Genomic DNA, 57,671 nt, shown 5'->3' with positions numbered 1-57,671 from the left:
GCTAAGCCGACCGTGGAGCCTTCTGCAACCGCTAAGCCTAGCGTGACCGCAGAACCCACCGCAGTGCCTTCGGAGGAGCCCACCTCGCCGTCTCTGCCGACCGAGTCCGTGGTGCCTTCTGTTGCGCCGAGCGCTTCTGTAACCCCGAGCGCTTCTGTAACCCCGAGCGCATCGGTGAGCGCATCCCCGACCTCGGTTCCGAGCGTTCCCGCCGTGACCCCCTCAGCGAGCGAGTCCGCATCGGCGTCCGCTAGTGCGTCCGCTTCTTCGAGTGTTTCCGCGAGCGCATCGAGTTCCGCAAGCAGCTCCAGCAGTGCATCGGCGACCGCTTCGGCGAGCGAGTCGGCATCTTCGAGTGCTTCCACTTCTGCGAGCGCTTCCGCTTCTGAGAGCAGCACCGCCGACCAGAACGCTGCCGGCTACAAGGGTGGCTCCGACGGTGGTTCTGATGCGGGTTCCGGAGCATCCGACAACTTGGGTGTGAGCGGCTCCAATGGCGGTTCCTCTAACGGCGGTTCCTCCCTCGGTGGTGGTTCTTCCGCAGGTGGCTCCTCGACCTCCGGTAGCTCCTCCTCGAAGCTAGCGCAGACCGGCGCATCCGGCGCTATGTTTGCCACAGCAGCTGGTGCTATCACCCTGGCGGTAGGTACCGCACTGGTTGTGGCACGCCGCCGCAAGAGCTAATATTTAGCTTTCGTGCAACACCCCGCTTCGTCACTCGTGTTCATGAGTGGGGAAGCGGGGTGTTCCTTTCATACAATGGAAGTATGACTATTCTGAATGTAATCGCCACCTCGCACGGCACCGACTCGGCCGCCGGTCGCGAGGCTATTACGCTGATTCGTGAGCAGATCAAGTTCCTGCTCGCGCAGCGTAATGACGGCGTGGAATACCGTATCCATGCCGCATATGTGGATGTGGAATCTCCCAGCGTTGATGATGCCGCAGCCTCTCTACCCAATGATGAGCCCTGCGTGATTGTGCCGATTCTGCTGTCGACCGGCTTTCACACTCAGGTGGATTTGCGCCGTGCCGCGCGTAATAGCGGCATTGAGCGTATCGGCATTGGTGAGTCGCTGGGTCCGGATCCTCGCCTTGCCGCTTTGACTCGCACCCGCCTGGAGGAGGTCGGCTGGGCTCCCGGTGATGGCCCTGTGGTGCAGGGCGCGGCTGGTTCTTCCCGCGCTGATGGTCGCGCGGATATGAGCCGTGCCGCTGAGCTGCTGGCTGAGGAACTGAATACTCCGGTGCATCACGGCTTCGTTGCCTCTATCGATCCGAAGTTCCACGAGGTGGTTGCTGAGCATCAGCCTAAGTTTGCTGCAACCTACCTTCTGGCGGAGGGGTTCTTCTCCGGTAAGATGCGCCGTGATGCTGAGTCGACCGGTGTGCCGGTGAAGGTTGCCGCGCCGCTGGTGAACGCGCAGGGTGGTGCTTCTGCTGCCGTGGTGGCGGAGTGCTTTATTGACCGCATGGATGCGGCTATTGCGCAGCTGGACGCTGCCTAGATGACTTAAAATCAGGTTAGTGCGCTCGCTGTTCACTCACCTGATGAGGCGGCTTCTAAAAATCCGTACAAAAAACCTCGGGACGTTATGTTCCCGAGGTTTTTTGTGTTGCTGTTTTTGAGAGCCGTAGGCGGCTGAGTGCTTAGGCGGTCTTGAGGTAGACGTCGCCGTCGCGGACCTCTACTGGGTAGACCTTGATGGAGTAGGAGGGGTCGGAGAGGCACTCGCCGGTGGTCAGGTCGTAGACCTCCTTGTAGAGGGGGGAGGTGATGGTGGGGTTGCCGTTCTTCTCGCCGACGATGCCGCGTGCGAGGACCAGTGCCTGGCTGTGCGGGTCGAGGTGGTCGCCGGCGAAGATGCCGTGCTTGGTCTTGTAGATGGCGTACTGGTAGCCGTCGATCAGGGCGACTTCACCCCAGTTTTCTTCGAGGTCAGATTCGGCGCAGATGCGTACCCAGTTCTCAGCCATGGGGGTTTCCTTTCGAAGTGGTGGTCTGCGCCGCGCGGGGTGCAGGATACAATAGCGGTTCGTGTGTTCTTTGTTTGGAGTTTACCTTATAAAACCCACATTTGGAAATGGGGCACGCGGACGGTGCTAAAGGTTATTTTTACCCTAAAACTCAAGTCCGATTTTTGTAGATTAGCCTTACCTAAATTAAGTGCCGGTAAGGTAAGAGTACCCTATTCTAGCCCGGTATTCCGCGGATTTTTTAGAAAATTTTTCCCAAAAAATGCCAATTTTCGACGCCTGAGGTACCTGAGAACGTGTACGATAAAAGTCGTAGTTAAAAACGCCTTTTGACTGCCTGGAGAAAACAACACAATCCCACATAAAAGTGTTTCGTAATTCTCATATGCATTCTAAAGAAGCGGGCGCCTCAACTATCCGGTACGCACCGGTACGAGCCCAAAACCGGGAAACTAGGAGTTCCCGCCGAAGGCACGCCACCACCGCGTATCGAGAGTAGGAACGTGCCATGAACTACCTGCATTACAACTAGGAAGGAAAATCCATGTCGCACACTCCCCGCAACATTCTCGTTGTCGGCGCAGGCCCCGCAGCGTGGCGATTCGTACGCGCATACCACGAAGGCGCTGAAGCTGCAGGTCGCGCGACGGACACCGTCACCATCCTCAACGATGAGCCCTACATCCCCTACGACCGCGTTGCTATCGAGCAGATTTTCAAGGACACCGAGAAAGACCTGACCCTCGGTGACCCCGAACTGTGGAATGCAGAGAACATCAACCTGGTCAACAACTGCCGCGCAGAGAAGCTTGACCGCACCCGCCGCGTCGTCATCGACACCGAGGGCAACGAGTACCCCTACGACGTGCTGGTCTTCGCAACCGGTTCCCGCGCGGTTCGCATCCCCATTCTTAACTCGGACGCCGCACACGTTTTCCGCACCATCGATGACGTGAAGAACATGGTCTCCGAGGTCAAGCGCCTGCAGTCCACCCTCGGTCGCGCGCCCCGCAGTATCGTCGTCGGTGGCGGTCTGCTCGGCCTCGAAGCAGCTGAGGGTCTGAAAGACCTGGGTGCAGAGCCCACCATCCTGGACGTGGCTCCCTGGCTCCTTTCCGTTGAGGTTGACCAGGGTGGCGGTTACGCCGTGAACGCCCAGATTAAGGCAACCGGCATTGAGATTGAGACCGGCGTGTTCATCTCCGGTATCAACAAGGACGCTGACGGTAACGTCGTCTCCGTCTCCATCGCAGATTCTCCCTCTGAGGACGCTGAAATCCGCACCCTGCCCGCCGACATGGTGGTCTTTGGTGCCGGTATTCGCGCTAACGACGAGCTGGCACGTGACGCTGACCTGGCACTGGGTGAGCGCGGCGGTATTCTCGTCAACGATGCATGCCACACCTCCGACGAGCACATTTGGGCTATCGGTGAGGTCGCCTGCGTACTGGGCCGCACCTGGGGTCTGGTTGCGCCGGCTAACGCTATGGCTGACGCTGTGGCAGCTAACCTGCTCAACGACAACGAAGAAGCTCAGGTTGAAGAGTTCGACATCGCAACCAAGCTGAAGTTCTCCGGCGTTCAGGTGGCTGGCTTCGGTGACCGCCGCGGCACCACCGAGGGTTGCCTCGAGGTTCTGTTCGCCGACCCCGCACGCGGCATGTACCAGAAGATCGTGACCAGCGGCGACGCAAAGACCCTGCTTGGTGGCGTGTTCGTCGGTGACACCGCTCCCTTCGACTCCCTCAAGCCCCTGCTCGGTCGTGAACTACCCGCTGAGCCGAACGTCTATCTGACTGCAGCTGGCGGCGGTGACGGCATCCCTGACACCGAACTGCCCGACGACGCGATCCTGTGTTCCTGCAACAACATCAGCTTCGGTGCTGTCCGCGAGGCAATCGTAGACGGCAACCACGATGTTGCCTCCCTGAAGTCCTGCACCACCGCGGGTACCCAGTGTGGTTCCTGTGTTCCGATGCTGCAGAAGACTCTGGAACAGCAGATGAAGAAGATGGGTCTGACCGTCTCCAAGGCACTGTGTGAGCACTTCGACTTCTCCCGTGCAGAGCTGGCTGAGGCTGTGCGCCTGACCAGCCTGGATGACTTCGACTCCGTGCTGGCACGCTTCGGTCATGGCGGCGACGGCTGTGCAATCTGTAAGCCGACCGTTGCATCGATTCTCTCCTCCTTCCGCAACTCCTACGTTCTGGACGCTGGTCGCGGTGGCCTGCAGGAGACCAACGACCGTGCACTGGCGAACATGCAGAAGAACGGTACCTACTCCGTCGTTCCGCGTATTCCCGCAGGTGAGATTCCCGCTAAGAAGCTGGGCGTCATCGCAGAGGTCGCTGAAGAGTTCGGCCTGTACGTGAAGATCACCGGTGCTCAGCGTATCGGTATGTTCGGTGCTCGCCTGGAGCAGCTGCCCTACATTTGGGAGCGCCTGGTGGATGCTGGCTTCGAGTCCGGTCAGGCATACGGTAAGTCCCTGCGTAACGTGAAGTCCTGCATGGGTTCGACCTGGTGCCGCTTCGGCGTTCAGGACTCGACCGGCATGGCAGTCCAGCTCGAGAACCGTTACCGTGGTCTGCGCTCCCCGCACAAGTTCAAGTTCGGTGTTTCCGGTTGTAACCGTGAATGTGCCGAGGCACAGGGTAAGGACGTTGGTCTGATTGCAACCACCAACGGCTGGAACCTGTACCTGGGTGGTAACGGTGGTGCAAACCCCGCTCACGGTCGCCTCTTCGTCAAGGACGCCTCCAGCGAGGACATCATCCGCTACATTGACCGCTACCTGATGTACTACATCCGCACCGCAGATAAGCTACAGCGTACCGCTCGCTGGCTTGAGGATCTGGATGAGGAGCACGGCGACGGTCTGGCACACCTGCAGTCCGTCCTCATTGAGGACTCCCTGGGTGTGTGCGAGGACCTGGAGCGCGATATGCAGCGTCACGTTGACTCTTACGAGGACGAGTGGGCTGCAACCCTGCGCGACGAGCGCCGCCTGCGCCGCTTCCGTGCCTTCATCAACGAACCCAACGGCAGCGACGAGGGTTCGCACCTGTACGTGCTGGAGCGCGAGCAGATTCGCCCCGCAACCCCGGAGGAGATTGCGGCAGCAGAATCTGGCGAGTCCAATACCGTCCTGCTGACCGGTGCCAAGATTCCCGTGGGTAAGCCCAGTGACCTCAACCCGGTCCCGGCAGCATAGTATGTGCCCGAAGATTCCTCCGTTCCCGCCCCGTGAATTCGCCACTATTGATGAAATACTCGCGGGCGGGGCGCCCGGGCACACCCTGGACGATAGCGTGACGGAACGCGGTATTGCCCTGCCCGGCGAGCCCGCCGAGAACCCCGGTAAGGTCTACATTGTCGGTGGTGGCCCCGGCGCCGCCGACCTACTCACCCTGCGTGCAGCAAGTGCCCTGAGCGAGGCGGACGTGGTCCTTCTAGATCACCTCGCCCCGCAGGAGTACGGCGAGTATGCACCGAACGCTCTCATCGTTGATGTGGGCAAGGTTCCTGGTAAGCATGCTGTTCCGCAGTCCCGTATTCAGCAGCTCATGATTGATTACGCGCTCTCAGGTAAGACCGTGGTGCGTTTGAAGGGCGGCGACCCGTACGTGTACGGTCGTGGCGCTGAAGAGCTGGATGCATGCATCGCAGCCGGCCTGGAGGCTGAGGTTATTCCCGGGATTACCAGTGCCATTGCGGTTCCTGCGCGTGCGGCGATTCCGGTGACCCTGCGTAAGGTGTCCTCGATTTTCACCGTCATTTCTGGTCACTCCGGCCTGTCGGAGACCGAAGTGTCGGCTGTTGAGGCGACCCTGCGTGCCCAGGGCACCGTGGTGTTGCTGATGGGCGTTCGTACTCTGCCCGATACGGTGGCGTCTCTGCTCTCTCGTGGGATTGAGGCTGACACGCCGCTGGCAACCATTGAAAACGGTTTCTCTGAGAAGGAGCGCGTGACTGTCACGACCCTTCAGAACGCTCAGGGAGATTGCGCATCGGTCAAACCGCCGGCTATTACCGTCATCGGCGAGGTCGTACATTATGCTCGCGATCATCACAACCGCTTTGTGAGCGAGGTTCACGAGCGTCTGCGTGAGCGTTCCACCTCCTAGAGGCGGTGCGCTAGATAGTATTGCGCAGCCCCGCATCCTTAGTTTTCCTAGTTGCCAAGGAGCGGGGCTGTTGCTGTGCCTGCTGTTATTGTTGCGCGTGCAGATGCTAGATGTTGGGTAACTGAGGCGCTCGCAGGTGCAGTAGCGCCGGGAACGCCGCGGTATAAAAACATACGAAAGCGGGGCGGGTATCAGCTGATACTCGCCTCGCTTTCGTCGGGGGCGTTGCTCTCAGAGCCTATATCTTGAATTCGTTGCTGCTACCGGAGCCACTGGAATTGCTTGCCGAAGCCGAGGCAGACTCAGAAGGCGAAGCCGAAGCTGAGAGGGAAGCGGAGGCGCTCGGGGAGCCGGAGAAAGTATCACCGGTACCGGTGGGGTGGAATATCCTTATTGAAAGCGCATCCTGCTAGAGCCAAAGCACAGGCGGTCAGACCACCAAAAAGAACAGTGCAGCGGGTCAATCCGTTTCGGTCGTTAGCAGAGAAGCTGGCGTGTGCGCTCGACCGGAAGCACATGGTATTTCCTGAAAATGGTTGATTGAGGTAGCGCACTTCACAACGCTGTGATGCGTACGAAAGAATCCGTCTCATCGTTCTGTATGGTGTGCAGTACAAAGGAGGTACCGGGATACGGGTGTGTCGGAGCGCAAATTGCGGCGGTATGAAGTATCCATTTTTTACTATAGAAGATTGGTTTAAAGCTTCATTAGACCTTAGTGGAGCCGCGACCCGAGGACGAAGAACCACTCGAACCGGTAGAGCTGGATTCTCCGGAGCCAGAAGAGCCCTTGCCTCCGATAAAACGCTCACTCAGGTAGTCGTTGCTAATGCGCCACCACTTACCTTCGGTGTAGAGCATCACGTGCGAAACGAATACCTGAGTAATCGCCGGAACCTTGCGCTCGGTGCCATCCGGCTGATGAATGGCAGCGGCAGAATACTCGGCGTCCATCACGATTTCTACGTAGCCGTCACCGTTTTTCAAGGCACTGTCCGGTTCGGTGTTCTGCATGACAATGCTGCACGTGAATTTCATGTACCAGCCATTCTTCTCGTGCAGTTCCTTGAATACTTTGACCTCATCACTGGCACGCTTATCAGCCGGGTAGGTCAAATCATTCGTCTGGTCTATGTAGCGTCCGTCCTTGAGTGTGGCAATCTGAGCGCTGTAGTAGGCGTGCAACGTCTCGTAGACACCCTGAAAGGTCGGTTCCTCACGGTGAGGTCCGGAAGTGACCTCGGGTGTACCTCATGTCGTGGGCGAGGGGTACTGGTGAAACTGCTGTGGTCATGCCCCCGCTGAGAGGGTAGATACTACCGAATCGCCATTGATCTGTTGCATGATTCATTTTAGATTATTTTGAGCTCAAAATGCACGAAAAAGAATCTTAGTAATCTCTGGGAGCCTATGGGACACTCAAGATGTCAGTTACTGTAAAGTATTACGGCTACTCCCTGTTGGTGAGGGGCTATTTGATAGAGGCGACTACTCAGCGAGGGGGTTACATGCATGTCGAGCTAAGTGATTTCAGTCATATTTATGACTTGAAAAATAAAAGAACTGCACTTCAGCATTTCCAAAAGATGGGGGAGCGGAGGGTGGTTGGTTCAGCCTTCTTACCCTAAGGAAGTCTTCAATAGTCCAGAAGAAATACCCGATTCAATAAGGGGAAAACCTGCTCAATAATCCCCAAATATGCACTCTATTCACCCGCTATGCACTGCTGAATAATCCAGGAAAACGGGTTCCCACACGGGATATCGAGGGTGTGGAAACTTATAGGGGTGAATATCTAGTGGAATTACATCGGTGTTCACCCTATATCTTGTGGTTGTACCGGCACTAATTCTGCAGGTTCCCTTAAAAAAATCAAAACCCACTTAAAGCAACACTTGAGGAATGTAAAAACATACATCCTTAAACACGCCCGAGTGTGGGGTGAGTCGAGCCCCCTTAAGCCCCCTACTCGCTCTAGATATCGCCGAACGAAGAACCATTCTGTTTTACACCTTCAGTATCGGTACATTAGAAAAGTGCTGTTCAAACCCACACCCCGTGGGGTTGCATACAGACACAAAAGCCACATAAACTATTAGTGTTTGCAACGACCCGGCCATCACCGGCGAGCAATTCGGAAGAACGGACCGCACCTGCGGACACCCGCCAATCGCTGCGGCGAGGGTGTCTTAGCGGAAGAGATGTAGTCCCAGTAGAACCGGACGGTTAAGCCCGATATAGCTGTAATAAGCGACTGATACCCGCCCAACGCGCCGCTCTTCCGGTGGCTAGGTATCGCGGTCATGAGCCGTGGCACCCCGTAGCCCCGGGAGGGTTCGGTGCGTTGAGCTGTTAAATCAGTAAGCAAGGTGGTACCGCGCCGCATCCTGCCCCGGCACAGCCCGGATCAGTCAGCGATGCCCAGGCGTCCTTGCACCCGTCATGTCAATCCTCACCCGCTGAAAGGGCGCGGACGACGAGTGCCAACGTACCCTGTCGCCCCAACCTCTCAGCGTTGAGAACAACAGATAAGGGCGCACAAACACATGTCCCATGTATACCCCAAGGCGAGCGCCTTCGAAGCCGCAGGAAGCGGCGTCACCGCATCGCCCAAGTTCCCCGCACTTGAAGAGGCAGTCCTCGACTACTGGAAGAAGGACAACACCTTCTCCGCATCCGTCGAGAACCGCCCCGCAGGCGAAAACGGCGAAAACGAATTCGTCTTCTACGACGGCCCTCCCTTCGCTAACGGCCTGCCCCACTACGGCCACCTGCTCACTGGCTACGCTAAGGACCTCGTCGCACGCTACCAGACTCAGCGCGGCCACAAGGTAGAACGCCGCTTCGGCTGGGATACCCACGGCCTGCCCGCAGAACTCGAGGCAATGAAGCAACTCGGCATGACCGATAAGCGCGAAATCCTCGAAATGGGCATCGACAACTTCAACGATGCTGCCCGCGCATCCGTGCTCAAGTACACCAACGAGTGGGAAAAGTACGTCACACGCCAGGCACGCTGGGTCGACTTCGAAAACGACTACAAGACCCTGAACGTCGAGTACATGGAGTCCGTCATCTGGGCGTTCAAGCGCCTCTATGACAAGGGCCTGACCTACCAGGGCTTCCGCGTGCTGCCCTACTGCTGGAAGGACGAGACCCCTCTCTCCAATCACGAGCTGCGCATGGACGACGACGTGTACAAGGACCGCCAGGACCAGACCGTCACCGTCTCATTCCGTCTCACCGCAGACACCGCCCTCGGTGCTGACGAGAAGGTCGCCGCAGAACTCGACGGCGTCGAAGCACTCGCATGGACCACCACCCCCTGGACCCTGCCCACCAACCAGGCGCTCGCTGTCGGACCCGAGATTGAATACTCCGTCGTGCCCGGTGCAGGCAAGTTCGAGGGCCGCTCCTTCCTGATCGCCTCCGAGCTGCTTGGCTCCTACGCTAAGGACCTCGACTACGAAGGCGACCAGCCCGAAAAGGACGCAGCCGCAGCCGTCACCGCACGCTATACCGGCTCCCAGCTCGAGCATGTGCGCTACACCCCGCTGTGGGACTACTTCGCAGATACCGAAAAGTGGGGCACCGAAACCTCCTGGCAGATCCTCGTCGCCGACTACGTCACCACCGGTGACGGTACCGGCATCGTCCACCAAGCACCCGCCTACGGTGAAGACGACCAGAAAGTCTGTGAAGGCTACGGCATCCCCGTGATTCTCTCCCTCGACGAAGGCGCAAAGTTCCTGAACCTCTTCGCCGAGCCCACCGCCTCCGGTGCCACCGCCCTGGCTGAGATTGCAGGCGTGCAGGCATTCGACGCGAACCGCACCATCATCAACGCCCTCAAGGCAGATGACGTGCTAATCCGCGAGAAGTCCTACGTGCACTCCTACCCGCACTGCTGGCGCTGCCGGACCCCGCTCATTTACCGTGCAATCACCTCCTGGTACGTGAAGGTCACCGACTTCAAGGACCGCATGTACGAGCTGAACAAGCAGATCAACTGGATTCCGGAAAACGTGAAGTACGGCCAGTTCGGCAAGTGGGTTGAGAACGCGCGCGACTGGTCCATCTCCCGTAACCGCTTCTGGGGCTCCCCGATTCCCGTGTGGGTTTCGGACGACCCGAACTACCCCCGCATGGACGTGTACGGCTCCCTCGAAGAGCTCAAGGCAGACTTCGGTCGCCTGCCCCTGAACAAGGACGGCGAACCCGACCTGCACCGCCCGTACATCGACGAGCTGACCCGCCCGAACCCGGATGACCCGACCGGCAAGTCCACCATGCGCCGCGTGGAAGATGTGCTTGACGTCTGGTTCGACTCCGGTTCCATGCCCTACGCACAGGTGCACTACCCCTTCGAGAACCAGGAATGGTTCGAGAACCACTACCCGGCAGACTTCATCGTCGAGTACATCGGCCAGACCCGCGGTTGGTTCTACGTGTTGCACGTCCTGGCGACCGCACTCTTCGACCGCCCCGCGTTCAAGAACGTCATCAGCCACGGTATTGTGCTTGGCTCGGACGGTCAGAAGATGTCCAAGTCCCTGCGCAACTACCCGGATGTCTCCGAGGTCCTCGACCGCGACGGCTCCGACGCGATGCGCTGGTTCCTGATGTCCTCCCCGATCCTGCGCGGCGGCAACCTGATCGTGACCGAGCAGGGTATCCGTGAAGGTGTTCGCCAGGTCATGTTGCCGCTGTGGAACGTCTACCACTTCTTCGCCCTGTACGCTAACGCCGCCAACAACGGCGAAGGCTACAGCGCGAAGCTCAAGTACGACTCACAGCACGTGATGGACCGCTTCATCCTCGGCAAGACCCGCGAACTCATCGAGCAGGTCACCGCAGCGATGGACTCCTACGACATCTGGAACGCCTGTGAATCCCTGCGCCAGTACGCCGACGCACTGACCAACTGGTACGTGCGCCGCTCCCGCGAGCGCTTCTTCAACGAAGACACCGACGCATTCGACACCCTCTACACCGCACTGGTGACCGTGTCGAAGGTTGCTGCGTCCCTGCTGCCGCTCAGCAGTGAGGAAATCTACCGCGGCCTCACCGGTGAACGCTCCGTGCACCTGGCTGACTGGCCCGAGGCATCTGCTTTCGCTGACGAGTCCAACCTGCTGGCTCTCATGCAGACCGTGCGTGAGGTCTGCTCCGCCGGTTCGGCACTGCGTAAGGAAAAGAAGATCCGTGTGCGTCAGCCGCTGCAGAAGATGACCGTGGCAATCGCACCCGAGCAGTTCGCTGCCCTGGGTACCGCATTCGGCGAGAAGGGCGCGGAGTACTTTGCGAACATCGTTGAGGACGAGCTGAACCTGCGCCAGGTGGAGCTGGTCAGCGCCGACACCGTCGACCCCGCCGATTACGGCATCTCCCAGCAGCTGAAGGTCAACGCACGTGCGGCAGGTCCGCGCCTGGGCAAGCAGGTGCAGGTTGCTATTAAGGCGTCCAAGTCCGGTGACTGGGCCGTGACCGAGGACGGCACTGTCCTAGTCGGCGTGGCAGCTCTGGACGGCGGCCTGGCTCTGGAAGAGGGCGAATACGAGCTGGCAACCGTGGTTGCCGCTGATGCTGAGGGTGCTGAGCATACTGCGGCTGCGGTTCTGCCCGGCGGCTTCCTGGTCCTCAACATTGAGCTGACCGACGAGCTGGTTGCCGAGGGCATCGCCCGCGACACTATCCGCGCTATTCAGCAGGCACGTAAGGACGCCGACCTGAACGTTTCGGACCGCATCAACCTGAACATCGCGGCGCCGGAGGAAACTCTGGCAGCTCTGCGCGCCAACGAAGCACTGGTGACCGGCGAAACCCTCGCCGTGTCCCTGCAGCTGAGCGAAGCAGCCGAGCTGAGCATTAGCGTAGCCAAGGCATAAAACGCCTGAACCGTACGGCCGTCTCGCCCCTTTATTGGGCGGGGCGGCCCGTCGTCTATCCCGCCACACGGCGGGCCACCTGCCGGCACCGACCGGCTATCCCAGTGAGGAGAACAATGAGCGAGAAGAATTACCCCGCAATTCCCGACCCCGAGGGCGTGGAGCGGGTCTACGGTGAACTGCTGGCGCGAGCACCCGAAAACAAGATGGCGCCGCGCCTGGACGCCGTGGCGCGCGCCGTCGAAATCCTCGGCGACGTGCACCGTGCCGCGCCGGTCATCCACATCACCGGCACGAACGGCAAGACCAGCACCGCCCGCATGATTGAGGCCCTGTTGCTCGGCCACGACCTGCACGTGGGCCGCTTTACCAGTCCGCACCTCGAAAGCGTCACCGAACGTATCTGCATTAACGGCGCGCCCGTACCGGATACCACCTTCGTGCGCATTTGGGATGAAATCGCCCCCTACCTGCAGATTGTGGACGCGGAGATGACCTCCCGCGGCGAGCCCGCCCTGACTTTCTTCGAGTCCATTACCGTGCTTGCCTTCGCGATTTTCGCGGACGAGCCGGTGGACGTGGTGGTGCTTGAAGTCGGTATCGGCGGTACCTGGGACTCCACAAACGTTGCCGACGGCGTGGTTTCTGTGGTCACCCCGATCGGCCTGGACCACACCGATATGCTCGGTGAAACCCTCGCCGAGATCGCAACTGAAAAGTCTGGCATTATCAAGCCCGGTGGCTTCCTAGTTTCTGCCGCCCAGGACCCGGAAGCGGCGGATGTGCTGCTCGCCTCTGCCCGGGAGAAGGAAGCATCCTTCGCCTTCGAGGGGGTGGAGTTCGGCATTGTCTCCCGTGAGCTTGCGGTCGGCGGTCAGCTGCTGACCCTGCGCGGCCTGGCTGGCGAGTACCCGGATGTGCCGCTGTCCCTGCACGGTGCGCATCAGGCGCAGAACGCCGTGGTGGCTCTCGCCGCTGTGGAGGCGTTCTTCGGCGGTCGGCGTCAGCTGCCCGAGGACGTGGTCCGTACCGCGTTGGAGACGGTGCGTTCGCCGGGCCGTCTGGAGGTTGTGCGCACCGAGCCGTTGACCATCCTGGATGCGGGCCACAACCCGCACGGTGTGCGTGCTTCCGCGGCTGCGCTGACTGAGGCGTTCAAGCTGTCGCATCTGCATTCCGTGGTCGGAATTTTGGGCGAGAAGGACGCTCTGGGTATGTTCGAGACCATGCGCGAAGAGTACGTGGATGCTTCTGATGGCACTTTCCGCCTGTACTTGGCGGCGTCGGATTCGCCGCGTGCGATTGCACCGGAGCGTCTGCACGAGCTGGCATTGGATGCGGGACTGGATGAAGGCTCGATCGAGGTGTTTGAACACTTGGATGAGGCGATTGCCACCGCCATGGAGAACGCCCTCTTTGAGCAGGAGTCGGCGGGCGTGCTGATTACCGGCTCGATTACGGTCATCGGTGAGGCGCGTACCCTGCTGGCGGCACACGAGGAGGCAAAGACCCCCGGCGCTGAGGCTGAGGAGCTGCCGGATGAGCTGGGTGCCGAGGGCGCTTATGCGGGTTCTGTGGGCGCGGCGTCGGCTTCGACTCTGGCTGCCGCGGCGGCTGCGGCTGCCTCTGCTGAGCCGGATGAGCTGCTGGACGGCATCATGGCTGAGCTGGGCGGCGAGTCTGCGGCGGGTTCTTCGCTGGAGGATTCGCTGGGCCTGCCGCTGGGTGACTCGTACACCGATGATTTCTTCGGTGGTGATGATTCCGAGGACGATGCGGATCACTAAATTGACCTGTTGAGGTCATCGACATGAGGCGGGGTGCCGTTCTCTGGCTGGTTTTACTGGCTGAGCTGGTTCTTTTGGCTGCTGAGCTAGTATTGACCGGCTAGAGGAATTGCGCCCTGCCTTTTTTGTGTGCTGTTTTTGCGGCCCGTTTTGTATTTGGGAGAAAAAGAGTAGCTTCATGCCTGAAACCTAAGAGCCCTCATCCACCCCAAAAACGAAAAGAACGAAAATTTTCGGGTGCCGGGGGTACAAAAACCGGGCACACCGTGGTATCCCGGTGCTATATTCACTGAGGCACCGGCCCCATTGTCTGAGGCTGCACCAACTAAACCCGCATATATGCGTATACCAGCGACGGTATGCATTATCTCGAAAGGCAACTCTTATGTCCGCGCCCTTTGCTGATGCGAATGGAACTGATTCGTTCACTGAAACGTTGCGCCAGGAAAACATTGATACCTGGCTTTCCGCCACGAATCACCGCTTTGTGACTGAACTTTTTGAGGGCACGATTGCCCCGCAGGTTATGGCGGGGTACCTGGTGCAGGACTACCGCTTCCTCGATACCTTCCTCGCCCTGATTGGTGGCGCAATCGCCAATGCTGACACTCTCTCTGGGCGCTTGCGGTTGGCGCAGTTTGCTGGTGAAATTGCCGGTGATGAGAACACCTACTTCCTGCGTTGTTTTGAGACTCTGGGCGTGACCGAGCATCAGCGTGAATCCATACCCGATACAGAGGCGACCACCGGCTTTAAGCGTCTCTTCCTGGACGCTGCGGCAAGCGGCAGCTACGCGGCGATTCTATCGGTGCTGGTGGTTTGCGAGGGCCTGTACCTGGATTGGGCGTCAAAGGCTCCCACCAAGCGCCCCGATTCTTTTGTGCACCACGAGTGGATTACCCTGCACGACTACCCGGAGTTCCGTGAGCTGGTTGATTTCCTGCGCAGCGAACTGGACCGTGTGGGCCCCTCGGATGCGCAGCGTGCCCGTGAGTTCTTTAGCCGCGCGGTGGAGCTGGAGCAGCTGTTCTTTGATGAGTCGTACACCCACCCGCTGCCCTAACGCACTGCCCTAACGTGCTGTCTGTGCGCTCCACGGTAGTTGCCGTGGGAGCCGCCGCGCGTTGATGAGGCGAATGCCCTAGAAAACATGCGCACCATGCCCCGAAAGGTTCCGCCCGCCGCTACGTTGCGGGCTCCTTCCGGGGTTTTCTGGGTTTAAGGTACGTCACAAAAACGCGCCTATTTGCATGATGTGAGGCGTCATATGGGAAATGTAAAAGCTAATGGCGTGCTATTTAGCAATGTGAGAGGCAATGTGAGAGGCTAGGATAAATGGAGTACTGCTTCCGGGGTGCTGGCTATGCCGCGTCGGTGAATACCTCCTGACAAGCGGGGGGGCGCGACTTTCAGGAACCTCCTAGAGGAACCTAGCGAACCCTCCCTGTGCCTGTCGGCTTGAAGATTGCCAGGCGCCCGAACACCCCAATTTTTCTGGCAGAGCTAAGACGGTACTGCCGTGAACGTACCACCGTAAAACACTATCTAAAGGAGTCGTATGAGTACTGCCGCATCGAGTACTACCGAGCCCACCCACGCTGAAAAAGAAGCGCAACACGGGCACGCGGGAACCCCGGGCAGCTACTCAGACCGACAGCTCGGATTCTGGCTGGTTGGTGCCGGCCTGATTGCACTCATTTCTTCAGCGATTCTGGTGTATGAGCGCCTGCAGATTTACATTGATGCCGGCCACTCAACGGTCTGCGATATCAACGCCCTGCTCAGCTGCGGCACGGTGATGCGCTCGCCGCAGGCGGAAGCTTTCGGCTTCCCGAACCCGTTCATTGGCATGGTGGGCTTCTCGATTGTAGTGACTATCGGCGGCGCGATGATGGCGGGTGCACAGTTCAAGAAGTGGTTCTGGGTGTGCATGAACATTGGTTTGGCTGCAGCGACCGCGTTCACTATGTGGCTGTGGTACCAGACGACCTTCCAGATTAACGCTCTGTGCCTGTTCTGTATGATCGTGTGGATTATGACCATCATGCTTTTTGTGAAGACCACGGTCCGCAATATTTCGGCGGGTGTTATTCCGGCGTCGCAGTCGATGTGTGAGAGCGCTCGCGGCTGGTCCTGGTTTGCGGTTAGCCTGTGGCTGATCCTGATTTTCGGCATTATTGTGATCCGCTTCTTTGAGGTCATTATGAATATGATGCGCTAAGCGTTCATCTCTGAACTTGGTTTGAGGGCCGATACCCCGAACATGCAACGCCCCGGTACTTGTTGGTGCCGGGGCGTTACTGTGTCTGCGGGCGGGTGAGGCTGTGCAGGGTTGGGGGCCCGGGCTGGTTACGCCGGGTAGTGGGGAGGGGAGGGGCCGGTGGCGGCCAGCGGGGAGGCGGAGTGGGTGCGTATAATGGTCAGGTATATTCTTGAACGGCATCGGACGGAGCCGTCCGCGGGGTTCACCTGCGACGTTGACTGCCTGCCGTTCTGCTGGAGACTAGATTCTTGATACCCCTTCGAGGAGAACCGTGAAGACTGCCGGAATTGCCGCAATGGGCGCTGCTGCCGTTATTTTTCTGACTGCCCTGCTGTTGCTGACCGCCGGTCACTTCTCGCTGCTGTGGGTAATTCTGCTGGTGGTTTCTCCGTTTGTTTTTATTCTGGGTGTTCCGTTTGCGACCGGTTCCGGTCCGGAGTATCTGCCGACCGACCCGAAGCTTGCTCAGCAGGCTCGTGAGGCGCGTGATGCGGAGCTGGGTCTGGACTAGCCCCTCCTCTCAAAGTTTTTTGAAGCCGGGTGGTGCGTAGTGGCACGCCCGGCTTTGCTGTGCCCGCTAGATGACCGCCATAATCTGTCCCACGCATCCTGCCCGGAAGTGGAGCCCGGATACGAAGGGTAGGGTGGCTTAGAAGCACACTCTACCGGGTATAATGGAACGCGGTGTCTTGTGCGCCCCGCACGCGCATAAAGATCCCCACCAACGCATCGAGGGAGAGTACCCGAAGAGCGCCGGCTATAAGCCGCGGAGCATAACTGTCGCACCGCGCGAGCCGCCCGCCACGGCGAAGAAACCCGAAGACCGGCAGAACACCCAGGAAGGGTGTGAGCGTGCCGTGCTCGAGAGCGAGGTGGCTGTGACCGTCGCGGCGCGCTCTGCGTTCCGCCCGCTCGCCCCTTACTGCAGAAGCGCTGAACGAGATAGTGCCCGGTAGCGCCAATGAATGTGCACTGTAAGGTGAAGCTTGAGCCGCGGTGACAGCAACTAGGCTTTGCGCTGTATGCGCGCTATTAAAATCCTTGCGGTGCGGAGCAGGGTGTAACGAAAGAAGATTAATGTCTGACGAGAAGAACGTCGAACTTGGGGTTTTTGAGGCGCTGAACGCCCTCGCGGAGGAGAAGAACGCCTCTGCAGAGACCCGTGAAACTCTGCGTAAAAATGTTCGTGAGAGCTCTGAGGCCCAGCAGGGTACTGAGCGCCGCCGCCCGGGTCGCCCGAAGAAGGAGAAGGCTTCTGAGGTTCCCCTGGATGAGGCGATTGCTACTGGCCTGACTAACCTGCGTAACGCTAAGGCTAAGCACGCGCCAGCACCGAAGGTTGCCGCTCCCGCTGTGTCTGAGGCCGAGGTTGCTTCTACTCTAGATAGCCTGTTTGAGGTTGCTGAAAAGAAGGCGGCTGAGTCTGCTGTCGTGGAGAACACCGCGAAGGTCGAGACTGTCGAGAAGACCGCGAAGGTTGAGGAAGTTGTTACGCCCGCCGCTGCGCCTGCTGAGTCTACCGTTGAGATGAAGGAAGAGACCGCCAAGGTTGAGGTCGTAACCCCGACAAAGGCTGAGGAAGCTACCGAGAAGGTCGCTGAGAAGAAGCGCCCTATGAAGAAGGCTGCCGCTCAGAAGGCGGAAGTTGCCGAGGCTAACGCAGCTGAGGTGTCTGTACCCGCCGCGGAGCAGCCCGCTGAGACTGCTGTAGTTGCGGAGGAATCTGCAACCGAAGAAGCTACTTCTGAGGCACCCGCCGCAGAAGAATCTGCTGAAAAGCCCGCAGCTGAGGAACCCGTAGCTGAGGAGTCTGAAGTAGCTCCCGAGCCGGTAAAGACCATTAGCGACCTACAGCGCGAAAAGCTGCAGGAGCTACGCTCGCGTACCCCCATGGGTGCGATGCCGCTGTTCATGGCTCCCGAGCCGGAGGAGCTGAGTGATCTCGCTATCGCCGCCAAGCTGGAGCGTGAGGCACGCCGCGCCGCTGCCGAGGAGCAGAAGCGTAAGGAGCGCATGGAGCGCCGCCGCGAGGAGGCTGCCGCTGAGGCTGAGGTGACGAGCCACCGTCGCCGTCGCCGTCGCCGCGGTACCGAAGATATTGAGATTGAGGGCGGAGTTGATGATGAGGTTGAGACCGTCACCAAGGTGCGTGCACCGCGCCTGGCTGACTCTCACGCATCCAACACTGTGACCGGTGTGCGTGGTTCTACCCGCCTGGAGGCGAAGCGCGTGCGCCGCCGCGAGTCCCGTTCCCTGGGTCGCCGCCGGCACATCGTGACCGAAGCCGAGTTCCTGGCCCGCCGCGAGTCCGTGGACCGTCAGATGCTGGTTCGCCAGAAGGACGGTCGCATCCAGATTGGCGTGCTCGAGGATGGCGTGCTGGCTGAGCACTTCGTGTCCAAGACCCAGCAGGATTCCCTGATTGGCAACGTGTACCTGGGTAAGGTACAGAACGTTCTGCCGTCCATGGAAGCTGCATTCGTTGACATTGGACGCGGCCGTAACGCTGTGCTGTACGCGGGCGAGGTCAACTGGGATGTCACCGGCCTGGACGGTGCACCCCGCAAGATTGAGAACGCCCTGAAGCCCGGCGATTCGGTTCTGGTGCAGGTCACCAAGGACCCGATTGGCCACAAGGGTGCCCGCCTGACCAGCCAGGTTTCCCTGCCCGGTCGCTTCCTGGTGTACGTGCCGGGTGGTTCGATGACCGGTATTTCCCGCAAGTTGCCCGACACTGAGCGTGCTCGTCTGAAGAAGATTCTGAAGGACAAGTTGCCCGAGGGTGCTGGCGTGATTGTTCGTACCGCGGCGGAGGGTGCTTCTGAGGAGGAGCTGACTCATGATATTAACCGTCTGCGTGCGCAGTGGGAAGAGATTCAGGAGAAGGCTAACTCCCGCAAGGTGCTGGCTCCTGAGATGCTCTACCAGGAGCCCGACCTGATGATTAAGACCGTGCGTGACGTCTTCAACGAGGACTTCACCGCGATGATTGTTCAGGGTAAGAACGCGTGGGATTCCATCGAGGCGTACGTAACCTACGTGGCCCCGGATCTGGTGTCCCGCCTGCAGCAGTGGGACGGTGATGACGACCTCTTCGATCATTACCGCATTAACGAGCAGCTGGCGAAGGCTCTGGACCGTAAGGTGTACTTGCCTTCGGGTGGTTCGCTGGTAATTGACCGTACCGAAGCCATGACCGTGGTGGACGTGAACACCGGTAAGTTCACCGGTAGCGGCGGCAACCTGGAAGAGACCGTCACCAAGAACAACCTGGAAGCTGCTGAGGAGATTGTCCGTCAGCTGCGTCTGCGCGATATTGGTGGCATTATCGTCATTGACTTCATTGACATGGTGCTTGAGTCGAATCGTGACCTGGTTCTGCGTCGTCTGATTGAGTGCCTGGGCCGTGACCGTACCAAGCATCAGGTGGCTGAGGTGACTTCGCTGGGTCTGGTTCAGATGACCCGTAAGCGCCTGGGTACCGGTCTGCTTGAGGTCTTCTCGGAGCCCTGTGAGCAGTGCGCCGGTCGTGGCCTGGTGGTTCATGATCAGCCGCTGAGCGGTCGTAACGGTGGCGCGTCGGATTATATCCACCGCCATGAGCGTAATGACCGTAAGCGTAGCCGTGCCGCTGCCCGCGAGGATTCTCGTGACCAGCAGAAGCAGGACGCTCTGGAGTCGAAGAAGGCTGAGCGCCGTAATGCTATGGCTGCGGTGGCTGCCGCATCCGCTCCGAGTGAGGACGTTTCGGAGGAAACTGCTTCGACCCGTAAGAAGCGTAAGCGCCGCAAGCGTTCACGCCGCGCGGAGACCGCTGAGCTTTCGCTTGAGCAGGAGATTCAGGGTATTGCCGAGGCTGCCGGCGAGCAGACTCACGCGGAGGTCGCTCAGCGTGAAGACAAGGTCGCGGAGGTCACCGAGGGCAACTGGATCGGTGAGCAGGGCGGTTTCTCCCTGGAGCAGCTGGCAAACGCGTTCGACCGCGTGGAAGAGGAGTCCGCTGAGGATTCCTCGAAGGACTCTGCTGAGGACCGTTGGGATGAGCGTCGTTCGTCCAAGCATGGCGGTAAGAAGTCTTCTCGTAACCATAAGCGTCGCGAGCTGACTGATGCAGATATTGCCGCTGTAGAGGATTCCGGTGCGGGTGCTCTGGAGGATGAGCACCACGTTGACCCGGAGCTCGACCCGCGCTTTACTCGTTCGTCGGATCGTTTTGAGGCGATTCGCGCCGGCGAGGCGAAGGCCCGTGCTTCTCAGAAGGCCGGCCGTATTGCCCGCGCTGAGGGTGAGTTGTTCCGTTCGGGCCGTGAGGACCGTGCGGCGAAGCGCTCGGAGCATAAGGGTGCGGAGGCAACCTCCGGCGAGCAGAAGGCTCAGGAATCCAAGCGTGTTGAGCGTGAGGACCTGCGCATCGAGGATGTTCGCGAGACTCCGCGTGCGTCCCGCCGCCGTGCTCGTCGTGCCGCTGATGAGAAGCGCGCCGAGAAGGCAGCTGAGCAGGCACCCGCGAAGGCTGATAAGGTTCAGAAGTCTGAGTCTCGTACGGTTGTGACCGGCGTGGTGGGCGCAGCTCCTGCAGCGGTTGAGGCTCCGGTTGAGGACCTCCAGAAGCCTGTAGCTCAGGTGCCCGGTTTGACCCCGCGTAAGCGTCGCACTCGCCGTGCGGCTTCGAGCGCCGGTGCCGGTGCTCAGGTCGTGACCGTGGACGCTTCCGAGCGTGCTGAGGGTTCCGTGGTTGCTTCCGCTTCTGTTGCGGATGTGGCTCCGGTGTCTAATGACGCTTCGGCCCCTGTCTTGTTCGGCATTGGCGTGGCCGCTGCCGACATTAAGCGTGAAGGTAAGGGCGATTAGTCTTTAGCTTCCAATCATCGGAATTACGATGGTGTGTGTATGTCGAGCCCCGGTGGGGTGGAGTAATCCACCTTGCCGGGGCTTGCCTATGGGCGGCTGTCTCAGCGTTGTTGATACGGACGGGTTGCGTGTGGTTTATGTACGGTGCGTGTGCAGGTTGAGTAGTATCACGTGCCGACTTCGAGCGTTCCGCAAAATTATCTATTGCGTGGCACGTAGATCATGCCGTATCCTTAAGGACTGGTGTTTATCTCAGTGAAGCCCTATCGACGCAGGGCCAGCGGGAGACACCGCTCCCACCCGCATCGTCTTCGGCGCGGTCGAGTAAGCGGCTGAGTTTTGAACGTGCGGGAGAGAGACACCACCGGTGAGCCTCGCGTGTTGGCTTCAGCGGGCAATCCCGCCGGAACGCACGGGCCGTTCCTCCTTGTTCGCGGTCATTCGACTGGCGGGGGAGGGCGCACAGCAATGAAAGCGCAGGCTGCTCATTCGTGTGAGATTCAAGAAGCAAAGTTGTCGAGAAAAGTGAGTCCCATAGTGGCATACGCGATTGTACGCGCTGGCGGCCGCCAGGAGAAGGTTTCCGTAGGCGACCTCGTTACCCTTGACCGTGTTGCAGGCGAGCCCGGTAGCACCATCGAGCTGCCCGTGCTGCTGCTCGTCGACGGTGACAAGGTCACCGCTGACGCAAAGTCCCTGGCTTCCGCCAAGGTTGTTGCTGAGAAGGTTGAGGACCTGCGCGGTCCGAAGATCGTTATTCAGAAGTACAAGAACAAGACCGGTTACAAGAAGCGTCAGGGCTTCCGCGCCGAGCTGACCACCGTCAAGATTACCGCTATCAACGCGTAATCGAAACGACCGGAATTCAACCCTAAGGTAGGAATACAGAATGGCACATAAGAAGGGCGCAAGCTCCACCCGTAACGGCCGTGACTCGAACCCCCAGTACCTCGGTGTTAAGCGCTACGGCGGCCAGTCCGTCAACGCAGGCGAGATTCTCGTTCGTCAGCGCGGCACCCACTTCCACCCCGGCCTGAACGTTGGCCGTGGTGGCGACGACACCCTGTTTGCTCTGGCAGCAGGCACCGTCGAATTCGGTACCCGCAAGGGCCGCAAGGTCGTTAACATCCTGGCAGCAGCTGAGTAATACTCACCGCTAGGGCAGAGGGGGTAGGCGTTAGTCTACCCCCTCTCGCTATGACCTCGAATGCCGTGGATGCCCGCCTGTGCTGGGCTCCACGATGAGGCGCACCCCAACCCGGTCGCGCCTGCCGCCGCATCCGCAGCATGATTGGTGTGTGCCGTGCGGTGGCGAAGTGAAGATTTTCCAAGATAAGGAGAACCCGTGGCAGAATTCGTGGACCGCGTGGTCTTGCATGTATCTGGCGGTCGCGGAGGTAACGGCTGCGTCTCCGTGCGACGTGAAAAGTTTAAGCCTCTGGGCGGCCCTAACGGCGGTAACGGTGGTAATGGTGGCGCGGTGATTCTGCGCGTGGATAACCAGACCACGACCCTGCTGGAGTACCACCACAGCCCGCACCAGCACGCCCCGAATGGCGATATTGGTCGTGGCGATATGCACCACGGCTTTAACGGTGAGGACCTGATTCTGACCGTGCCGCAGGGTACTGTGGTGAAGGACCGCGAGGGTAATGTTTTAGCTGACCTGCTGCGTGTGGGCGATGAGTACGTTGCTGCCCCTGGCGGTATGGGCGGTCTGGGTAACGCTGCGTTGGCTTCGGCTAAGCGTAAGGCTCCCGGTTTTGCTCTGTTGGGCACCCCCGGTGAAGAGGCTGATATTGTTCTGGAGCTCAAGTCCATTGCGGATGTGGCTCTGGTGGGTTACCCCTCGGCGGGTAAGTCTTCGTTGATTGCTGCGATTTCTGCGGCGCGTCCGAAGATTGCTGACTACCCATTCACCACTTTGATCCCGAACCTGGGTGTGGTGCAGGCGGGCGATGTTCGCTACACTGTCGCGGATGTTCCCGGTCTGATTGAGGGCGCTTCGGAGGGCCGCGGTCTGGGTCACCGCTTCCTGCGCCATGTGGAGCGTTCTTCGGCTCTGGTGCATGTGATTGACTGCGCTACTTTGGAGCCGGGCCGCGACCCGATCAGTGACTTTGAGGTGATTCGCGGCGAGCTGGAAAACTACGAGGTTGACCCGACTGCAGGTGTGACCGTGCCGTTGCATGAGCGTCCGCAGATTGTGGTTCTCAATAAGATTGACGTTCCTGAGGCTCGTGAGCTGGCTGAGTTTGTTCGCCCTGAGTTTGAGGAGATGGGCTTCGAGGTCTTTGAGATTTCGACTGCTTCCCATGAGGGTCTGAAGTCTCTGATTTTTGCGATGGCAAAGCTCGTGGAGGAGGACCGCGTGGCTCGTGCCGCTGCCGAGAAGGAAGCGGAGCGTGTAGTCGTTGAGGCTCCTGTAGTTCGCCCGAAGGGGTTCCGCGGTAAGAAAAAGCAGGAGTTCATTATTCGCCGCGAGGAGCGTAACCTTGAGCCGCTGTTCCGCGTGATTGGTGAGAAGCCTGAGCGTTGGATTCAGCAAACTGACTTCAATAATGATGAGGCTGTCGGCTACCTGGCGGACCGCCTGGCGCGCCTGGGTGTTGAGGACGAGCTGTTCAAGGCTGGTGCTCGTGCCGGTGACGCCGTGGTGATTGGCGAGAACGATAACTCGGTGATTTTCGATTGGGAGCCGACCATGGTTGGTGGCGCTGAGCTGCTGTCCTCCCCGCGTGGTACGGACGCTCGTCTGGAAGAGCTCATTCGCCCGACTCGTGCGCAGAAGCGTGTGGAGTACAAGGAGCGTATGGACGCGAAGGCGGAGGCTCGTGCCGAGCTAGAGTCCGAGCGCGTTGCAGGCGTGTGGACTGAGTCCGTTGAGTACCGCAAGAAGTTGAAGGAAGGTAAGGTCGACGAGAATATCGACATGCCGAACGTCGACGACTAATAGCTGAAGCGTTAGCTATTGCATAGACAGTGAATGGTGCCGTGCATCGGGGTTTGCTCCGGTGCGCGGCACTTTCTTGTGTTCGCGATGCTTTCTTGTGTTCTCTGCGGTTGCCTCTCGCGCTGGATGTGTGTGTCGGAACATGCGGGTGAGCCTGTGGCGAACCTGCGATCGGACATGCTGGTTGGGTATTCCACCGGCGGCTTAGCTCACCCCCGTCATTTCGGTTTTTTTAACCGGAAGCAGGTAGCATAGAGGAGAATGTACGCGGGCACCGTTTTCGGTGTTGCGTACCTTCTGTATACCTGCCCGCATCCGCACCTGTGGTGGCTCTTTAAGTTGCCCTGGCGCGGTCTCTGTCCCCAGCAAGGACGGCATTTGTGACTGACCAGCCTGTTCACCTTGATTTTGGTGCTTTGAGCACCGAGTCGATTCCCCCGCGCACTCCCGGCCGGGTGCGTCTGGGCGTGATGGGTGGAACCTTTGACCCGATTCACCACGGACACCTGGTGGCAGCTAGTGAAGTTGCCGCCGTGTTCGACCTGGATGAGGTTGTTTTCGTTCCGACCTGTCAGCCCTGGCAGAAGGTGGGGGAGCGGCATGTGAGTGACGCTGAGCATCGCTACCTGATGACGGTGATTGCGACCGCGTCGAATCCGCGTTTTACAGTGAGCCGTATTGATATTGACCGTGGCGGCGCCACCTACACCTTTGATACGCTTAACGAGCTGCGCGCCCTGCGCCCGGATGCTGACCTGTTCTTTATTACCGGTGCGGACGCGATTAGCCAGATTATGACCTGGCGCAATGCCCATAAGCTGTGGGATTTGGCGACTTTTGTGGGCGTGACCCGCCCCGATCATGAGCTGGATCCGCCGCTGGCAGAGGGTCGTCATATTACGACCCTAAAGATTCCTGCGATGGCGATTTCTTCGACCGATATTCGTCGCCGCGCAGCTGAAGATGCCCCCATCTGGTACCTGGTGCCGGATGGCGTGGTGCAGTACATTACTAAGTACGGCCTGTACAAGAAGGACGCCTTGACGGCGTACCGTGACGGCTTGCCCCGCGTGAAGGATGAGTCTGGGCAGGCACCCCCAATGGACGAATAATGAGGGAACACATGAGTGAAGCTACGGGTTCGAAGCCCTATAGCGAGGACGAAGCGTACCTCTACGAGACGTACGTGACCGAGGACGGTATTGAGGTGCCGCCGCCTACTAAGGTGATGGGTCCGCGCCGTCTTGCCCGTTACCGTGAAGAAGTTGCCGAGTACCTGCGTGCGAGCCGCCGCGGTGAGCCCGCGAAGCCTGTTGCGAACATGGGCTCAGTGGTTCATACGGACGCTATCGACCCGCGGGTTCTGGCTGTTCAGCGTCGTTTTGCAGCGCTGGCTGCTCAGGGCAAGATTGACACTGAGGCGAACGATGAGGAGAAGCTGCACGAGCCTGCTCCTCTGACCACTAGCCTGCGTGTTCTGCGCCCCGAAGACATCGCGCAGAACCGTGTGGATGCGACCAGCCCCTCCGCGGTGGATAACCCGATGAATTCTTCGATCCCGATCATTGCCGTGGTCAAGAAGGAGAAGCCGGAACCCGAGCCTGAGCTGCACCAGTACCTGGTGCGCGATGAGCCGAAGGTTGAGAAGATGGACAGTTCTGACACTGAGGCTGAGCACACCGAGGCTGCTTCCGTTGAGGAAGAGACCGTTGAGGTTGCTGAGGTTGAAGAATCTGCTGACGAGCTGCCCACCCGCGTGAGCGCGGTGGACGCGCAGGGTCTTGATCTGAGCGTGCTGGATAGTGCCTCCGCTGGTGACACCGTGGATTCGGTGGACGGCGACCCGACTGTTGCTCTGAGCCCGGATGAGGTTGAGGAGCTGTTGCAGCGCATGGTGGATCGTCAGAATCCCGAAGAGGCACTGGTCGAGGAGACTGCTGAAGAGTCCGAAGAGGACTCTGAGGATGAAGAGTCTGAACCGGCTGAGCCGAAGTCTGCTTCGACTGTTTCTGCTGAGGCTTCGGAGGCAGCTGAGGAAGAGTCTGCTTCTGAGAGCGCTGTTGAGAAGGGTGAAGAGGTTCTGCAGCCTGCGCGGAAGACCTCCCTGGCGTGGCTGTGGATTGTGCTGCTGCTCGCCCTGTTCGTTGTTGGTTTGATTATGATTTTTGGCCCTAAGTAGGCCGTGAACAATGCACCCCTGTTGCGGGTGCTGCCGGTGGGTGTTCTGCTGGCAAGGAAGGAAAATATGACTGCTGCACAGTCCTCGATTGAGGCTCTGCGCATTGCCGCCCGCGCTGCGGAGGAGAAGCAGGGAACTAACCTGTTCGCTGTGGATGCATCCGACGCGATGGGTCTGATTGATGGCTTCCTGGTGGTTTCTGCCCACAATGAGCGCCTCGTGAACGCTGTTGCGGATGAGGTTGAGGATGCTCTGCGTGAGCAGGCAGGCCTGAAGCCGGTTCGCCGTGAGGGGCGTTCCTCGGGTCGTTGGATTCTGCTGGACTTCGGCGACATTGTTGTGCACGTTCAGCATGAGGAGGACCGCGAGTTCTACGCTCTGGATCGTCTGTGGGCTGAGGCTCCGCGTATTGAGCTGGGCGTTGAGAACGAGGCTCCCTTCGACATCGAGGGTGAGACTGAGGAGGATGCTGCACGCATTATTCCCGCTCAGGATGAGGCGTAAGCTTCCGCTTATTTTTAGCTGATGAGGGGTGGACTCTGCTGGCGCTGTATGGTGCCCGCGGGGTCCGCCCCTTTCTGCGTGTTTGTGGGTGTTTCTGTATGCCCGGTTGCTCCGGAACTTTTTTGTATTTTTGGGTGTGCTGGTTTGCAACGTTCTCCGTGGTGTGTGTAATATATTCATGTTGCCTTATTGAGGTCACTAACAGAATATGGGGATATGGCGCAGCTGGTAGCGCACCTGCATGGCATGCAGGGGGTCAGGGGTTCGAGTCCCCTTATCTCCACGTTTTCCTCGGTTGAGGAGCTTTTCGCCCGGTTCTTGTGACTCGGGCGATTTTGCTATCTGCCGGTAGGTTTTGGTAGCCGACAATTCTTTAGAGCTGACGGTGTAGTGAGTAGTTGAGGAGCCACTTATGGGAGCACACAAACATCACCATGGGCACGACCATTCGCATGCCCCGAGCCCGGAGGACGCCGCTTCGATGCGTCCGCGTCTGCTGATTGCGTTCAGCTTGGCGGTCGTTATTGTGTTGGCTCAGGCGATTGGGTCGTTGGTCACGGGAAGTCTTGCGCTGCTGACTGATACGGCGCACGCCCTGGCGGATGCCTCAGGCCTGCTGGTAGCACTTACAGCGGCTTCACTGATGACCCGGCCCGCGACGTCCCGCCATACATGGGGTTTCCGGCGCATTGAGGTGCTTGCCGCTCTCGGACAGTCGGTGCTGCTGCTGGCGGTGGGTATCTACACGGCGGTGGAGGGCGTGCATCGCCTGTTCGCCCCGCCGGCGGTACCCGGCACCGAACTGCTGATCTTTGGTGTGGTTGGCCTGGTCGCGAACGCTATTGGTATTGCGGTGCTGGCTACGGCGAGGAACACGAACTTCAATATGCGTGCCGCGTTCCTGGAGGTGCTCAATGACGCCCTGGGTTCGTTGGGTGTGATTCTGGCAGCTATCGTGATTTGGCTGACCGGCTTCTATCAGGCGGATGCCCTTGCCGGTCTGCTTATTGCGGCGCTGATTGTGCCGCGTGCGATGCGTCTGATGAAGCAGACGACTGCGGTGCTCATGGAGTTCACCCCGGACGGCCTGGACCTGGATGCGATGCGTGAGCACATGCTACGCGTTGACGGCGTTGTAGAAGTGCACGATGTGCACGCCTCGATGGTGGCGACCGGCCTGCCGGTGGTGACCGCGCACGTGGTGGTTGCCGATTCGTGTTTCCGTGACGGGTCTGCGGTGGCGATTTTGGACCGTATCCGTTCATGTGTGGCGAGCCATTTTGAGGTGTCGGTGGAGCATTCAACGTTCCAGTTGGAGACTGCCGAGTTGGGTGGTCGTGAGCCGGCTTCGATTCGCCACCCCTAAGCCACCTGAAAACCCTGCGTGTATGATTTCTGCGGGCCGAAATGGCAGGGGAGTGCCTACCGTATATTTGGTAGCTCAACTACGCAAAAGATACACTCATTAGGGAGCAAAAGGTGCTCCTCACCCGCATACATTGACAGGCTTCGCAGCTTGTGGGGGATTGCCGCACTAGCCGGCCTGTAATGGCACAGCCGGCAGTCGCATCCTCGAATTGTTGACGAGAAAAACCACGATTAGCAGCAGATACGGAATACTATGCATTCACCTATTGCCACTTACCTGACCGAGACCCTCGAGTCGGTCGCTTCTGATACCTCCGGTGAGCTGGCAAACTACATTCCGGAACTTGCCGCCGTGGACCCGGACAAGCTTGCCGCGTCCATCGCCATGGTTGATGGTGAGCAGTATGCCGCCGGTGACTCTGATGTGGAGTTCACGATCCAGTCGATTTCTAAGCCGTTCGTGTACGCCCTAGCGCTCGCGGACCGCGGCTATGATGACGTGCTTGCGAAGGTGGGCGTGGAGCCTTCCGGCGAGCCGTTCAATGAGCTGTCCCTGGAAGATGACTCCGGTAAGCCGCTGAACCCGATGATTAACGCCGGCGCAATTACCACCCATTCGCTGGTGGGTCCTCCCGGTGCGACTCAGGGCGAGCGCATGGAACGCGTCATTTCTGGTCTGTCTGCGTTTGCAGGCCGCCGCCTGTCGGTGAATGAGCGCGTGTATGAGTCTGAGCTGGAGCACGCGCACCGCAACTACGCGATTGCGCACATGCTGCGCGGTCACGGCATCCTGACCGGTGACCCGACCGTGGCGGTGCAGGGTTACACCCGCCAGTGCTCGCTAATGGTGACGGTCAAGGATTTGGCGTTGATGGCGGCGACTTTGGCGAACTATGGTGTGCATCCGGTGACGGGTGAGCAGGTGGTCCCTAAGGACGTGGTGCGTCAGGTGCTGAGCGTCATGTTCACGTGCGGTATGTATAACGCTGCGGGCGACTGGGCGACCCAGGTGGGTGTTCCGGCTAAGAGCGGCGTGGGCGGCGGCATTATTGGTGCGGTGCCCGGTCAGCTGGGTGTGGCGACGTTCTCGCCGCGCCTGGATGGTCACGGTAACAGTGTGCGTGGTGTGGAGCTGTTTGAGCAGTTCTCTGATGACATGGGCATGCACGTGATGAACGTTCCGACGGTGGCTCGTTCGGCGTTGCGCGCGAACTACCAGGTCGGTTCGGGTGATGAGTCTATGCGCCTGATTCAGCTGCAGGGCCGTATCCGTTTTGCGGGTGCGGAGCGTGTGATTCGTGAGATTGTGGAATCTCCGTTAGAGGGTTCGAAGGTCGCCCTGGATGTTACTCGCGTGTACGCGGTGGATGAGGTCGCTCAGAGCATGCTCCTGGAGCTGATGCGTCGCCTGCGGAATGACGGGTACAAGGTGTATCTGATTGATAATGATGAGACGATTACTGATACGGATGCTCTACGTAGTATGGGCGTGAAGGTTCTGACGAACCCGGCGGCGGTGACTTCTGCCGAGTCGGATAGTGAGCGTGTGGCTGAGGCTGATGCTGAAGAGGCTGCGGAGGCGGCGGCCATAGAGGCGCTGAATGCGCTGGAGCCTGCTGAGGCGCAGCAGTCGGTAGCTTCAGAATCTGAGTAGTTGTGTTTCTGAGCTGGGTCGTATCTGTGTGGCTGGCCCTGTGCGGCTGGCTGCCGGATGCGTGTTTGAAGTCCCCTTTCCGGGGTGCGTTCTGAAGGGAACGCATTGCGGAAGGGGCTTTATTGTTCATAATGTAATATTTTGAATTTTTCGATAGCTCAGGGCATGCCCCGCTATACACTCATAATATGAACACTGTTCCACACCCAGAAACACCTATCACTCCTCGTCAATCCGCTATCGCCAACCCCGCGACTGATCACATGATATCGGGCGCCTCTACCCGCGCCTCCATCGGTCGACGGGAACTTTTACAGCATATTGGTACCTATAGTCTGGGTACTGCGGGTTTTGGTCTGCTGGGTCTTGGACTGAGCGGCTGCACCCCGCCCGCGGCGAAAGATGCCCACGGGGCGTCGGCTGGTGGTTCTGCCTCGGGTAGCGCGTCGGGTAATGCTTCTGCGACTCCTTTGCCAACCGCCGCGGTGTCTAAGACCGCTTCTGCGACTGCTGCCTCGTCAAACCCGGTTCCCGTAGCGCGCACCTGGACTGGCCCGCAGACCGGCCTTCCCGGTGAGGGCAAGTATATTGCGTGGACGGTTGATGACGGTGCCGACCCGGAGGTGGTGCGCGCCTACGCGGAGTTTGCCCGCCGTACCGGTACACGTCTGACGTTTTTTGTGAACTGTCAGTATCCGGCATTCAAGCAGCATCGTGACCTGTTGTTGCCGCTGGTGAAGAGTGGCCAGTTGCAGATCGCAAACCATACGTATAGTCATCCGGCGTTAACGAGTTTGACGGATGAGCAGATTGTGCGTGAGCTGACCCGTAATGATGAGGAGATTATGCGGCTTTTTGGGGTGTCTTCGAAGCCGTATTTCCGCCCGCCGTACGGGTATTATGATGCGCGCGTGTTGGCGGCTGCGGCCTCGTGTGGTTTTACGCGCCCGGTTCTGTGGTACGGGTCGTTGGCGGATTCGTCTAATATTTCTTCGGCTGAGGTGTATGCCTACGCGGAGAAGTACGCTTTGGCTCAGCATATTGTGATTGGGCATTTGAATTATCGGGGTGTGGTGTCTGAGTTGGACCGTATTCGGGAGTTATTAGATCGGCGCGGTTTGACGACGGTGACGATTCGTGACTATTACGGGTGACCCCAGCGAGTAGGTTTGAAGGCCGGCGGGTATACTGGGAGGCATGATGAAGCTTCCTCAGAATCCTATCGTTCGACAGGTGCACCGTTTCCGTGAGCCGCTGCTGCTTCTGCTGTATTATTCGCTGTCTTTTCTGGGTGTGCGGTGGATGCGCACGGGGCATCCGCGTGTGGCGGCGGTGTGGTCTGTTGGTTTGTGGCTGAATTTGGTGGTGCGCGGCATGGGCCAGCTGGTGCGTATGCTGGTGCCGATTCTGCAGGATGCGGAGGCGCGCCGTGCTCGCGCTGAGCGTGCTCGCGCCTACCAGCCGCGCTAACCTCCCTGCTACCCGCAGGTTCTTACCCTGTGCGGATTCTATGCTGATATGCTGAAGCCCCCTCGTACTAGAAATAGTACGAGGGGGCTTCGCTATATCTGAGGGGGGCGCCAACCGGGGGACGCTAGGGGAGTAGCGGCCTCTCCAGGACGGCTCTAGCCAGAGCCGCCGCTAGGAGCAGTTGCCGTTCACATCGCAGGACGCGCCAGCCTCAGAAGCCTGAGCGTTCTCGGTAGCCAGCGGGTTCAGGAACTCAACGCGGTGAGTCTGCTCCCACACATGACGCAGCGCCTGCAACAGCGCCTCCGCAGGCTGCGCACCATTCACCGCCCACTTCGACTCAAACAAGAAGAACGGCACACCGTTAATACCCAGCTGGTGCGCCAACTGCTCATCAGCACGCACATCCGCCACATAACGATCGCTCTTCAACACCGCCTCAACCTCGGCGGTATCCAAACCAACTTCAGAGGCGATATCCAGAATCGACTCGTGATCCTGCACCGAACGGCCCTCCGTGAAGTATGCCTTCTTAAACGCCTCCTGTGCCGCCGCCGCCAAACCCTGCTCGGACGCATAATGAATCACACGGTGCGCATCAAAGGTGTTACCGTAGCGTGCCTGCCGCCAATTGAAATCCAAACCGACCTCGCGGGCACGCTCCGCCAACGACTCCTGGCTCACAATCGCCTGCTCCAACGGCATCTGATACTTGCTGGCAATCAGCTCAGGCAGCGAACCTGCCGGATGCTCCGTAGCCGACGGGTCCAGCTCAAAACTATGCCACACCACATCCACCTCGTCACGGTGCTCAAACTCGGCGAGCGCCAGCTCCAAGTTACGCTTGCCCACGTAGCAGAAGGGACACACAATATCGGACCAAATATCAATACGCATAGTATCTATTCCTCTCACACTCGGACGCGGCAACTGCCGTAACTGTACGACCACCTAACATCCTGGCTGCCACGTTTATTCCTGCCGGGCATGGCAAAGCCCCCTCGTGCCGCTCCGCATGGGAACCGGAGCCAAGGGGGCTTAGCACACACGATATACGCGAGCCTATCGACGGGAAGCCGCCGGAGCGGTAGTGGCAGTAGCCACAGGTGCAGTCGTAGCCTGCTGGTTTGCCGCTACCTCATCCTCATAGCGGGTGGTTGGTGCCTGAGTCGGAGCCTCAACGGTAGACTTCTGGGTAGGGGTTTCCGGTGCCTCAGCGGTCTGCTCGGGTGCCGGGGTGTTCTCCTCCGGGGTAGGAGTCGGTTCGGGCGCTGCCGCCTTAATCTCTTCCTCGGATGCGTCACCGTAGTAGTCGTGAATCGTCACCGCAGTCAGACCGCGGTCATCGAGTAGGCCCTTCACCTTATCGAGAATCGGGATGATCGTCTCGTAGTTCAAGTGACCCAGCACAATCTGCTGCGGCAGCATGTAGCGGATGCAGCGCGTGTAAATCACGCGGGCGCTCGTCTTCGCCTCATCGCCGGTAGTGCCGTTCCACATGACCGGGCGGGTAAAGCCAATCTCGCCTGCAGCCTTCAGCACCGCATCGTTGTAGCGGCCGTAGGGCGGGCGGAAGTACGGCTTTGACGAGACACCGAACATGCTCATAATTTCGTCTTCGTTACGCTGCAGCTCTTCTTTCACGCCCTCAGCGTCCAGGGTGGTCAGGTCGGCGTGGCTGTAGGTGTGGTTCGCAACCTGAATCTGGCCGCTCTGAACCAGTGGACGCAGCAATGACACATGCTCCTTAAAACCGGTGTACGAAGCGTTAATGAAGAATGTCAGGCGCGTATTCGTACGCTTCGAAAACTCAGCGTAGCCGCGAATCGCCTCCGGGCTCGCGCCGTCATCAACAGTCCACGCAATATACTTGCCGTCACCAATGAGGGAATTGCCAATGCCGGGCCATTCGCGCGGCTTATCAACCGGGTTGCCAGCAGCAGCAACGGTCGGTGAATTCGTGGCTGCGGGGCGAGTAGCAGCAGTGGTCTCGCCGCCAGCCTGATACGGAGTGAAATTGCCGCTGGTGCCGTCGTAGTCATTTGACTTCTTCGAGCAGGCAGCAAGCAGCGGAAGCATAGCAGTGCCGAGCACAAAAAGTCGGCGGTTAGGCTGTGAGTGGGTCATACTCTCCAGGATAACGCCCCCACCTGCAAGGAACGAAGCTGAACAGCGAATACACCCCTAAATAATGTGCACATCACACCGCACGTTCAGCACCACAGTATTAATAGGTATAAAACTAGGTATAAGAACACAAAATTAAGAAGCCTCAAGCCGGTAACGCTCCGCTACACTAGTGGGATGGAGAATTTGGGCACTCACGAATTGCGCAACCTTGTGAACGATGCTGCCGACGAGGCAGTCAACATCGGCTACCGTGTTGCTGACCGGCTGCACAGGTGGCGCGAAAAGCACGCTATCGCCGCTGGCCGTGAGCCTATCCTCGTGCCCACCGAAGGCTACGGTCGCACCGCCTCCGACGGCAACCCCGGCTGGGTCCGCGTCATCGCCCGCGCAGTTTACAAGACGGTCAACCTCGAACGCCTCCTGCAGGTTGTAGAAGGAACCCAAGACACCGCCAACCCCATGCGCGGCTGGCGCTCCTTCACTGCAACCGCAATGTCCGATGCACCCGTCACCATCGTCATTGACGGCACCAAGTATGAGGCGTACACCGACCACGGCGGCGTGCTTGACGTCAAACTTAGCATCGACCTCGAACCCGGCATACACGAAGTCATCATGTACGTGCCCGGCTCTCGTGCTGTAGCAACCAGCGTCTACATCGTTCCCGAAAGCCAGAAGCTCGGCGTCATCATGGACGTCGATGACACCGTCATGGTCACCATGCTGCCGCGCCCCATGGTTGCCGCCTGGAACTCCTTCATCCTCGACGAGCACGCACGCATCCCCACCCCCGGCATGGCGGTCATGACCGACCGTATCCGCCGCAGCCACCCGGATGCGCCGTTCATGTACCTGTCTACCGGCGCCTGGAACATCACCCCGACCCTGCGCCGCTTCCTCGGCCGCAACGGCTACCCGCGCGGCACGTTCCTGCTCACCGACTGGGGCCCCACCCCCGACCGTTGGTTCCGCTCCGGCACCAATCACAAGGTTGAGTCCCTACGCCGCCTCGCCGAGGAATTCCCGCAGATGAAGTGGATCCTCGTCGGTGACGACGGGCAGCGTGACCCGTACATCTACAACGGCTTCGCGGTACGCTACCCGGACAACGTGGCGGCAATCGTCATCCGCAATCTGACGGTGGGGGAGAGCATGCTCGCCTCCGGTCGCGTGTGGAGTGACTATCGTGCCGAACAGATGATGCGCTCGCCGCTGTGGATTGAAGCCACTGACGGCATAACGCTGAGTAAGAAGCTGCGTGAGCTGGGTCTGATCGATTTCTAGCCGGCCACTGCTCACCGGTTGCTAAAATCTGTGCCTATGGCTTGTAAACCCACTGTGAGTACCGTGAAATAGCGGTATCTGCGGTGGGTTTTACTGTTTCAGCGGAATTAAACAACTTAAACCCACGACACACCGGTTACTAGAAAAGAGTTAAAAATCTTTTCTACAGCTTTAATCACATAGCTTAAACCCGCTCGAAGGGGGTCAACCCTCGTCTTTAAGAAAGTCCGTTCTGCTTTAAAACCCCGCTGTTCCGCGCAAGAACGCGTGAGAGTTAAGATCTCTTTAAAATCAAGCCCGGATCTGTCGGGTTTTATGCCCCCGAAAGCATACATGAGGTTAACTGAACCTCAACTTGGCGGGCGAATGAACCCTTAAAAATCCTGACCAACTTAAACCCCACCTGTGGATAACCCGGCGTACTCCGCGAAAATCCGGCGAACCAGTCCTATGGGAAGGTGTGGATAAGCTGTAGGCACCCCCTCTTAAGTGGGTTCAGCTGTGGGTTTATCGAACGAAACACGACCCTTGCACCACATCATCTTGTGGCGAAGAAAAATCTCGACACTAGATGTAGTATTAATACTCGGTTCCACCACTACGGTACTTTTATGGGCCCTGCCCTAGCGCAGGAAACCGCCACACCTCACTAGAAGGGGGCAGCGGACGGCACCGCACCTGCCGTAAACAACACATGGTGAGCCATAAACGAAACACACCCGATTCATTCACGAGATAAGCCCGCCTGAGCGGGAGAAAGTAAGAGGCATTCCCATGGTAGTGACCGTGTACACCAAGCCCCAGTGCGTCCAGTGCAACATGACCTACCGCGCCCTCGACGCGAAGGGTATCAGCTACACCAAGGTTGATATCACCGAAGACGCTCAGGCCCTCGAAATGGTCAAGTCCCTCGGCTACATGCAGGCACCCGTCGTCATCGCAGGCGACGAGCACTGGTCCGGCTTCCAGCCCGACAAGATTAACGCTCTGGCAGCGTAACAGCCCTGCCGAAACCCGTACAAACGGAAAATCGGCACGGAACCACACCGGCACACGAGAATAAGGAGTACAGATTGAGTACCGCCCTCACGCCCAACCCCGTCGACGAGCACGCAGAAATCCGCAAGATCCTTCTGGATGCACGCAATGCCTCCGAGGGTCGAGCGACCGAGGCCGAACTGGACGGCACAGCGCCGCTCATCGTGTACTTCTCCTCCATCTCCGGTAACACCCACAAGTTCGTGGAGAAGATCCGTGCCCGCCGCCTCCGCCTGCCGCTGCGCACCGGCGAAGACACCCTCATTCTTGATGAGCCGTTCGTGCTCATAGTCCCCACCTACGGCAAGCCTGAAGGCGCCGGTAACGTTCCCCCGCAGGTGGTTAAATTCCTGAACGTGGAGCAGAATCGCCACCACATGCTCGGTGTGATTGGCTCCGGCAACACCAACTTTGGTCCGCTCTTCGGTATTGCGGCAGACATTGTCGCCAAGAAGTGCGATGTGCCCGTGCTCTTCAAATTTGAGCTCATGGGCACCGATTCAGATGTAGAAAAAGTCAACGAAGGATTGGAAGCATTTTGGACGCAAAACTGCCCTCAGCACTAGAAACTCTCGGTGCGAGCCACAGCGGCAAGAGCGTACCCGAGAAATTCAAGGGTATGAGCTACCACGAGCTGAACGCACTGCTGAACCTCTACGATGAGGACGGCCAGATTCAGTTCGATGCCGACCGCCAGGCTGCACGTCAGTACTTCCTGCAGCACGTCAACAACAACACTGTCTTCTTCCACGACCTGGAAGAGAAGATTGAGTACCTGATCGAGAACCAGTACTACGAGCCGGAACTCTTCGACAAGTACAACTTCCAGTTCATTAAGAACCTGTTCAAGCGCGCCTATGCCGTGAAATTCCGCTTCCCGACCTTCCTGGGTGCCTTCAAGTTCTACACCTCCTACGCGCTCAAGACCTTCGACGGTCAGCGCTACCTGGAGCGTTTTGAAGACCGCGTCTGCATGGTCGCACTGCTGTTGGCAGAAGGCAACGAGAAGCTCGCCGAAGACATTGTCGACGAGATTATCTCCGGCCGTTTCCAGCCGGCAACTCCGACCTTCCTCAACGCAGGTAAGAAGCAGCGCGGCGAGCTCGTCTCCTGCTTCCTGCTGCGCATGGAAGATAACATGGAGTCCATTGGCCGCTCCATCAACTCTGCACTGCAGCTCTCCAAGCGCGGCGGCGGTGTGGCATTCGCTCTGACCAACCTGCGCGAGTCCGGTGCGCCCATTAAGAAGATTGAGAACCAGTCCTCGGGCGTTATCCCCGTCATGAAGCTGTTGGAAGACGCCTTCTCCTACGCAAACCAGCTCGGCGCACGTCAGGGTGCCGGTGCCGTGTACCTGCACGCACACCACCCCGACATCTACGCCTTCCTGGACACCAAGCGTGAGAACGCTGACGAGAAGATCCGCATCAAGACCCTCTCCCTGGGCGTTGTCATCCCCGACATCACCTTCGAGCTGGCTAAGAAGAACGAGGACATGTACCTCTTCTCCCCGTACGATGTGGAACGCATCTACGGTGTGCCCTTCTCCGACATCAACGTTTCCGAGAAGTATTACGAGATGGTCGATGATGCACGCATCACCAAGACCAAGATCAACGCACGCGAGTTCTTCCAGACCATCGCAGAGATTCAGTTCGAGTCCGGCTACCCCTACGTGATGTTCGAAGACACCGTCAACCGCGCGAACCCCATCGCCGGTAAGGTCATCATGTCCAACCTGTGCTCCGAGATCCTGCAGGTTTCTGAGCCGTCCACCTACCATGCTGACCTCGGCTACGAGACCGTCGGTAAGGACATCTCCTGCAACCTCGGTTCGCTGAACATTGCACTGACCATGGACGGAGAAGATTTCGGCAAGACCGTGGAAACCGCAATTCGTTCGCTGACCTCCGTCTCCGACCAGTCAGACATCCGCTCCGTACCCTCCATCGAGCGCGGCAACAACATGAGCCACGCCGTGGGTCTGGGCCAGATGAACCTGCACGGCTACCTGGCACGCGAGCACGTCTACTACGGTTCCGAAGAAGCACTAGACTTCACCAACATGTACTTCTACACCGTCGCCTACCACGCAATCCGCGCCTCCATGCAGATTGCTAAGGAACGCGGTCAGCGTTTTGAGGGCTTCGAGAACTCGAAGTATGCATCCGGTGAGTTCTTCGCCAAGTACATTGAGAAGGAATGGGCACCGCAGACCGAGCGTACCCGCGAACTGTTCGCTAAGCACCACATCCCCACCCGCGAAGAGTGGATTCAGTTGGCTGCTGACGTGGCACAGTACGGCATGTACAACCAGAACCTGCAGGCTGTTCCGCCGACTGGCTCCATCTCCTACATCAACGGTTCGACCTCTTCGATTCACCCGATCGCTTCGAAGATTGAGATCCGTAAGGAAGGCAAGCTCGGCCGAGTCTACTACCCGGCGCCCTACATGACCAACGAGAACCTGGAGTACTACCAGGACTCCTACGAAATTGGTTACGAGAAGATCATCGATACCTACGCTGTGGCAACCCAGCACGTGGACCAGGGCCTGTCGCTGACTCTCTTCTTCCGCGATACTGCAACCACCCGCGATATTAACCGCGCCCAGATTTACGCGTGGCGTAAGGGCATCAAGACCATCTACTACATCCGTCTGCGTCAGATGGCTCTTGAGGGTACCGAGGTTGAAGGCTGCGTATCATGCATGCTTTAGCCTGAATGCTGTGACGCATTCAGCCTGAGCTGGCACACTATAACTAAAGACTGGAAGGGGCGGTTACGGTGAACACGCAAACCGCTTGCGCGACTGGCTGGGCGCGCGTGGGACCGTAACCACCCTTTAAGAATCGGAGAATTACTAATGAGCGAAAAGGTGAAGCTCGTCGACCACGTGGTTGAGGCTATCAACTGGAACCGTATTGAGGACGAGAAGGACCTTGAGGTTTGGGATCGTCTGACCGGTAACTTCTGGCTGCCGGAAAAGGTGCCGCTGAGCAACGACGTACCCTCCTGGAAGACTCTGACTGAGGAAGAGAAGCAGCTGACCATGCGCGTCTTCACCGGTCTGACCCTGCTGGACACCATCCAGGGTACTGTCGGTGCAGTGTCCCTGCTGCCGGACGCTGTGACCGCGCACGAAGAGGCCGTGTACACCAACATTGCGTTCATGGAGTCCGTGCACGCAAAGTCGTACTCCTCGATCTTCTCGACCCTCGCTTCCACTAAGGAGATTGACGAGGCGTTCCGCTGGGCTTCTGAGAATGAGTACCTGCAGAAGAAGGCGAAGATTGTTCTGTCCTACTACACCGGTGACGACCCGCTGAAGAAGAAGGTTGCCTCCACTCTGCTGGAGTCCTTCCTGTTCTACTCGGGCTTCTACCTGCCGATGTACTGGTCTTCGCACGCGAAGCTGACCAACACCGCTGACCTGATTCGTCTGATTATTCGTGACGAGGCAGTGCACGGCTACTACATTGGCTACAAGTTCCAGCGTGGCCTGGCGAAGGAGTCTGCGGAGCGTCAGGCAGAGCTGAAGGAGTACACCTTCAACCTGCTGTACGAACTGTACGAGAATGAGGTGGCGTACACCCACTCCCTGTATGACGGTGTGGGTTGGAGCGAGGACGTTAAGAAGTTCCTGCACTATAACGCTAACAAGGCTCTGATGAACCTGGGCTACGAGCCGATGTTCCCGGCATCCGTGACGAACGTGTCCCCGGCGATTCTGTCGGCGCTGTCCCCGAATGCTGATGAGAACCACGACTTCTTCTCCGGTTCCGGCTCTTCCTACGTGATTGGTAAGGCTGTGAACACCGAGGACGAGGACTGGGACTTCTAAGGCTGAAATTTCTAAGTCTGAGACTTCTAAGCCCCTTCTCGCCTTCAGATATAGGCTGAGATAAACCGAGCGGAATCCCCGCGTGTCCACTATGGATGCGCGGGGATTCCGCCGTTTAACCGGGCTATTCAACGTGCCGGGATACCCAGGATTTCCCGGTTTAACCAGGCGCGGAAGCGGCAGAGAAGCTACGGAGAAGCAGGGGAGCGGGAACGATCTGCTGGTGCTGATTGTCGGAATTTTTACCTTCATCCGGTAGCATAAAAAATTATTGATATATCTGCGCGCGGGGCGTACTGTTGGACTACTATCCCACAACCCCTAAAGGAACATCATGCGTTCAGTTGTTATGGAAGCTCCCGGCAAGGTTGTCGTCAACGAAGTTGAGAAGCCGACCCTGCTCGAACCCACCGACGCCATCATCAAACTCGCAGCATCCTGTATCTGCGGCTCCGACCTGTGGCCCTACCGCGGCGCACAGCCCGTTGACCACAGCGCAATGGGTCACGAATACATCGGCGAGGTCGTAGAAATCGGCTCCGAAGTCAACACCGTAGCCCCCGGCGACTTCGTCGTAGGCTCCTTCTGCATCTCCTGCGGTGAGTGCGAAACCTGCACCGCAGGCTATCCCTCCCGCTGCCTCAAGGCAATCGCAGCAGGCGATGCCTTCATTGGCGCACGCTCCAACGGCACCCAGGCAGAATACGCCCGCGTACCCTTCGCAGACGGCACCCTCGTCAAGACCCCCGCCGCACCCACCGCAGAGCAGATCCCGCACCTGATGGCGGCATCCGACGTGCTCGGCACCGGCTGGTACGCAGCAGACGCAGCGCAGGCAGGCCCCGGCAAGACCATCGTCGTTGTTGGCGACGGTGCAGTCGGCCTGAGCGCAGTCATCGGCGCTAAGCAGCTCGGCGCAGAGAAGATCATCATCATGTCCCGCAACCCGGAACGTCAGGCGCTCGCTAAGGCATTCGGCGCAACCCACATCGTGGAAGAGCGCGGCGAAGAGGGTATCGCCAAGGTTCTGGAGCTCACCGACGGCGTGGGCGCGCACGGCGTCGCGGAAGCTGTTGGCTCCCAGCAGTCTTTCGACCAGGCACTCGGCTGTGTACGCCACGGCGGTTACATCGGCTTCGTAGGTGTGCCGCACGACAGCTCCATCGGCACCGATAAGCTCTTCGGCAAGCAGGTTCACCTGGAGGGAGGCCCCGCCCCCGTGCGCAAGTACCTGCCGACCCTCATCGACCTGATTTACAAGGGTGAAATTGAGCCCGGTAAGGTATTTGACCTGGTTCTGCCTATTGACGAGGCAGCTAAGGGTTACGAGGCAATGGACCAGCGTACCGCCACCAAGGTTCTGCTGACTATGCCGTAATAGCCGATCGTATTGCCGGTTCTTGTGCTTTCTTGCACCGGCAACCGGCATGTAAGAGCTACTGATCCCCGCACTGACCCTGCTCGTTCCACGTGAGAGTAGGGCCCCGGTTGCGGGGATTAGTGCATTAAAAATTGAGTTTATTCGCCACCTTCCGGCGAGGTGAGGGACAAATGAGTGAGCCAAGGCATAGAATAAAAGAGCATGATTCGTACAACTCGAAGGATGACAATGACGAAGAAGCCTTTCCCTTCCGACCTCGAAATCGCACTTGCCGCCGATCTTTGGCCTATCAATAAGATCGCAGCGGACAACGGCATCAGCGAAGATCGCCTTGAACCCTACGGCAAGTACGTTGCTAAGGTCCTCCTCGACGAAACCACCAACGCAGAGACCACCCGCAAGCGCGGCTCCAAGTACATCGTGGTTACCGCAGTAACCCCCACCCCCCTCGGTGAAGGTAAGACCGCAACCTCCGTCTCCCTCGCACAGGGCTTCGCCCAGACCGGCCGCAAGGCAGTCCTCGCTCTGCGTCAGCCCGCAATGGGCCCGACCTTCGGCATCAAGGGCGGCGCAGCAGGTGGCGGCTACTCCCAGATCGTTCCCATGGAGAAGCTGAACCTACACCTGACCGGCGACTTCCACGCCGTCACCGCAGCACACAACCTGCTTGCCGCCATGATTGACAACCACCTGCACCACGGCAACGAGCTGCGCATCGACCCGCGTGCAATCGAGTGGCGCCGCGTTATCGACATGAACGACCGCTCCCTGCGCAACATCGTCGTGGGCCTGGGCGAACGCATGGACGGCGTGGTCCGCGAGACCGGTTTTGACATCACCAGCGCCTCCGAAATCATGGTGATTCTCTCGCTGGCAACCTCCTTCAAGGACCTGCGCGAGCGCTTGGCAAAGATCGTTATCGGCCTGAACTACGACGGCGAGCCCGTCACCGCAGCCGATCTGAAGGCTGACGGCGCAATGTCCGTCATCCTGGCAGACGCTATCAACCCGAACCTGCTGCAGACCCTGGAGCACACCCCCGCTCTGATTCACGCCGGTCCCTTCGGCAACATTGCAACCGGTAACTCCTCCGTGGTCGCAGACTATGTTGGTCTGGAGTACTCCGACTACGTGATTACCGAGGCTGGCTTCGGCGCAGACATGGGTGCGGAGCGTTTCTTCAACGTCAAGTGCCGCGTCTCCGGCCTGAAGCCGGACGCAGCAGTGCTCGTTGTCACCGTGCGCTCCCTGAAGTCCCACTCCGGCCTGTACAAGATTGTTCCGGGCAAGCCTCTGCCCGAAGGTATGTTGCAGGAAAGCCCCTCCGACGTGGAGAAGGGCGCAGAGAACCTGAAGAAGCACATCGAGATTGTGCGCAACTTCGGTATTCAGCCGGTTGTGGCAATCAACGCCTTCCCGACCGACTTTGAGTCCGAGCACGAGACCATCCGCCGTATCGCTGAGGAAGCTGGCGCTCGCGTCGCTATCCACCGTGGTGTGGCTGAGGGCGGTAAGGGCACCACCGACCTGGCCAACGTGGTTGCTGAGGCATGTGACGACGTTTCGGACCTGAAGTACACCTACGATCTTGAGGACTCCATCGAGACCAAGATTGAGAAGGTTGCCACCAAGGTCTACGGTGCGGACGGCATCTCTATTGCTCCCGCTGCCGCTAAGCAGCTGAAGCGTTTCGCTGAGCTGGGCTACTCGCACCTGCCGGTGGTTATTGCTAAGACTCACCTGTCCATCTCGTCGGATGCAACTCTGAAGGGTGCGCCGACCGGCTGGACCCTCCCCGTGCGTGAGGTTCGCCTGGCTGCTGGTGCTGGCTACGTCTACGCTATCTGCGGCACCATGCGCACTATGCCGGGCCTGAGCAAGAGCCCCGCAGCTGAGCGCATCGGCTTCGATGAGAACGGCGTGATGGTCGGCCTGTCCTAAGGCGACTGTGTTAGCTAATCTATAGCTAGTGGAGGCGGCGCTCCTTCCCCGCAGCGGGGGAGAGGCGCCGCTTTGCTGTGCCCGGCAGTTTACCGTGCCCGGTACCGGCAAATGGGGTGAACACCCAGGGTGGTTGCCGGTGAAAGGGGGAGCGTATTGGCGTTTTCGGTGCTGAACGGTGTGGTACTGAAGGAATCTAAAACCCCTAGTGGAAGGGGATTGTAACCTTTCATGGAGACTCGAATGAGGCCTCTGCGGAGACTGTAAATGGTACGTATGGGTTAATAATTGGGCTCTATGCTTGCTTGAGTGTCAAGTTTTATCAACAATCTATAGAGGTTGATTTTTAGTGACACACTATCTTGTATTTTGTGAAAATATAGTTTTGACTAGGTGTTTTGCTCTTTGAATGGAGTTTCAGTGGGTGTGCCCAGTGAACCTGAAGGTAGGGCTGCTGTTATCGTTTTGTTATAAAAGCTCTACTTCCGCGGAATACCGGGCTAAAACTGGGGATTGAGCCTTCAAAATTACTAAGTGTGAAGCTTGGGTCAAAGGTGTGCAGAAGCGCCAAATGGGGGAAATATTAAACCTATTTTAGGTGAAATAAGTCACGCCAAAACCCGTAAAATGAAATTGGTACGTATGGATAGCCAAAAAATACCTATTTTTATTACAGAACGATTATATTGAGACTCAAGTCGCCAAAACCGGCTCCCCGCGCCAAATCGAGTGGCAAAACAATCCCAAAAAGTTTGCTACCATTAAGTCATCAAGTAATCGTGAGATTTCCAAAGTCCTCGGGTTGCTTGTGTTTGAGTGAGTGATAGATACCCCTGGGTGTCATGAGAAGCGACTGTGTATCGATGCGCAGTCGCTTCTCTGTTTAACTTTGGAATTTCACTGGAGTCTCAGATAGACGGGACCTGGCTAGAGCTTGTTCCGAGCGTGCTCCAGTATCTGTTCCCTGTGCATCCCGCACAGTCAATGCCGAATGCGCTCACAGGGAAGTGCTCTATATAGACTCCTCCTGCAATGTGGGAACCCCTACACTGGAACTATGACTACTTACCCCGAACCCACCCTCATCTTTGAAAACCCCGAACTGACTGTCCGAGCGTTCAGCGTCTCCGAGATGGACAACAGCGTCTACCTCATCACCATGCGCGCCACCGGTGAGCAGGTGCTCATTGACCCCGCAGACGAGGCAGAAGAACTCTATGCCTACACCCTCGATGCGCTTCTGAACGATTGCCCGCAGCTGGAACTGACTGACTCGGAAGACCGTCGCGTGCGCGTTATGGAGAAGGAAGAGGACTTCAACTCCCTTAGGCCCCGGGCAGTGGGTCTGACCGGCATCCTTGTCACCCACGGCCACTGGGACCATATTCGCGCTATTAAGGAGCTCGACCACCTCACCGGTGCCGTCACCTCCGCAGGTGCAGCTGACGCAGCCGCTATTAAGGAGCAGGAAGACTACACCGTCGAAGAGGAGCTGGCCGGCGGCGAAAGCTTCGACTTCTACCGCTCCGACACCGTCATCCGCTCGCTGCACGTGCCTGGCCACACCCCCGGATCCATCGTCTACACCCTCGAAACCAGCTGGGAAGACGGCACCCCCGCAACCCTGCTATTCACCGGTGATACTCTCTTCCCCGGCGGCGTGGGCAAGACCGACTCCCCGCAGCAGTTTAGTGAACTCTTCTCCAATGTGCTCGAAAAGCTCTTCGGCGGCTTTGAAGATGACGCAATCGTGCTGCCCGGCCACGGCCGCTCCACCACTCTCGGTGACGAGCGCCCACACCTGGAAGACTGGGCAACCCGCGGCTGGTAAACCGTGCCTGTCAGTCCGCCTCATATAAGTACTGCACCCTCAGGCCTTCACCGGTCGCATAATCCCGCCGGTGAAAGACATGAGGGTGTAGAATTTAAGTTCGAAGATAAGACGAAAGGATTTTCGATGACACCCCGCCCTGCACACGGTAGCACCGCACTCAAAGCGAACGATCTGACCAGCATCCGGGTTCAGGGTGCCCGCGAAAACAACCTCAAGAACGTAGACCTTACCATTCCGCGTGATGCAATGGTCGTCTTCACCGGACTCTCCGGCTCCGGTAAGTCCTCCCTCGCCTTCGACACCATCTTTGCGGAAGGTCAGCGCCGCTACGTTGAGTCGCTGTCCTCCTACGCGCGTATGTTCCTCGGACAGGTCGATAAGCCCGATGTAGACTTCATCGAGGGCCTCTCCCCGGCGGTGTCTATCGACCAGAAGTCCACCTCCAAAAACCCGCGCTCAACCGTCGGTACCATCACCGAAATCTACGATTACATGCGTCTGCTCTGGGCGCGCATCGGCCACCCGCACTGCCCCGAATGTGGCGAAGAAATCACCCAGCAGACCCCGCAGCAAATCGTGGACATTCTGCAAGAGTACCCCGAACGCACCCGCCTGCAGATCCTCGCGCCCGTTGTCAGCGCACGTAAGGGCGAGTTCGTTGACCTCTTCAAGGACCTGCTGACCCAGGGCTACTCGCGCGCCCGCGTGGACGGTGAAACCGTGCAGCTCTCCGACCCGCCCAAGCTCGCCAAGCAGTACAAGCACACCATCGAGGTGGTCGTCGACCGCATCGTCATCAAGGACGGTATTCACCAGCGCCTGACCGACTCTATCGAAACCGCGCTCAAGCTTGCTGATGGCCGCGTGCTCATCGACTTCGTGGATCGTGAGCAGGACGACCCCGAACGCACCCGCTCCTTCAGTGAAAACCTCGCCTGCCCCAACAACCACCCGCTACAGATCGACACGATTGAGCCGCGAGCCTTCTCCTTCAACTCGCCGTTCGGTGCGTGTAGCGCCTGCGACGGCATCGGCTCGCGCCTGGAAGTGGACACTGACCTGCTCGTACCCAACCCCGACCTGACCCTCGGCGAGGGCGCTATCGCTCCCTGGTCGCAGGGCAAAGCAACCACCGAATACTGGCTGCGCCTGCTCGCGGGTCTGGGGGAGGAGCTCGGCTTCGACCTGAACACCCCCTTCAAAGACCTGCCCGCCAAGACCCGCGCTGCCATTCTGGACGGTAAGGACTATAAGGTTGAGGTGTCCTACCGCAACCGATTCGGCCGCGAACGCCGCTACACTTCCGGATTCGAGGGCGTGAAGGCGTACATCAAGCGCAAGCACGAAGAAACCGAATCGGACTTCGCCCGCGACCGCTACGAACAGTACATGCGTCAGGTCGCCTGCCCCTCCTGCGGCGGCGCGCGCCTGAACCCGACCATCCTCGGCGTGAAGGTTGGCGGCAAGTCCATCGCAGATATTACCGACCTGTCCCTAGCTGACGCACTTAGCTTTGTGCGTGGCCTGCAGCTCAGCGCCCGTGAAGCCAAGATTGGTGAGCAGGTCCTCAAGGAAATTGACGCGCGCCTGCAGTTCCTGCTGGACGTGGGGCTGGACTACCTGACCCTCTCACGCTCCGCCGGTACGCTCTCCGGCGGTGAGGCGCAGCGCATCCGCCTCGCAACCCAGATCGGTTCGGGTCTGGTTGGCGTGCTCTACGTGCTCGACGAGCCCTCTATTGGTCTGCACCAGCGCGATAACCGCCGCCTCATCGAAACCCTCACCAAGCTGCGCGATATGGGTAACACGCTTATTGTGGTCGAGCATGACGAAGACACCATGCGTGAAGCCGACTGGATCGTGGATGTAGGACCCGGCGCCGGCGAGCACGGCGGTGAAATCGTGCACTCCGGCAGCTTTGAGGAGTTGCTGAAGAACACCAAGTCCATTACCGGCGACTACATGGCTGGCCGCCGCACTATTGAGGTGCCCGCATCCCGCCGCCCCGTGGACAAGAAGCGTCAGCTGACCGTGCGCGGCGCCCGCAAAAACAACCTCAAGAACGTGACCGTGTCCTTCCCGCTGGGCGTATTTACCGCGGTGACCGGTGTGTCTGGCTCGGGTAAGTCCACCCTCGTCAATGACATTCTGTACACCTCCCTGGCAAACAAACTCAACGGCGCCAAGCAGGTACCCGGCCGCCACAAGAGCATCGACGGCCTGGAACACCTGGACAAGGTCATTCACGTGGACCAGTCGCCCATCGGCCGCACCCCGCGCTCGAACCCCGCCACCTACACCGGCGTGTTCGACCATATCCGCAAGCTGTTCGCAGAGACCAGCGAAGCGAAAATGCGCGGCTACACCCCCGGCCGATTCTCCTTCAACGTCAAGGGTGGCCGCTGTGAGGACTGTTCCGGCGACGGCACCCTGAAGATTGAAATGAACTTCCTGCCGGACGTGTACGTACCCTGCGAAACCTGCCACGGCAAGCGCTACAACCGCGAAACCCTCGAAGTGTACTACAAGGGCAAGACCATTGCCGACGTACTCGAAATGCCCGTGGAAGAAGCCGCAGAGTTCTTTGCCGCATTCACCCCGATTGCGCGCCACCTGAACACCCTTGTGGATGTGGGCCTGGGCTACATTCGCCTGGGCCAGCCTGCAACCACCCTCTCCGGCGGTGAAGCGCAGCGCGTGAAGCTTGCAACCGAATTGCAGAAGCGCTCCAACGGCCGCTCCATCTACGTGCTGGATGAGCCGACCACCGGCCTGCACTTTGAAGATATCCGCAAGCTGCTCACCGTGCTGCAATCGCTGGTTGACAAGGGCAATAGCGTCATCACCATCGAGCACAACCTGGACGTGGTCAAGTGTGCCGACTGGATTATCGACATGGGGCCCGAAGGTGGTAGTGGCGGCGGCACCGTGATTGCTGAAGGTACCCCGGAACAGGTGGCTCAGGTGAAGGGCTCGCACACCGGTGTGTTCCTTGCCGAGATCCTGAACTAGTCGAGAACTTGACCTAGAGGAAACCTACGTGACTGATACTCAAGGAACCGAACCCACTCGGGGAGCTCAGGCAACCCGCGGCGCTGTGAACCGGGGAGCTATGAACCGAGGCGCTGTGACCACCGCGGACCGTGCCCGGCACATCCTGCACACCCAGCTGGAGGCGGATTTCTGCCAGGCACCCGGCTCGATTAGCCGCGCCCTCGAAGAGCTACGCGACTACCCGGAAGCCGAAAGCCTGCCGCTACTCGCCGCCGTGCAGCCGCCCTCCGAGAAGATGGGCGCCGCACGTCGCCGCAACGACGACATATGGGAGTTGCGCGTCGCCAACTACGCGAGCGTCGGTATTCTCTGCGCCAAGCATCCGCGTGTGCTCGACAGGGCTATCGACTACATGCTTGGAGACCAGTCGAACTGGCTGGGCGACTACGCGCCGCTGCGCCAGCTCAACGAACTGGTTACCCCTTACACGCTGCAGGTCAGCGGCACGAGCGTCTACTACACGCCCGGCCGCGCCCTGCTGAACTCGGTCGTACCCGAGGGCGTGCAGGCGCAGGAAGTCAAGTGCGCCGTACCCGGTGTGGGTATGATGCGCCGCGTTGACCCTGCCGAACTGAAGGCGGCGCTGCTTGCCGAAATCACCGGCGAGCGCACCATCCGCAGGGAGGCAAACGCCTCCGCGGGCGCGCTTGAGGTTGACCCGGAGGACACGGAGGCGCGCGTAACTCGCCTGTGCGTGGAGCTGCTGGACGCTGAGCAGTTTGAGCGTTTCCGTGGGGATAAGCGCTACTCGAATGCGCTGGGCTTTAGCGTGACCCGCCCGGATGTGTTGGTGCTCGCCGCATACCCAGTGGAAGAGAATGCATCTGAGACATCCGAAGTAACTGTGGCAGGGGAGAGCGACCCTGCGCTCACAGACCCTATCGCCCTCGTGGGTGTGAGCGATGATTCGCCGATAATGCGCCAAATCGGTATTGACGTGCTGCCCTCCTGGCGCGGTGCTGGCATCGCCAGCGTGCTGGTGCGTGATGCCGCACGTCTGACCCTGGCGGAAGGGTACCTGCCGTTCTACGGTACAAGCCCGTCGCATATCCTCTCGCAGAGGGTTGCGATGAATGCCGGGTTGGTGCCGACCTGGTGGGAGTACGTCTCGACCAGTCTGAATGACCTGCCCATGGACTAAGTGTTATATATGAAAAAGCCCCCGAGATTCAGAGTCCCGGGGGCTTTTTATATGCTCATTTCGCGGGGTTCAGAGTCTAGAGTCGCCGCATAAGGAACAACTTCTAGAGCCTGACCGGTTACAGCTCCGCGCCGTTGCTGGCAATCACCTCTCGGTACCAGTGGAAGGACTTCTTGCGGTAGCGCGCCAGGGTGCCAGTGCCGTCGTCGTTGCGGTCCACGTAGATGAACCCGTAGCGCTTGGACATCTGCGCGGTGGAGGCGCTAATCATGTCGATGCAACCCCAGGTGGTGTAGCCGAGCACGTTCACGCCGTCCTCAATCGCCTCGCGTACCGCGTGCAGGTGCTGGCGCAGGTAGTCGATGCGGTAGTCGTCTTCCACGGTGAACTCACCGTTCACTTTGACCAGCTCGTCACGGGCACCCAGGCCGTTCTCCACGATGAACAGCGGCTTTTGCCAGCGGTCCCAATACTGGTTGAGGACCACACGCAGACCGGTCGGGTCGATCTGCCAGCCCCATTCGCTGGCGGGCAGGGTCGGGTTCACTACGCCGCCGAGGATGTTGCCTTCGCCGCGCTCGCCTCGTGCCGGATCACCGGTCGCACAGGTAGACATGTAGTAGCTGAACGACACGAAATCTACGGTGTTCTTCAGGTCCTCGCGGTCCTGCTCGGTGATGTTCAGCTCCACGCCCTTCTCACGCAGGGCACGCAGGAAGTAGCCTGGGTATGTGCCGCGCACGTGCACGTCACCGAACGCGAAGTTCGCCTGCTCCGCCTGCAACGCGGCGAGTACGTCGGCGGGGTCGGGGGTGAGCGGGTAGGTGGGCATGGCTAGAATCATGCAGCCGATCTGTGCCCCCGGTGCCAGTTTGCGTGCCGCAGCGGTGGCACGCGCGGATGCGACCAGCTCGTGGTGCATCGCCTGGTACAGGTCGGCGTCGCTGAGCTGATCTGCCGGGGTGTTGATGCCGCCGGACATGAACGGAAGGTGCAGCATCGAGTTGATTTCGTTGAAGGTCAGCCAGTACTTCACGCGCTTGCCGTAGCGGGCGAACACGGTGCGGGCGTAGCGTTCGTAGAAACCAATGAGTTCGCGGCTGGTCCAGCCGTTGTACTGCTCGACCAGGTGCAGCGGGGTTTCATAGTGGCTGAGGGTGATGAGCGGTTCCATGCCGTGCTTCTCGAGCTCGTCGAGCACGCGGTCGTAGAAGGCGAGGCCCGCCTCGTTCGGGGTTTCTTCGTCGCCACGAGGGAAGATACGTGACCAGGCGATGGAGAAACGGAAGACCTTGAAGCCCATCTCCGCGAGCAGGGCGATGTCTTCGCGATAGCGGTGATAGAAGTCGATGCCTTCCAGTTTGAGGTTGTCCTCGGTGGGTTCGGCGGTGCGCGGGTACAGGCCGCCGGCGGGCAGCACATCTTGCAGGCTGGGGCCCTTGCCGTCTTCGTTCCAGGCGCCCTCGAACTGGTTGGCGGCGGTGGCACCTCCGAAGAGAAAACCGTCAGGGAACGTGCCGAGCGGCTGCGGCTCAGTCACCGCCGGGCTAGTGCGCTGTTCAGTGCTGACGCGCGGTAGCGCGGTGGTTTGGGCGGTGATGTGCTGGTCCTGATGCACGGCATCCTCCAAGGTATTTTGGGCTTTTCTTCTACCCTAGCGGAGGGGGAGGGGGATTACTAGGTTTTAGCTACCCAGGTGGGCGTTTCCGTAATGTGGGGAGCCGTAGGACCTGTGGCGGGCGTAACCGTAAAATAGGAACGTGCAGATTATTCGAGAGACCGGCCCCGAATCCGGCGATATCCTCATTCACCACGATCAGACGGTGCAGATGCTCCGCGAGGTGGCAAGCGGGCAGCGTGAAGCAACCCTACGCATATATCAGCCGAACCCGACGGTTGCGTTCGGCCGCCGTGACGAACTGAACCCCGGCTTCGCGGCTGCCTCCGCGGCGTGCGCCGAGCACGGTTTTGAGGTGCTGGTGCGCAAGGTCGGCGGGCATGCCGCCGCCTACCATCAGGGGTGCCTGGTCGTGGACCATTTTCAGCCCGCCTCCGACGCCCGCAGCGGCAACACCCTACGCTACGAACTGTTCGGTTCCATGTATGCACAGGCGCTACGCGAAGTTGGCGTGGATGCACGCATGGGCGAGATCCCGGGGGAGTACTGCCCCGGCGAGTATTCGGTGCACGCGCAGCTTCCCGCCTCCGCAGGTGGTGGCCGCATTAAGCTGGTCGGTACCGCCCAGCGTGTGGTGACCGGCGGCTGGTGGTTCAGCACCGGCATTGTGGTCTCTGATTCTGCACCACTGCGGGCGGTCACCGCGGATGTGTACCGTGCCCTCGGCATGGAGCTGGACCCTGCCACGGTCGGTGCGGCGCAGGATGCGAACCCCGCCCTGCTTATGGAAGACCTGGAAGACGCCATTGTTGAGGTGTACGCCCAAAACGGTTTTCGCTGAAGCGGCTTACTGAGTGATTCGCTGGAGTGATTCGCTGGAGTGATTCACAGGGCTGATTTCGCTCATTTTTACCTCTGACTTTTACCTCTAACCCACCTCAAACCACCCCTACCTGAAGCGAAGGAGCATCCATGCGTTGGGCACAGATTAAAGACTCGAAGGGCAGCCGCGCGGTCTGCTTCTTTGAAGAGACCGTGTACGGGCTTCCGGCGAAGCTCAGCCCGCTACTGAATTTCTACAGCCGGTTCCGCCTGAACTTTGGCGACCCGAAGAACGCCGTGGCAATCCTGAAGGAGAACGGCGCGACCGTCATGGGCTACGGCGAGGAGCTGTGGAACTCCCTACCCTTTATTCGCCCGCTGGATAAGCCCGGCAAGATTGTGTGCGCCGGCCTGAACTACCGCGACCACGCCGCAGAAATGAACCTTGAGGTGCCCGAGCATCCGGCGCTGTTCGCGAAGTTTCCGAACGCGCTGATTGGCCCCGGCGAGCAGATCCGCATGCCCGCCGCTGACGGCACCGGCAGCACGAAGGTCGACTGGGAGGTTGAGCTATGCCTGGTCGTGGGCGCTCGCCTGCGTAACGCCACGGAGGAGCAGGCACTTGAGGCTCTGATGGGGTACACGGTCATGAATGATGTGTCGGTGCGTGACTGGCAGGGTCGTTCCTCGGAGTGGTTCCAGGGTAAGAACTGGGATGCGATGACTCCGTTCGGTCCGGTGATTGTGAGCCCCGATGAGGTTGATCCGGTTGCTGGCCTGGAGCTGGTCTGCGAGGTGGATGGCGTGGTGCGTCAGCGCGGCACGACGGCGAATATGGTGTTCACCCCGGCGCAGCTATTGTCCTATATTTCGCGGTTCATGACTCTGGAGCCGGGTGATTTGGTGGCGACGGGTACCCCCGCCGGGGTTGGCCTGTCGTTACATCCGCGTCAGTGGTTGAAACCGGGTCAGACGGTGCGCACCCGCATTGAAGGTATTGGTGAACTGGTGAATGTCTGTTCGGAGGCGGGTGCATTGTAACTCTGCAGCTGGGTAGCTCTGCAAGTGGCACTTTCTTGACGTGCCCCCTTTCCTGTACTTAAGGTGAAAATACTATGACTCAGAGCCATCACACAGACCACCATCACACAAAACAGACCGAAACTAACACCCACCACCCCGCAGAACATGTGGCGGCGCATGTAGCTGAGCATGCCCATGAGGTGCCCGCTAACGCTCCCCTCCTCGAAGGCAGTGGCCCCAAAGACTGGGAGGAACAGTTCGGCCCGTCCGTGGCGATTTTCTCTGCGCTCGCGAACCCGCTGCGCCTGGCGATTGCACACCACCTGATGCACCGCCCGCATAGCGTGAGCGAACTGCACACCTGCCTGGGTATTTCGCAGCCGCTCGCATCGCACCACCTGCGCATCCTGCGTGAGGCGCACGTGATTGACCGTGAGCAGCGGGGGCGTGCCACGATTTACCGTCTGAAAGACCACCACATTAGCCATATTGTGCTTGATGTTTATGAGCATACGCGTGAGCATCATGTGGACTAGTCTGCCCTCAAGCTGAGCGTTGGCTGGGAGCCGTTGTAAGATGGTGTGTGTCCGTGCACCTGTACAGTGCGGAATAGTATGCGCACCCGCGGCGCCCACAGTGGCACGCTTGCGCCTGAGTTAAGGAGACTTATGTCTGCCGCTGAATCTTCAGCAATTGTTATTAACGTTTCTGGTGAGGAGCGCGAGGTCACCGCGAAGACTGCCGCTGAGCTGTTCGCTGACGACCCGAAGATCGTTGTGGCACGCGTGAACGGCGTGCTCGTTGATCTCTCCCACGAGCTGTCTGCTGGCGACTCCGTTGAACCGGTTTTCATTCACGAACCGGACGGCCTGAACGTTCTGCGCCACTCCGCTGCGCACGTGATGGCGCAGGCGGTACAGGAGTACCGCAAGGACGCCAAGCTGGGCATTGGCCCGTACATTACTGACGGCTTCTACTTTGACTTTGATGTGGCTGAGCCCTTCACCCCGGAAGATCTGAAGAAGATCGAGAAGTCGATGATTAAGATCATCAAGTCCGGTCAGCTGTTCCGCCGCCGCGTGGTCACCCACGACGAGGCTGTCGCCGAGATGGCGAACGAGCCGTACAAGCTGGAGCTGCTCTCCCTGACCCAGGGCCCCGGTTCTGGTGCGGATGCTGCCGAGGGCGCATCCGTGGAGGTCGGCGAGGGTGAAATCACCATCTACGACAACGTGCACCCGAAGACCGGCGAGACCGTCTGGAAGGACCTCTGCCGCGGTCCGCACCTGCCGAACACCAAGCTGATCGCTAACGGTTACGCTCTGATGCGTGCCGGTGGCGCGTACTGGCGCGGTTCTGAGAAGAACCCCATGCTGCAGCGTATTTACGGTACCGCTTGGCCGACTAAGGACGAGCTGGTGGCGTACAAGGAGCGTATCGCTGAGGCGGAGCGCCGTGACCACCGCCGCCTGGGCCGTGAGCTGGACCTGTTCTCTTTCCCGAAGAACATTGGCCCCGGCCTGCCGGTGATTCACCCTAAGGGTGGCGTGATTAAGCGCGAGATGGAAGACTACGTGCGTACCCGCCACATTCAGGAGGGTTTCCAGTACGTCAGCACTCCGCACATTTCGAAGGAAGACCTGTTCTATACTTCCGGTCACCTTCCGTACTATGCGGACGGCATGTTCCCCTCCATGGAGCTGGATAACGGTAACTACCGTCTGAAGGCTATGAACTGCCCGATGCACAACGAGATTTACCGTTCTCGTGGCCGTTCGTACCGTGAGCTGCCGCTGCGTTTCTTCGAGTTCGGCACCGTGTACCGTGACGAGAAGTCCGGCGTGCTGCAGGGCCTGACCCGCGTGCGCATGATCAGCCAGGACGACTCCCACTCGTATGTGACCAAGGAGCAGGCACCGGACGAGGTGCGTCACCTGCTGAAGTTCATGCTGAGCCTGCTTGAGGACTTCGGCATGACTGACTTCTACCTTGAGCTGTCGACCCGCGACACTGAGGGTGATAAGAAGGATAAGTTCATCGGTACTGATGAGCAGTGGGAGGCGGCTACCGCGGTTCTGGAGCAGGTTGCGAAGGAGACCGGCCTGGAGCTCGTCCCGGATCCGGGTGGTGCTGCGTTCTACGGTCCGAAGATTTCGGTTCAGGCGAAGGACGCGATTGGCCGTACCTGGCAGATGTCGACTGTTCAGTACGACTTCAACCAGCCGAGCCGTTTCGGTCTGGAGTACCAGGCTGCGGACGGCACCGTGCAGGAGCCGGTCATGATTCACTCGGCGAAGTTCGGCTCGATTGAGCGCTTCTTGGGTGTGCTGACTGAGCACTATGCGGGTGCGTTCCCGGCATGGCTGTCGCCGGTCCAGGTGATTGGTGTGCCGGTGGCTGAGGCGTTCAACGACTACATGACCGAGATCGCGGATAAGCTGCGTGCACACGGTGTGCGTGTTGAGGTGGATTACGGTTCGGACCGCTTCACCAAGAAGATTCGTACTGCGTCTACTGAGAAGGTTCCGTTCATTCTGATTGCTGGCGGTGAGGATGCGGAGCACGGCGCTGTTTCGTTCCGTTTCCGCGGCAACAAGCAGGAGAACGGTGTGCCCGTGGATGAGGCTGTGGCACGTATTGTGGAGCATATCCGCAACCGCGTGAACGAAGACCCCAAGCCCAGCACGGAGGCTGCTGAGTAGTACTAGGCTTCTGGTCTAGCTCATATATAGAAACCACCCCCTTTGCGGCGACAAGCTGCGGAGGGGTGGTCTCTTTGTGTTTTGAGGAGGCGCGGGTGGGGGAGTGCGGTTGGGTGCAGAAAGTTGTGTCGTGGGCTAGTTTTTAGCTTCAGATTGCTAATGTGGTAGTAAGGCGAACATCCATAGCCATTCAGAAAATGGGTAGCTGGATGGTCTTGAAAATAATGTATCGCTGTTGATTATTGAGGGAGCACGGGCATATGAAGTCGAATAAGTATGTTCTTTTTGGCATGATGTTCTTGATTGAGGCAACTATCTTGAATGTAGTGTCAAATGCCAGTGACCTAGTGCTTGGAATTCTCTACGGCATCTCGATAGCAGTATTGATTATTGGACTATCTAATAGCCGAAAATAGGTGCTGCAACTGAGAAAAGGGGGCTGGGGGTCTTCCCGGTTTGGCCGCTCAGCTGGCAGTAGCTGCATGGAGCTGCCGAGGTGCATTATAAGCAATCAAGGAGGTATATTATGAAAAGTATTAATTTTCAGAGCATCGGTGCTTTTATCCTCGTATTTTCTCTTTCCTGTCTGTTCTTGACAGTGATTCAGGGAATGGGAAATCTTTGTTCACCAAACGTTCTTATGATTTCCTTAGGTATGGGTTTGGTATCGGCTACCATGTACTTCTTTGCATTCAGGAATCATGACTAGTCAACCGTGCTATCTTAAAACATCTTAGAGGTAGGGCTATTGTCAGCCCTACCTCTTTTTGTGTGTCTGTGCCATATGGTGTGTCTACGGTAGCGCACTAGGGTTCGTTTGAAATCCTGTACTCGCACCTAGTTGTTCCCAATCTTTTTGCGCGACGGCGGCGGTCAAGCACGGTGCTTGCGCGGGTATACCTGTGCCTTCGCTATTACATAGTCAAAGAGAACCGACCCCTGAATAGTATTATGGAAAGCAACGCCGCTTACGAAGAAGCAACAGCCTTTATCGTAGAAGGTGCATTTGAAAGGATTGAAGAATGGCAAGCATCGAAGTGATGAAGGAACGGGCTCGTATTGCGGGTCGTTTCAACCTGTCTGCTCGCCGAAACCCGGAACACAAGGCACTTGTTGCGCTCGCCGCGCAGAAGGCGGGAGGGGAGTGCCACGTTATCCCTGTGGCTCCCGGTGAAGATGGGGCTGATGTGCTCCAGCGCGCAAGCAAGGTCGCGGGCGGTAAGCCGGTCATTATCGTGACGGAGGTTGACGGGGAGCTTCATGCTCGTCTTGCCAATATTTTATTGAGAATATGTGCAAAAATTTAAAAGGACCTGACAAGCATATTTTGAGAAGCATGTCAGGTCCTTATATTAGTGTTATTTACTTAGAAATTATGAACATAAGAAGCTATATTGGTTATTAATTGGCTAGCTTCGTGTATCGAAATTTTATGGATGTGTCAAAGGTATGTATTTCTTTTGATTACTGTCGTAGTATTCGCAATTCGAGAAATCATGATTTTTGATTGTTTTTGTTTTTGATAGATTGGGTTTAACATGGAATTTTGTCCTTATGGCTTCCATTTTTTCAATTTCAGGCACCTCCAAAATAAAGCGTGTATAAAAATTAGATCCATTAAGATTTAGTAATGTAATATATTGTGCTTTGATTGTTACCTTTGACTTGCTGTTAATAAAATCGACTCCCTGATGATTAGTGGAACCGTTTATATGGAAGGTGGCATTACATGCAGTCAGGGTTTCAATTTTTTCTGAACAGTCTATATCTAAACCACGATTAAATATTGTATCGATGAAACCCATCTCCTTAATGTTTGCTGCCTTGATTGTCGCCTTTTCATTTAGAATGCAGTCATTAATTTTTACTTCATTAAGATTTTCTTCACTGCAGGATATATTGATTTCTCCATTAAATGTATGCCTGTCGGGTATTTCAAAGGAAGCATTGTCACATTTTTCAATAAGTATGTTCCCTTGGATTGTTGTATGTTGGATTGCTCCTGAATAGTTGGGATCCCTAGAATCATATTTTTGGCCGATAATAATATGGGGTTGCGGCGTGTTTTTAAATGATGTATTGGCAGGTAAATCTCCATAAACATATATAGGTAGTTCAACCCCCTTACTTTTGGGGTTATCCCCCTCTGAGTAATAATCTGGTGGACAAAGATTTTTTATTTCTAGTTTTGAACCCTTGGCAAAATGTGAATCTTCGAGCGCAATATTAGATGCAGTTGCTCGAATAATTTCACTCTGAGTGAATTTGCTGGAGGCTAAAATGACTGAACCTTTAAATGTGCAGTGATTAATAATAATTTCTCTTGAGGTATCTTGATTATTATATTCTATAGAAAAGTAAATTTCTAAATCATTTACAAATGTGCAACCGTCGAGATTTATTTTATTAATATCAGCAACATTTTTAAATATAATCGGGTAGGTAAAAGTCGCGCCTTCGAAGTCGAACGTGAAGTCACTCCAATCAGAATAACCGTTGTCTGACTTATTAAGCCTATTATGTATTTCTTTCATGATGATTTTACAGACTGTTTCATGGTGTTTATCACTTGATGGTTTCCCGTACTCTCTGACGTAGGCGCATAATACATTTATTATTGACTGAGCTTCTTGTTTGCTACTGCGATTAGTTTTCTCATCGCCATTAATGTATTCATCAACCCATTCATCTGTAATCTTGCACAGGCTGTGCACCGCAGAAATTGCGGCTGGTGTTTTTTTGGAGAATATAAGTTCAATAGATTTTGTATTTCTCTCGTATCGCGAAGCGTGCATTTTTTGATTTTTTTCATCGATGTTTTTCGATTCATCGATGTTG

Annotated in this window: 41 protein-coding genes and 1 tRNA gene (2 of these 42 running past the window's edge); 36 read left to right on the top strand and 6 right to left on the bottom strand. The window is 58.3% G+C overall.

Features of this window, described 5'->3' with window-relative positions; genetic code table 11:
- Positions 1-684, top strand: partial view of an HtaA domain-containing protein gene (locus tag QFX05_RS00895; RefSeq protein WP_279740127.1) — the 3' end only. It extends 1,902 nt beyond the left edge of the window; the window shows 684 of its 2,586 coding nt (coding positions 1,903-2,586); its start codon lies beyond the left edge, outside the window; the stop codon is at positions 682-684.
- Between the two features lie 83 nt (positions 685-767).
- The gene (locus QFX05_RS00890) at positions 768-1,508 is read left to right on the top strand and encodes a sirohydrochlorin chelatase (protein WP_279740125.1); all 741 of its coding nucleotides are present in this window, start codon (positions 768-770) and stop codon (positions 1,506-1,508) included.
- Between the two features lie 142 nt (positions 1,509-1,650).
- Here QFX05_RS00890 and nirD read toward each other — a convergent pair whose 3' ends face one another.
- Positions 1,651-1,977 (bottom strand): nitrite reductase small subunit NirD, encoded by a 327-nt coding sequence (gene nirD, locus QFX05_RS00885; RefSeq protein WP_279740123.1) that lies wholly within the window; start codon positions 1,975-1,977, stop codon positions 1,651-1,653.
- Between the two features lie 544 nt (positions 1,978-2,521).
- Between nirD and nirB the strand changes: the two genes are divergently transcribed.
- Together nirB and cobA are read left to right on the top strand one after the other, a co-directional pair.
- Positions 2,522-5,191 (top strand): nitrite reductase large subunit NirB, encoded by a 2,670-nt coding sequence (gene nirB, locus QFX05_RS00880; protein ID WP_279740120.1) that lies wholly within the window; start codon positions 2,522-2,524, stop codon positions 5,189-5,191.
- Between the two features lie 97 nt (positions 5,192-5,288).
- Positions 5,289-6,104: a uroporphyrinogen-III C-methyltransferase gene (cobA, locus tag QFX05_RS00875; RefSeq protein WP_279740118.1), complete on the top strand. Its 816-nt coding sequence runs from the start codon at positions 5,289-5,291 to the stop codon at positions 6,102-6,104.
- A 708-nt stretch (positions 6,105-6,812) separates the two neighbouring features.
- On the opposite strand, the gene QFX05_RS00870 is transcribed toward cobA, so the two are convergent.
- Positions 6,813-7,289: a hypothetical protein gene (locus QFX05_RS00870; protein WP_279740116.1), complete on the bottom strand. Its 477-nt coding sequence runs from the start codon at positions 7,287-7,289 to the stop codon at positions 6,813-6,815.
- Positions 7,290-8,650: 1,361 nt separating this feature from the next.
- On the opposite strand from QFX05_RS00870, the gene ileS reads away from it, so the two are divergent.
- The 17 genes from ileS (at position 8,651) to QFX05_RS00785 (ending at position 31,021) form a co-directional block, all read left to right on the top strand.
- Positions 8,651-11,992, top strand: a complete 3,342-nt coding sequence (gene ileS / locus QFX05_RS00865) for an isoleucine--tRNA ligase (RefSeq protein WP_279740114.1) — start codon at positions 8,651-8,653, stop codon at positions 11,990-11,992.
- A gap of 116 nt (positions 11,993-12,108) precedes the next feature.
- The gene (locus tag QFX05_RS00860; RefSeq protein WP_279740113.1) at positions 12,109-13,779 is read left to right on the top strand and encodes a bifunctional folylpolyglutamate synthase/dihydrofolate synthase; all 1,671 of its coding nucleotides are present in this window, start codon (positions 12,109-12,111) and stop codon (positions 13,777-13,779) included.
- 385 nt (positions 13,780-14,164) lie between these two features.
- A complete protein-coding gene (locus QFX05_RS00855; protein WP_279740112.1) occupies positions 14,165-14,842 on the top strand; it encodes a TenA family protein in 678 nt (225 codons plus the stop codon).
- 495 nt (positions 14,843-15,337) lie between these two features.
- The gene (locus QFX05_RS00850) at positions 15,338-16,000 is read left to right on the top strand and encodes a vitamin K epoxide reductase family protein (protein ID WP_279740111.1); all 663 of its coding nucleotides are present in this window, start codon (positions 15,338-15,340) and stop codon (positions 15,998-16,000) included.
- A gap of 313 nt (positions 16,001-16,313) precedes the next feature.
- Positions 16,314-16,553, top strand: a complete 240-nt coding sequence (locus QFX05_RS00845) for a hypothetical protein (protein ID WP_005505761.1) — start codon at positions 16,314-16,316, stop codon at positions 16,551-16,553.
- Positions 16,554-17,119: 566 nt separating this feature from the next.
- Positions 17,120-20,893, top strand: a complete 3,774-nt coding sequence (locus QFX05_RS00840) for an Rne/Rng family ribonuclease (RefSeq protein WP_279740108.1) — start codon at positions 17,120-17,122, stop codon at positions 20,891-20,893.
- Positions 20,894-21,430: 537 nt separating this feature from the next.
- Positions 21,431-21,742, top strand: coding sequence for a 50S ribosomal protein L21 (gene rplU, locus QFX05_RS00835; RefSeq protein WP_005505764.1), 312 nt, complete (start codon positions 21,431-21,433; stop codon positions 21,740-21,742).
- A gap of 40 nt (positions 21,743-21,782) precedes the next feature.
- On the top strand, positions 21,783-22,040 hold the full coding sequence (rpmA, locus tag QFX05_RS00830) for a 50S ribosomal protein L27 (protein ID WP_005505766.1): 258 nt from the start codon (positions 21,783-21,785) through the stop codon (positions 22,038-22,040).
- A 198-nt stretch (positions 22,041-22,238) separates the two neighbouring features.
- On the top strand, positions 22,239-23,846 hold the full coding sequence (gene obgE, locus QFX05_RS00825; RefSeq protein ID WP_279740101.1) for a GTPase ObgE: 1,608 nt from the start codon (positions 22,239-22,241) through the stop codon (positions 23,844-23,846).
- 470 nt (positions 23,847-24,316) lie between these two features.
- Positions 24,317-24,958, top strand: coding sequence for a nicotinate-nucleotide adenylyltransferase (gene nadD, locus QFX05_RS00820; RefSeq protein WP_279740363.1), 642 nt, complete (start codon positions 24,317-24,319; stop codon positions 24,956-24,958).
- An 11-nt stretch (positions 24,959-24,969) separates the two neighbouring features.
- Positions 24,970-26,025, top strand: a complete 1,056-nt coding sequence (locus QFX05_RS00815) for a sulfite reductase subunit alpha (RefSeq protein ID WP_279740099.1) — start codon at positions 24,970-24,972, stop codon at positions 26,023-26,025.
- Between the two features lie 66 nt (positions 26,026-26,091).
- Entirely contained in the window at positions 26,092-26,529 is a 438-nt protein-coding gene (gene rsfS / locus QFX05_RS00810; RefSeq protein ID WP_279740098.1) for a ribosome silencing factor, read from the top strand.
- A gap of 210 nt (positions 26,530-26,739) precedes the next feature.
- A tRNA-Ala gene (locus tag QFX05_RS00805) sits at positions 26,740-26,812 on the top strand.
- A gap of 129 nt (positions 26,813-26,941) precedes the next feature.
- Entirely contained in the window at positions 26,942-27,895 is a 954-nt protein-coding gene (locus QFX05_RS00800) for a cation diffusion facilitator family transporter (protein ID WP_279740096.1), read from the top strand.
- A gap of 255 nt (positions 27,896-28,150) precedes the next feature.
- On the top strand, positions 28,151-29,551 hold the full coding sequence (locus QFX05_RS00795) for a glutaminase (RefSeq protein ID WP_279740094.1): 1,401 nt from the start codon (positions 28,151-28,153) through the stop codon (positions 29,549-29,551).
- 188 nt (positions 29,552-29,739) lie between these two features.
- Positions 29,740-30,705 carry a polysaccharide deacetylase family protein gene (locus tag QFX05_RS00790; RefSeq protein ID WP_279740092.1) on the top strand — a complete coding sequence of 322 codons (966 nt, stop codon included), beginning with the start codon at positions 29,740-29,742 and terminating at the stop codon, positions 30,703-30,705.
- 43 nt (positions 30,706-30,748) lie between these two features.
- Positions 30,749-31,021 (top strand): hypothetical protein, encoded by a 273-nt coding sequence (locus QFX05_RS00785; RefSeq protein WP_279740090.1) that lies wholly within the window; start codon positions 30,749-30,751, stop codon positions 31,019-31,021.
- A 171-nt stretch (positions 31,022-31,192) separates the two neighbouring features.
- Here QFX05_RS00785 and QFX05_RS00780 read toward each other — a convergent pair whose 3' ends face one another.
- Complete coding sequence (locus QFX05_RS00780) at positions 31,193-31,918, bottom strand: DsbA family oxidoreductase (RefSeq protein WP_279740089.1); 726 nt, start codon at positions 31,916-31,918, stop codon at positions 31,193-31,195.
- Between the two features lie 165 nt (positions 31,919-32,083).
- A complete protein-coding gene (locus QFX05_RS00775) occupies positions 32,084-33,148 on the bottom strand; it encodes a polysaccharide deacetylase family protein (protein WP_279740087.1) in 1,065 nt (354 codons plus the stop codon).
- Positions 33,149-33,325: 177 nt separating this feature from the next.
- On the opposite strand from QFX05_RS00775, the gene QFX05_RS00770 reads away from it, so the two are divergent.
- From QFX05_RS00770 to QFX05_RS00725, 10 genes are all read left to right on the top strand, one after another.
- The gene (locus QFX05_RS00770) at positions 33,326-34,435 is read left to right on the top strand and encodes an App1 family protein (protein ID WP_279740085.1); all 1,110 of its coding nucleotides are present in this window, start codon (positions 33,326-33,328) and stop codon (positions 34,433-34,435) included.
- 774 nt (positions 34,436-35,209) lie between these two features.
- The gene (nrdH, locus tag QFX05_RS00765) at positions 35,210-35,434 is read left to right on the top strand and encodes a glutaredoxin-like protein NrdH (protein WP_005505794.1); all 225 of its coding nucleotides are present in this window, start codon (positions 35,210-35,212) and stop codon (positions 35,432-35,434) included.
- 74 nt (positions 35,435-35,508) lie between these two features.
- The gene (gene nrdI, locus QFX05_RS00760) at positions 35,509-36,039 is read left to right on the top strand and encodes a class Ib ribonucleoside-diphosphate reductase assembly flavoprotein NrdI (protein ID WP_279740078.1); all 531 of its coding nucleotides are present in this window, start codon (positions 35,509-35,511) and stop codon (positions 36,037-36,039) included.
- Positions 36,012-38,192, top strand: a complete 2,181-nt coding sequence (gene nrdE, locus QFX05_RS00755; RefSeq protein WP_279740076.1) for a class 1b ribonucleoside-diphosphate reductase subunit alpha — start codon at positions 36,012-36,014, stop codon at positions 38,190-38,192. The genes nrdI and nrdE overlap by 28 nt, the downstream gene beginning before the upstream one ends.
- Before the next feature lie 147 nt (positions 38,193-38,339).
- Positions 38,340-39,317, top strand: coding sequence for a class 1b ribonucleoside-diphosphate reductase subunit beta (gene nrdF, locus QFX05_RS00750; protein ID WP_279740074.1), 978 nt, complete (start codon positions 38,340-38,342; stop codon positions 39,315-39,317).
- A gap of 334 nt (positions 39,318-39,651) precedes the next feature.
- Positions 39,652-40,695, top strand: a complete 1,044-nt coding sequence (locus QFX05_RS00745) for a zinc-dependent alcohol dehydrogenase family protein (protein ID WP_279740073.1) — start codon at positions 39,652-39,654, stop codon at positions 40,693-40,695.
- Between the two features lie 231 nt (positions 40,696-40,926).
- Positions 40,927-42,639: a formate--tetrahydrofolate ligase gene (locus QFX05_RS00740; protein WP_279740071.1), complete on the top strand. Its 1,713-nt coding sequence runs from the start codon at positions 40,927-40,929 to the stop codon at positions 42,637-42,639.
- A 1,057-nt stretch (positions 42,640-43,696) separates the two neighbouring features.
- Positions 43,697-44,470: an MBL fold metallo-hydrolase gene (locus QFX05_RS00735; RefSeq protein WP_279740069.1), complete on the top strand. Its 774-nt coding sequence runs from the start codon at positions 43,697-43,699 to the stop codon at positions 44,468-44,470.
- Between the two features lie 126 nt (positions 44,471-44,596).
- Positions 44,597-47,485: an excinuclease ABC subunit UvrA gene (uvrA, locus tag QFX05_RS00730; protein ID WP_279740067.1), complete on the top strand. Its 2,889-nt coding sequence runs from the start codon at positions 44,597-44,599 to the stop codon at positions 47,483-47,485.
- A 28-nt stretch (positions 47,486-47,513) separates the two neighbouring features.
- On the top strand, positions 47,514-48,668 hold the full coding sequence (locus tag QFX05_RS00725; protein WP_279740065.1) for a GNAT family N-acetyltransferase: 1,155 nt from the start codon (positions 47,514-47,516) through the stop codon (positions 48,666-48,668).
- A 118-nt stretch (positions 48,669-48,786) separates the two neighbouring features.
- Here QFX05_RS00725 and QFX05_RS00720 read toward each other — a convergent pair whose 3' ends face one another.
- A complete protein-coding gene (locus QFX05_RS00720) occupies positions 48,787-50,286 on the bottom strand; it encodes a glycoside hydrolase family 1 protein (protein ID WP_279740362.1) in 1,500 nt (499 codons plus the stop codon).
- Positions 50,287-50,428: 142 nt separating this feature from the next.
- Between QFX05_RS00720 and QFX05_RS00715 the strand changes: the two genes are divergently transcribed.
- The 5 genes from QFX05_RS00715 to QFX05_RS00695 all read left to right on the top strand — a co-directional run bounded on the left by QFX05_RS00715 (position 50,429) and on the right by QFX05_RS00695 (position 56,140).
- On the top strand, positions 50,429-51,127 hold the full coding sequence (locus QFX05_RS00715) for a lipoate--protein ligase family protein (RefSeq protein ID WP_279740063.1): 699 nt from the start codon (positions 50,429-50,431) through the stop codon (positions 51,125-51,127).
- Positions 51,128-51,258: 131 nt separating this feature from the next.
- Entirely contained in the window at positions 51,259-52,149 is an 891-nt protein-coding gene (locus QFX05_RS00710; RefSeq protein WP_279740061.1) for a fumarylacetoacetate hydrolase family protein, read from the top strand.
- A 74-nt stretch (positions 52,150-52,223) separates the two neighbouring features.
- A complete protein-coding gene (locus tag QFX05_RS00705) occupies positions 52,224-52,667 on the top strand; it encodes an ArsR/SmtB family transcription factor (RefSeq protein WP_279740060.1) in 444 nt (147 codons plus the stop codon).
- A 132-nt stretch (positions 52,668-52,799) separates the two neighbouring features.
- On the top strand, positions 52,800-54,833 hold the full coding sequence (gene thrS / locus QFX05_RS00700; protein WP_279740059.1) for a threonine--tRNA ligase: 2,034 nt from the start codon (positions 52,800-52,802) through the stop codon (positions 54,831-54,833).
- Positions 54,834-55,855: 1,022 nt separating this feature from the next.
- A complete protein-coding gene (locus tag QFX05_RS00695; RefSeq protein WP_279740058.1) occupies positions 55,856-56,140 on the top strand; it encodes an aminotransferase in 285 nt (94 codons plus the stop codon).
- 123 nt (positions 56,141-56,263) lie between these two features.
- Here the strand turns inward: QFX05_RS00695 and QFX05_RS00690 are convergent, their stop codons facing one another.
- Positions 56,264-57,671, bottom strand: the 3' portion of a protein-coding gene (locus QFX05_RS00690) for a hypothetical protein (RefSeq protein ID WP_279740056.1). Its footprint extends 347 nt past the window's final position; the window shows 1,408 of its 1,755 coding nt (coding positions 348-1,755); the start codon falls outside the window, past its right edge — the gene reads right to left on this strand; the stop codon is at positions 56,264-56,266.

It is taken from the genome of Rothia similimucilaginosa, assembly GCF_029850875.1.
Lineage (GTDB): Bacteria > Actinomycetota > Actinomycetes > Actinomycetales > Micrococcaceae > Rothia.
Note: the sequence above shows the minus strand (reverse complement) of the source record. Positions and strands in the feature narration are given on the sequence as shown.

What these genes read in the sequence shown, in the direction of transcription:
- QFX05_RS00840 (WP_279740108.1), top strand. Translation starts at nt 17,120, where the DNA reads ATGTCTGACGAGAAGAACGTCGAACTTGGGGTTTTTGAGGCGCTGAAC.
- QFX05_RS00710 (WP_279740061.1), top strand. Translation starts at nt 51,259, where the DNA reads ATGCGTTGGGCACAGATTAAAGACTCGAAGGGCAGCCGCGCGGTCTGC.
- QFX05_RS00745 (WP_279740073.1), top strand. Translation starts at nt 39,652, where the DNA reads ATGCGTTCAGTTGTTATGGAAGCTCCCGGCAAGGTTGTCGTCAACGAA.
- uvrA (WP_279740067.1), top strand. Translation starts at nt 44,597, where the DNA reads ATGACACCCCGCCCTGCACACGGTAGCACCGCACTCAAAGCGAACGAT.
- QFX05_RS00695 (WP_279740058.1), top strand. Translation starts at nt 55,856, where the DNA reads ATGGCAAGCATCGAAGTGATGAAGGAACGGGCTCGTATTGCGGGTCGT.
- QFX05_RS00850 (WP_279740111.1), top strand. Translation starts at nt 15,338, where the DNA reads ATGAGTACTGCCGCATCGAGTACTACCGAGCCCACCCACGCTGAAAAA.
- QFX05_RS00890 (WP_279740125.1), top strand. Translation starts at nt 768, where the DNA reads ATGACTATTCTGAATGTAATCGCCACCTCGCACGGCACCGACTCGGCC.
- QFX05_RS00790 (WP_279740092.1), top strand. Translation starts at nt 29,740, where the DNA reads ATGAACACTGTTCCACACCCAGAAACACCTATCACTCCTCGTCAATCC.
- thrS (WP_279740059.1), top strand. Translation starts at nt 52,800, where the DNA reads ATGTCTGCCGCTGAATCTTCAGCAATTGTTATTAACGTTTCTGGTGAG.
- nrdH (WP_005505794.1), top strand. Translation starts at nt 35,210, where the DNA reads ATGGTAGTGACCGTGTACACCAAGCCCCAGTGCGTCCAGTGCAACATG.
- QFX05_RS00770 (WP_279740085.1), top strand. Translation starts at nt 33,326, where the DNA reads ATGGAGAATTTGGGCACTCACGAATTGCGCAACCTTGTGAACGATGCT.
- QFX05_RS00855 (WP_279740112.1), top strand. Translation starts at nt 14,165, where the DNA reads ATGTCCGCGCCCTTTGCTGATGCGAATGGAACTGATTCGTTCACTGAA.
- nrdF (WP_279740074.1), top strand. Translation starts at nt 38,340, where the DNA reads ATGAGCGAAAAGGTGAAGCTCGTCGACCACGTGGTTGAGGCTATCAAC.
- rpmA (WP_005505766.1), top strand. Translation starts at nt 21,783, where the DNA reads ATGGCACATAAGAAGGGCGCAAGCTCCACCCGTAACGGCCGTGACTCG.
- QFX05_RS00795 (WP_279740094.1), top strand. Translation starts at nt 28,151, where the DNA reads ATGCATTCACCTATTGCCACTTACCTGACCGAGACCCTCGAGTCGGTC.
- QFX05_RS00785 (WP_279740090.1), top strand. Translation starts at nt 30,749, where the DNA reads ATGATGAAGCTTCCTCAGAATCCTATCGTTCGACAGGTGCACCGTTTC.
- QFX05_RS00735 (WP_279740069.1), top strand. Translation starts at nt 43,697, where the DNA reads ATGACTACTTACCCCGAACCCACCCTCATCTTTGAAAACCCCGAACTG.
- nirD (WP_279740123.1), bottom strand. Translation starts at nt 1,977, where the DNA reads ATGGCTGAGAACTGGGTACGCATCTGCGCCGAATCTGACCTCGAAGAA.
- QFX05_RS00740 (WP_279740071.1), top strand. Translation starts at nt 40,927, where the DNA reads ATGACGAAGAAGCCTTTCCCTTCCGACCTCGAAATCGCACTTGCCGCC.
- rsfS (WP_279740098.1), top strand. Translation starts at nt 26,092, where the DNA reads ATGACTGCTGCACAGTCCTCGATTGAGGCTCTGCGCATTGCCGCCCGC.
- QFX05_RS00860 (WP_279740113.1), top strand. Translation starts at nt 12,109, where the DNA reads ATGAGCGAGAAGAATTACCCCGCAATTCCCGACCCCGAGGGCGTGGAG.
- QFX05_RS00815 (WP_279740099.1), top strand. Translation starts at nt 24,970, where the DNA reads ATGAGTGAAGCTACGGGTTCGAAGCCCTATAGCGAGGACGAAGCGTAC.
- QFX05_RS00705 (WP_279740060.1), top strand. Translation starts at nt 52,224, where the DNA reads ATGACTCAGAGCCATCACACAGACCACCATCACACAAAACAGACCGAA.
- QFX05_RS00775 (WP_279740087.1), bottom strand. Translation starts at nt 33,148, where the DNA reads ATGACCCACTCACAGCCTAACCGCCGACTTTTTGTGCTCGGCACTGCT.
- QFX05_RS00780 (WP_279740089.1), bottom strand. Translation starts at nt 31,918, where the DNA reads ATGCGTATTGATATTTGGTCCGATATTGTGTGTCCCTTCTGCTACGTG.
- nirB (WP_279740120.1), top strand. Translation starts at nt 2,522, where the DNA reads ATGTCGCACACTCCCCGCAACATTCTCGTTGTCGGCGCAGGCCCCGCA.
- nadD (WP_279740363.1), top strand. Translation starts at nt 24,317, where the DNA reads ATGGGTGGAACCTTTGACCCGATTCACCACGGACACCTGGTGGCAGCT.
- ileS (WP_279740114.1), top strand. Translation starts at nt 8,651, where the DNA reads ATGTCCCATGTATACCCCAAGGCGAGCGCCTTCGAAGCCGCAGGAAGC.
- QFX05_RS00800 (WP_279740096.1), top strand. Translation starts at nt 26,942, where the DNA reads ATGGGAGCACACAAACATCACCATGGGCACGACCATTCGCATGCCCCG.